Source organism: Bacillus sp. 0102A (genome assembly GCF_036765155.1).
Classification (GTDB): domain Bacteria; phylum Bacillota; class Bacilli; order Bacillales; family Bacillaceae; genus Bacillus; species Bacillus subtilis_G.
On record NZ_JBAIZW010000002.1, the window covers coordinates 576,715 to 634,385 of the forward strand.

Annotated in this window: 59 protein-coding genes, 3 pseudogenes and 1 riboswitch (2 of these 63 only partly in view); of the genes and pseudogenes, 17 read left to right on the forward strand and 45 right to left on the reverse strand. The window is 41.8% G+C overall.

Features of this window, described 5'->3' with window-relative positions; translation table 11 throughout:
• Positions 1 to 786, forward strand: the 3' portion of a protein-coding gene (locus V6D41_RS07070; protein WP_333517716.1) for a sporulation protein. The gene continues 180 nt to the left of window position 1, outside the view; the window shows 786 of its 966 coding nt (coding positions 181-966); its start codon lies beyond the left edge, outside the window; the stop codon is at positions 784 to 786.
• A gap of 46 nt (positions 787 to 832) precedes the next feature.
• Here the strand turns inward: V6D41_RS07070 and rok are convergent, their stop codons facing one another.
• From rok to ahpA, 3 genes are all read right to left on the reverse strand, one after another.
• Complete coding sequence (gene rok / locus V6D41_RS07075) at positions 833 to 1,417, reverse strand: transcriptional regulator Rok (protein WP_333517717.1); 585 nt, start codon at positions 1,415 to 1,417, stop codon at positions 833 to 835.
• Between the two features lie 449 nt (positions 1,418 to 1,866).
• The gene (locus V6D41_RS07080; RefSeq protein ID WP_202328618.1) at positions 1,867 to 2,325 is read right to left on the reverse strand and encodes a TlpA disulfide reductase family protein; all 459 of its coding nucleotides are present in this window, start codon (positions 2,323 to 2,325) and stop codon (positions 1,867 to 1,869) included.
• 68 nt (positions 2,326 to 2,393) lie between these two features.
• Positions 2,394 to 2,936 carry a biofilm-specific peroxidase AhpA gene (gene ahpA / locus V6D41_RS07085; protein WP_003245371.1) on the reverse strand — a complete coding sequence of 181 codons (543 nt, stop codon included), beginning with the start codon at positions 2,934 to 2,936 and terminating at the stop codon, positions 2,394 to 2,396.
• Between the two features lie 243 nt (positions 2,937 to 3,179).
• Between ahpA and V6D41_RS07090 the strand changes: the two genes are divergently transcribed.
• The gene (locus V6D41_RS07090) at positions 3,180 to 3,983 is read left to right on the forward strand and encodes a mechanosensitive ion channel family protein (protein ID WP_333517718.1); all 804 of its coding nucleotides are present in this window, start codon (positions 3,180 to 3,182) and stop codon (positions 3,981 to 3,983) included.
• A gap of 36 nt (positions 3,984 to 4,019) precedes the next feature.
• Here the strand turns inward: V6D41_RS07090 and V6D41_RS07095 are convergent, their stop codons facing one another.
• The 13 genes from V6D41_RS07095 to fadH all read right to left on the reverse strand — a co-directional run bounded on the left by V6D41_RS07095 (position 4,020) and on the right by fadH (position 13,931).
• Positions 4,020 to 4,265, reverse strand: a complete 246-nt coding sequence (locus tag V6D41_RS07095; RefSeq protein WP_333517719.1) for a YkuS family protein — start codon at positions 4,263 to 4,265, stop codon at positions 4,020 to 4,022.
• Between the two features lie 61 nt (positions 4,266 to 4,326).
• A complete protein-coding gene (locus V6D41_RS07100) occupies positions 4,327 to 5,451 on the reverse strand; it encodes an N-acetyldiaminopimelate deacetylase (RefSeq protein WP_333517720.1) in 1,125 nt (374 codons plus the stop codon).
• Positions 5,452 to 5,521: 70 nt separating this feature from the next.
• Positions 5,522 to 6,232 carry a 2,3,4,5-tetrahydropyridine-2,6-dicarboxylate N-acetyltransferase gene (dapD, locus tag V6D41_RS07105; protein ID WP_087991030.1) on the reverse strand — a complete coding sequence of 237 codons (711 nt, stop codon included), beginning with the start codon at positions 6,230 to 6,232 and terminating at the stop codon, positions 5,522 to 5,524.
• Between the two features lie 104 nt (positions 6,233 to 6,336).
• Positions 6,337 to 6,792, reverse strand: coding sequence for a flavodoxin (locus tag V6D41_RS07110; RefSeq protein WP_148963731.1), 456 nt, complete (start codon positions 6,790 to 6,792; stop codon positions 6,337 to 6,339).
• Positions 6,793 to 6,807: 15 nt separating this feature from the next.
• A complete protein-coding gene (locus V6D41_RS07115) occupies positions 6,808 to 7,701 on the reverse strand; it encodes an exo-alpha-sialidase (RefSeq protein WP_333517721.1) in 894 nt (297 codons plus the stop codon).
• The gene (locus V6D41_RS07120) at positions 7,691 to 8,167 is read right to left on the reverse strand and encodes a flavodoxin (protein ID WP_148963733.1); all 477 of its coding nucleotides are present in this window, start codon (positions 8,165 to 8,167) and stop codon (positions 7,691 to 7,693) included. The genes V6D41_RS07115 and V6D41_RS07120 overlap by 11 nt, the downstream gene beginning before the upstream one ends.
• 111 nt (positions 8,168 to 8,278) lie before the next feature.
• Entirely contained in the window at positions 8,279 to 9,160 is an 882-nt protein-coding gene (gene ccpC, locus V6D41_RS07125) for a transcriptional regulator CcpC (RefSeq protein ID WP_087991026.1), read from the reverse strand.
• Positions 9,161 to 9,306: 146 nt separating this feature from the next.
• Entirely contained in the window at positions 9,307 to 9,750 is a 444-nt protein-coding gene (gene cbpB / locus V6D41_RS07130; RefSeq protein WP_010328502.1) for a cyclic-di-AMP-binding protein CbpB, read from the reverse strand.
• A 138-nt stretch (positions 9,751 to 9,888) separates the two neighbouring features.
• Entirely contained in the window at positions 9,889 to 10,086 is a 198-nt protein-coding gene (gene abbA / locus V6D41_RS07135) for an AbrB antirepressor AbbA (protein WP_010886502.1), read from the reverse strand.
• Positions 10,087 to 10,220: 134 nt separating this feature from the next.
• Positions 10,221 to 10,739: a ribonuclease H-like YkuK family protein gene (locus V6D41_RS07140; RefSeq protein ID WP_087991024.1), complete on the reverse strand. Its 519-nt coding sequence runs from the start codon at positions 10,737 to 10,739 to the stop codon at positions 10,221 to 10,223.
• Positions 10,740 to 10,849: 110 nt separating this feature from the next.
• On the reverse strand, positions 10,850 to 11,089 hold the full coding sequence (locus tag V6D41_RS07145; RefSeq protein WP_003218671.1) for a YkuJ family protein: 240 nt from the start codon (positions 11,087 to 11,089) through the stop codon (positions 10,850 to 10,852).
• Between the two features lie 790 nt (positions 11,090 to 11,879).
• On the reverse strand, positions 11,880 to 13,103 hold the full coding sequence (locus V6D41_RS07150; protein WP_333517722.1) for an EAL domain-containing protein: 1,224 nt from the start codon (positions 13,101 to 13,103) through the stop codon (positions 11,880 to 11,882).
• Positions 13,104 to 13,166: 63 nt separating this feature from the next.
• Positions 13,167 to 13,931 (reverse strand): 2,4-dienoyl-CoA reductase, encoded by a 765-nt coding sequence (gene fadH, locus V6D41_RS07155; RefSeq protein WP_333517723.1) that lies wholly within the window; start codon positions 13,929 to 13,931, stop codon positions 13,167 to 13,169.
• A 144-nt stretch (positions 13,932 to 14,075) separates the two neighbouring features.
• On the opposite strand from fadH, the gene V6D41_RS07160 reads away from it, so the two are divergent.
• From V6D41_RS07160 to V6D41_RS07175, 4 genes are all read left to right on the forward strand, one after another.
• Complete coding sequence (locus V6D41_RS07160) at positions 14,076 to 14,936, forward strand: metallophosphoesterase (RefSeq protein WP_333517724.1); 861 nt, start codon at positions 14,076 to 14,078, stop codon at positions 14,934 to 14,936.
• A 56-nt stretch (positions 14,937 to 14,992) separates the two neighbouring features.
• Entirely contained in the window at positions 14,993 to 15,487 is a 495-nt protein-coding gene (locus V6D41_RS07165) for a L,D-transpeptidase family protein (protein ID WP_080010306.1), read from the forward strand.
• A 75-nt stretch (positions 15,488 to 15,562) separates the two neighbouring features.
• Entirely contained in the window at positions 15,563 to 16,855 is a 1,293-nt protein-coding gene (locus V6D41_RS07170; RefSeq protein WP_333517725.1) for an MFS transporter, read from the forward strand.
• A gap of 125 nt (positions 16,856 to 16,980) precedes the next feature.
• Positions 16,981 to 17,445: a YkyB family protein gene (locus V6D41_RS07175; RefSeq protein ID WP_087991019.1), complete on the forward strand. Its 465-nt coding sequence runs from the start codon at positions 16,981 to 16,983 to the stop codon at positions 17,443 to 17,445.
• A 42-nt stretch (positions 17,446 to 17,487) separates the two neighbouring features.
• On the opposite strand, the gene cheV is transcribed toward V6D41_RS07175, so the two are convergent.
• Positions 17,488 to 18,399: a chemotaxis protein CheV gene (gene cheV, locus V6D41_RS07180; protein ID WP_087991018.1), complete on the reverse strand. Its 912-nt coding sequence runs from the start codon at positions 18,397 to 18,399 to the stop codon at positions 17,488 to 17,490.
• Positions 18,400 to 18,605: 206 nt separating this feature from the next.
• Here cheV and V6D41_RS07185 point away from each other — a divergent pair, with 206 nt between their 5' ends.
• Positions 18,606 to 18,767 carry a hypothetical protein gene (locus V6D41_RS07185; RefSeq protein ID WP_289347050.1) on the forward strand — a complete coding sequence of 54 codons (162 nt, stop codon included), beginning with the start codon at positions 18,606 to 18,608 and terminating at the stop codon, positions 18,765 to 18,767.
• Positions 18,768 to 18,967: 200 nt separating this feature from the next.
• A complete protein-coding gene (locus tag V6D41_RS07190) occupies positions 18,968 to 20,149 on the forward strand; it encodes an aminotransferase A (protein ID WP_087991016.1) in 1,182 nt (393 codons plus the stop codon).
• Between the two features lie 9 nt (positions 20,150 to 20,158).
• Here the strand turns inward: V6D41_RS07190 and kinA are convergent, their stop codons facing one another.
• Both kinA and V6D41_RS07200 read right to left on the reverse strand, forming a co-directional pair.
• Positions 20,159 to 21,979 (reverse strand): sporulation histidine kinase KinA, encoded by a 1,821-nt coding sequence (gene kinA / locus V6D41_RS07195; protein WP_333517726.1) that lies wholly within the window; start codon positions 21,977 to 21,979, stop codon positions 20,159 to 20,161.
• 161 nt (positions 21,980 to 22,140) lie between these two features.
• Positions 22,141 to 24,261 carry a peptidoglycan D,D-transpeptidase FtsI family protein gene (locus V6D41_RS07200; RefSeq protein WP_333517727.1) on the reverse strand — a complete coding sequence of 707 codons (2,121 nt, stop codon included), beginning with the start codon at positions 24,259 to 24,261 and terminating at the stop codon, positions 22,141 to 22,143.
• Positions 24,262 to 24,597: 336 nt separating this feature from the next.
• Here V6D41_RS07200 and V6D41_RS07205 point away from each other — a divergent pair, with 336 nt between their 5' ends.
• On the forward strand, positions 24,598 to 25,371 hold the full coding sequence (locus tag V6D41_RS07205; RefSeq protein WP_148963742.1) for a CAP domain-containing protein: 774 nt from the start codon (positions 24,598 to 24,600) through the stop codon (positions 25,369 to 25,371).
• Between the two features lie 39 nt (positions 25,372 to 25,410).
• On the opposite strand, the gene V6D41_RS07210 is transcribed toward V6D41_RS07205, so the two are convergent.
• Together V6D41_RS07210 and mcpC are read right to left on the reverse strand one after the other, a co-directional pair.
• Positions 25,411 to 26,277 (reverse strand): NAD(P)-dependent oxidoreductase, encoded by an 867-nt coding sequence (locus V6D41_RS07210; protein ID WP_333517728.1) that lies wholly within the window; start codon positions 26,275 to 26,277, stop codon positions 25,411 to 25,413.
• A gap of 140 nt (positions 26,278 to 26,417) precedes the next feature.
• Positions 26,418 to 28,385: a methyl-accepting chemotaxis protein McpC gene (gene mcpC, locus V6D41_RS07215; protein WP_333517729.1), complete on the reverse strand. Its 1,968-nt coding sequence runs from the start codon at positions 28,383 to 28,385 to the stop codon at positions 26,418 to 26,420.
• Between the two features lie 152 nt (positions 28,386 to 28,537).
• Here mcpC and V6D41_RS07220 point away from each other — a divergent pair.
• A pseudogene (locus tag V6D41_RS07220) lies at positions 28,538 to 29,219 on the forward strand (GNAT family N-acetyltransferase).
• Here V6D41_RS07220 and splB read toward each other — a convergent pair.
• The 7 genes from splB to V6D41_RS07255 form a co-directional block, all read right to left on the reverse strand.
• The gene (gene splB / locus V6D41_RS07225) at positions 29,216 to 30,244 is read right to left on the reverse strand and encodes a spore photoproduct lyase (RefSeq protein WP_202328609.1); all 1,029 of its coding nucleotides are present in this window, start codon (positions 30,242 to 30,244) and stop codon (positions 29,216 to 29,218) included. The pseudogene V6D41_RS07220 and the gene splB sit on opposite strands and share 4 nt — an antisense overlap.
• Positions 30,245 to 30,321: 77 nt before the next feature.
• The gene (gene splA, locus V6D41_RS07230) at positions 30,322 to 30,561 is read right to left on the reverse strand and encodes a splAB operon transcriptional regulator SplA (RefSeq protein WP_087991011.1); all 240 of its coding nucleotides are present in this window, start codon (positions 30,559 to 30,561) and stop codon (positions 30,322 to 30,324) included.
• 92 nt (positions 30,562 to 30,653) lie between these two features.
• Positions 30,654 to 32,366: a phosphoenolpyruvate--protein phosphotransferase gene (gene ptsP, locus V6D41_RS07235; protein WP_087991010.1), complete on the reverse strand. Its 1,713-nt coding sequence runs from the start codon at positions 32,364 to 32,366 to the stop codon at positions 30,654 to 30,656.
• On the reverse strand, positions 32,366 to 32,632 hold the full coding sequence (locus tag V6D41_RS07240; RefSeq protein ID WP_003218637.1) for a phosphocarrier protein HPr: 267 nt from the start codon (positions 32,630 to 32,632) through the stop codon (positions 32,366 to 32,368). Before V6D41_RS07240 ends, ptsP begins: the two co-directional genes overlap by 1 nt.
• Before the next feature lie 96 nt (positions 32,633 to 32,728).
• Positions 32,729 to 34,828 (reverse strand): PTS glucose transporter subunit IIABC, encoded by a 2,100-nt coding sequence (gene ptsG / locus V6D41_RS07245; RefSeq protein ID WP_333517730.1) that lies wholly within the window; start codon positions 34,826 to 34,828, stop codon positions 32,729 to 32,731.
• A 229-nt stretch (positions 34,829 to 35,057) separates the two neighbouring features.
• Positions 35,058 to 35,924 (reverse strand): glucose PTS transporter transcription antiterminator GlcT, encoded by an 867-nt coding sequence (gene glcT / locus V6D41_RS07250; protein WP_087991008.1) that lies wholly within the window; start codon positions 35,922 to 35,924, stop codon positions 35,058 to 35,060.
• Between the two features lie 62 nt (positions 35,925 to 35,986).
• A complete protein-coding gene (locus tag V6D41_RS07255) occupies positions 35,987 to 36,952 on the reverse strand; it encodes a LacI family DNA-binding transcriptional regulator (protein WP_333517731.1) in 966 nt (321 codons plus the stop codon).
• A gap of 105 nt (positions 36,953 to 37,057) precedes the next feature.
• Here V6D41_RS07255 and V6D41_RS07260 point away from each other — a divergent pair, with 105 nt between their 5' ends.
• Complete coding sequence (locus V6D41_RS07260) at positions 37,058 to 37,183, forward strand: hypothetical protein (RefSeq protein WP_277986990.1); 126 nt, start codon at positions 37,058 to 37,060, stop codon at positions 37,181 to 37,183.
• A gap of 50 nt (positions 37,184 to 37,233) precedes the next feature.
• Here the strand turns inward: V6D41_RS07260 and papB are convergent, their stop codons facing one another.
• Positions 37,234 to 38,328, reverse strand: coding sequence for a di/tri-peptidase (papB, locus tag V6D41_RS07265; protein WP_333517732.1), 1,095 nt, complete (start codon positions 38,326 to 38,328; stop codon positions 37,234 to 37,236).
• 163 nt (positions 38,329 to 38,491) lie between these two features.
• Between papB and V6D41_RS07270 the strand changes: the two genes are divergently transcribed.
• Positions 38,492 to 38,695 (forward strand): hypothetical protein, encoded by a 204-nt coding sequence (locus tag V6D41_RS07270; protein WP_333517733.1) that lies wholly within the window; start codon positions 38,492 to 38,494, stop codon positions 38,693 to 38,695.
• A gap of 36 nt (positions 38,696 to 38,731) precedes the next feature.
• On the opposite strand, the gene pfeT is transcribed toward V6D41_RS07270, so the two are convergent.
• The 5 genes from pfeT to V6D41_RS07295 form a co-directional block, all read right to left on the reverse strand.
• The gene (pfeT, locus tag V6D41_RS07275; protein WP_333517734.1) at positions 38,732 to 40,645 is read right to left on the reverse strand and encodes a metal-transporting ATPase PfeT; all 1,914 of its coding nucleotides are present in this window, start codon (positions 40,643 to 40,645) and stop codon (positions 38,732 to 38,734) included.
• Between the two features lie 233 nt (positions 40,646 to 40,878).
• Positions 40,879 to 41,376, reverse strand: coding sequence for an endospore biogenesis thiol-disulfide oxidoreductase StoA (stoA, locus tag V6D41_RS07280; RefSeq protein ID WP_333517735.1), 498 nt, complete (start codon positions 41,374 to 41,376; stop codon positions 40,879 to 40,881).
• A gap of 50 nt (positions 41,377 to 41,426) precedes the next feature.
• Positions 41,427 to 42,764, reverse strand: a complete 1,338-nt coding sequence (gene ykvU, locus V6D41_RS07285; RefSeq protein ID WP_333517736.1) for a sporulation protein YkvU — start codon at positions 42,762 to 42,764, stop codon at positions 41,427 to 41,429.
• A 117-nt stretch (positions 42,765 to 42,881) separates the two neighbouring features.
• Positions 42,882 to 43,511, reverse strand: a complete 630-nt coding sequence (locus tag V6D41_RS07290) for a cell wall hydrolase (RefSeq protein WP_333517737.1) — start codon at positions 43,509 to 43,511, stop codon at positions 42,882 to 42,884.
• A gap of 296 nt (positions 43,512 to 43,807) precedes the next feature.
• A complete protein-coding gene (locus V6D41_RS07295) occupies positions 43,808 to 44,002 on the reverse strand; it encodes a hypothetical protein (protein WP_333517738.1) in 195 nt (64 codons plus the stop codon).
• A 164-nt stretch (positions 44,003 to 44,166) separates the two neighbouring features.
• Between V6D41_RS07295 and V6D41_RS07300 the strand changes: the two genes are divergently transcribed.
• Positions 44,167 to 44,361, forward strand: a complete 195-nt coding sequence (locus tag V6D41_RS07300) for a YkvS family protein (RefSeq protein WP_010328531.1) — start codon at positions 44,167 to 44,169, stop codon at positions 44,359 to 44,361.
• Between the two features lie 112 nt (positions 44,362 to 44,473).
• On the opposite strand, the gene V6D41_RS07305 is transcribed toward V6D41_RS07300, so the two are convergent.
• From V6D41_RS07305 to V6D41_RS07325, 5 genes and pseudogenes are all read right to left on the reverse strand, one after another.
• A complete protein-coding gene (locus tag V6D41_RS07305) occupies positions 44,474 to 44,764 on the reverse strand; it encodes a DUF3219 family protein (protein WP_333517739.1) in 291 nt (96 codons plus the stop codon).
• Positions 44,765 to 45,204: 440 nt separating this feature from the next.
• Positions 45,205 to 45,627 (reverse strand): hypothetical protein, encoded by a 423-nt coding sequence (locus V6D41_RS07310; protein ID WP_333517740.1) that lies wholly within the window; start codon positions 45,625 to 45,627, stop codon positions 45,205 to 45,207.
• Positions 45,628 to 45,765: 138 nt separating this feature from the next.
• A pseudogene (locus tag V6D41_RS07315) lies at positions 45,766 to 45,891 on the reverse strand (preQ(1) synthase); the annotation flags it as partial.
• Positions 45,892 to 45,922: 31 nt separating this feature from the next.
• Positions 45,923 to 46,228, reverse strand: coding sequence for a hypothetical protein (locus V6D41_RS07320; RefSeq protein WP_333517741.1), 306 nt, complete (start codon positions 46,226 to 46,228; stop codon positions 45,923 to 45,925).
• A 12-nt stretch (positions 46,229 to 46,240) separates the two neighbouring features.
• Complete coding sequence (locus V6D41_RS07325) at positions 46,241 to 47,662, reverse strand: lipase (RefSeq protein ID WP_442893050.1); 1,422 nt, start codon at positions 47,660 to 47,662, stop codon at positions 46,241 to 46,243.
• A 43-nt stretch (positions 47,663 to 47,705) separates the two neighbouring features.
• Here V6D41_RS07325 and V6D41_RS07330 point away from each other — a divergent pair, with 43 nt between their 5' ends.
• Positions 47,706 to 48,071, forward strand: coding sequence for a DUF1433 domain-containing protein (locus V6D41_RS07330; protein ID WP_253269048.1), 366 nt, complete (start codon positions 47,706 to 47,708; stop codon positions 48,069 to 48,071).
• Between the two features lie 61 nt (positions 48,072 to 48,132).
• On the opposite strand, the pseudogene V6D41_RS07335 reads toward V6D41_RS07330, so the two are convergent.
• The 6 genes and pseudogenes from V6D41_RS07335 to V6D41_RS07360 all read right to left on the reverse strand — a co-directional run bounded on the left by V6D41_RS07335 (position 48,133) and on the right by V6D41_RS07360 (position 53,497).
• Positions 48,133 to 49,285: pseudogene (locus V6D41_RS07335) on the reverse strand (IS3 family transposase).
• Between the two features lie 519 nt (positions 49,286 to 49,804).
• The gene (gene queF / locus V6D41_RS07340; RefSeq protein ID WP_024716285.1) at positions 49,805 to 50,302 is read right to left on the reverse strand and encodes a preQ(1) synthase; all 498 of its coding nucleotides are present in this window, start codon (positions 50,300 to 50,302) and stop codon (positions 49,805 to 49,807) included.
• 17 nt (positions 50,303 to 50,319) lie between these two features.
• The gene (gene queE, locus V6D41_RS07345; RefSeq protein ID WP_333517742.1) at positions 50,320 to 51,051 is read right to left on the reverse strand and encodes a 7-carboxy-7-deazaguanine synthase QueE; all 732 of its coding nucleotides are present in this window, start codon (positions 51,049 to 51,051) and stop codon (positions 50,320 to 50,322) included.
• Positions 51,044 to 51,493, reverse strand: a complete 450-nt coding sequence (gene queD, locus V6D41_RS07350; RefSeq protein ID WP_087990992.1) for a 6-carboxytetrahydropterin synthase QueD — start codon at positions 51,491 to 51,493, stop codon at positions 51,044 to 51,046. The genes queE and queD overlap by 8 nt, the downstream gene beginning before the upstream one ends.
• Positions 51,486 to 52,145: a 7-cyano-7-deazaguanine synthase QueC gene (gene queC / locus V6D41_RS07355; protein ID WP_087990991.1), complete on the reverse strand. Its 660-nt coding sequence runs from the start codon at positions 52,143 to 52,145 to the stop codon at positions 51,486 to 51,488. The genes queD and queC overlap by 8 nt, the downstream gene beginning before the upstream one ends.
• A 127-nt stretch (positions 52,146 to 52,272) precedes the next feature.
• Positions 52,273 to 52,317: riboswitch (PreQ1 riboswitch) on the reverse strand.
• Positions 52,318 to 52,453: 136 nt separating this feature from the next.
• Entirely contained in the window at positions 52,454 to 53,497 is a 1,044-nt protein-coding gene (locus V6D41_RS07360; protein WP_087990990.1) for a YkvI family membrane protein, read from the reverse strand.
• 365 nt (positions 53,498 to 53,862) lie between these two features.
• Between V6D41_RS07360 and clpE the strand changes: the two genes are divergently transcribed.
• From clpE to motB, 3 genes are all read left to right on the forward strand, one after another.
• Complete coding sequence (clpE, locus tag V6D41_RS07365; protein ID WP_333517743.1) at positions 53,863 to 55,962, forward strand: ATP-dependent protease ATP-binding subunit ClpE; 2,100 nt, start codon at positions 53,863 to 53,865, stop codon at positions 55,960 to 55,962.
• Between the two features lie 391 nt (positions 55,963 to 56,353).
• Positions 56,354 to 57,166, forward strand: a complete 813-nt coding sequence (gene motA, locus V6D41_RS07370) for a flagellar motor stator protein MotA (RefSeq protein WP_087990988.1) — start codon at positions 56,354 to 56,356, stop codon at positions 57,164 to 57,166.
• On the forward strand, positions 57,138 to 57,671 hold the 5' portion of the coding sequence (gene motB, locus V6D41_RS07375; protein WP_087990987.1) for a flagellar motor protein MotB. Its footprint extends 252 nt past the window's final position; the window shows 534 of its 786 coding nt (coding positions 1-534); the start codon lies at positions 57,138 to 57,140; its stop codon lies beyond the right edge, outside the window. Before motA ends, motB begins: the two co-directional genes overlap by 29 nt.

The following is a 57,671-nucleotide window of genomic DNA, read 5'->3' on the forward strand; positions in this document are numbered from 1 at the left end:
GAACTAACACAAATGTCAATGAAAGAAAAACACGCCTCTCACACCAGCCAAACCCTGCATCAAATAAGAGCTGAACTGCTTGATAAAATCGTTGCGTTGCAGGAGCTCCTTTCTGCTGAAACCTATAAACGCAAAGCTGAAATCGAAGAAAAACACAAACTTCATATTGCTAAAATTAAAATGGAAGAAGAAAATAAAAATCTGCAAAAACGTATCAGCCATCTTCAGTCCTCTATTGAGCAGGAAAAAAACGCATTGCTTCAAGAAAAACAGCGAACCGAAAAGATAAAAGCTGAAAACGGCCGCCTACAAGAGCAATTGGCAGAAAAAGAATATCAGCTAAAACATATTAAAATAGAAGTTGATCATATGAAAGACCGAATCATAGAAACGAAAGAAAGGCTTCTCGAAATAGAAAAAACGAAAGAAAAATTATTTCACGAAACCATTATATCGTATAAACGGCAGCTTGATGAGAGTGATGCCTGGATTGCTTCTCATTTTGCCGATATTGATGGCGGCACAAAACAAAAAGAAACAACGGAAGAAGAAGCTTCAGCGGTATACGCGCAGCCAAATCATGTAGAAACTATACTTGAAGATGTCACCAAGCAAATACATGTCCTTCAAAAACAGCTCGCCCGCGCCCAATTATCAGATCAGGCCATGAGCCATACAATCGAAGAACTAAAAAGCAGAGCTGTTGAGGAAAAGCCTTATCAAAAATGGGTCTACAAGCTTAATCTTGAAAAAGAAAACAAACCTTCACAGAAAAAAAACCAATAAAAAAACTGCTTGCGCCCTACGCCAAGCAGTTTTTCTGTATGTTTATTTATTCATTTGCTGATTCTGCAGATTCAGCTGATTCGATTTCGCCTTCTAAAATGTACTGGCCGCGATACGGCTTTTTCACTTCCGGATACATTTTAATTAAGCTTTGCATAAATGTTGTCATATTAGGGATTTCAAGGCCGCTTTCTTTTTCAATCTCCTTTTGAAGCTCGGAGCTCTTAATCGCCGCGTTGTGGCGTTTTAAGGTTTTAATGGCAGCTTCGCGCAGCTTAGCTGCTTTTGATCCGGGTCTTGCCGTTCCTCTTCTTCTTCGTGTTGTTCCGTCTGGTATACCGGCAGGAAGAGAGGAAGCAGATTGAAGCTGAGGCTGAACAGACTGCTGCTGTGAGTGCGGCTGATAGCTTCTGATTTCCTGAGCCGCAAGCTCAGCGAGAACCGGCAAAGAGTCAGGTTTTTTTTCAGAACGAAAATCCTTTTTGATTTCGGAAGGGTTTCCATTTCTGTCCAGCTCTCTTAATTTTGCGTATATTTTATCACGTTCGATTTGATATTCACGAATGACTTTCACTTCAGCTTCATTTAATTGTTCTAACCGCAAGCGCAAAGCTTCTCTTTCATTAAACATTCCTCAATGTACCCCCTATCAAAATTAACATCTTTAATTAAGATATTAGATTACAAAAGTAATTTTATCAACTATTATTTTAGCATTTTACTATTATATTTACTCTATGAAAAATTCCTTATTTTCTGAAAAATATTAACTTTTCAAAAGAGTTCTTTATTCTCAAGGGGTTAAGCGCCTTTCAAGTTCATTTGGTATAATGTTGAAAATATATATTTTACTTACTTCTTTAATGAAATTTAGTGTATTATCTACAATTTTCGAGTTATGGCATATGAAATTTATCTAAAATTGTGGAAAAACATAAAAAATCAGCTGTTTTTTTAGCGTATCAATCCAATAAATCACCTTTCACTATTCCCATATTTGGAAAAATAAGCTTCTTACCTTTTCGATTACTTTCTTGTACAAATAAAAAAACCTGATGAGATCAGGTTTTTTATGAAGAATTATTCAGAATCCTGTTCTGTTTCAGACAGAACGCGGTTCACACGTTTTTCAAGCATTTTCATCCCGCTACCGCCAGCTTGAAAGTGACGGAGCTGTCCTGATTTATCAAACACATAGTATGCAGGCACATAATCATTTTCAAATGCATCAGTTAAAGCATGATCACTGTCGACAAAAATCGGCTGAGTGATATCATGTTCATCAGCTATTTCTTTAATTTTGCCGAGGTCAAGGTCATCCTCGGAACGAGGCATATGCACAGCTACAACGTTCAGTTTATCTTGATATTGATCACGAAATACATTCACTTGCGGCATCGCTTCTTTGCATAGATGGCAGCTGATGGACCAGAAATGAATAAGCGTCGGCTTATCTCCGATCAATTGCTCTCTTGTTACTTCACCATTGAACCAAGCTTTTTCTCCAGTCAATTCAGGCATTGGCTGACGTAATTTCATTGCTTTACCCTCCTATTAAACAAAAGGCCTAACGAATATGTTAGACCTTTTTTCCTTCTTAGAAAGAATTAAAGTGTTTTTTGGCCCGGTTTCCAGTTGGCCGGACAGAGTCCGCCAGTTTGCAGCGCTTGTAGAACACGAAGCGTTTCATCAACGTCCCGGCCAATGTTGTTATGGAAAACAGTTTGATATTGGAGCTCCCCTTCAGGATTGATAATAAACAATCCGCGCAGAGCCACCCCTTCTTCTTCAATTAAAACGCCATATTCACGGGATACCTCGTGGTTAGTATCAGCAGCAAGCGGATATTTCAGCTGGCCAAGACCATTTTCTTTACGGTCCGTATTAATCCACGCCAAATGAGTATGGATAGTATCAGTTGAAACTCCGATTACTTCGGCATCAAGATCTTCAAATTCATCATAGCGGTCAGACATTGCTGTAATTTCCGTCGGACAAACGAAAGTAAAGTCCATTGGATAGAAGAACAGCACTGTCCATTTGTCGTTTTTCATGTTTTCCTCAAGACTTACTTTGCCAAATTCTTTACTTGCAAGGACTGCTTCCATTTCAAAACGAGGAGCTTGTTTACCTACCATACGCTCTGCCATATGTATCCCTCCAATTTATAGTTTGGCTTAAAAGCCGGAATCACATGATAATAAAGGGTGTTTACCCATATTTCGTTAATAACATCACAATGCCCATTATAAAGGAGCTGATTTTACGAGTCAATTTTTAACAAATTATAGATATCTTTGGCTGGGACATTTTTGAATAAAAAGATTAACATGGTCAAACATGGGGTAACAAATCTCAATACGCAGCAATCACTTCAGAAAAGGAGCTCCAACATGGATTTTATTAAACAATACGATTGGGCGGGACTTATTACAAATGCCAGTGTTCTGCTCGTTAAACTCGTCATTATGATCTTTCTCTACTTTATTGTTCGATCATTTAGCATGAAAATTATTAAGCATCTGTTTGCAAAATTCGAGGAGCAGAACAGCTTGTCTAAAGGACGTGCATATACGCTCCAAAGTCTGTCTCTTAACATATTTTCTTACATATTGATTTTTATATTCTTCGTCATGGTTCTGGATTTGTTTCATTACAATCCAAGCGCTCTTTTAGCGGGAGCAGGAATTGTCGGACTAGCTGTTGGATTTGGCGCTCAAGGGCTTGTCAGCGACATTGTGACAGGTTTTTTTATTCTGCTTGAAAAACAATTGGATGTCGGAGATTATATTACGGTTTCCACCTTTGACGGGATTGTCGAACAGGTTGGCTTAAGAACAACTCAAATCCGCAGCTTTGACGGAACACTGCATTACATCCCAAATAGAAACATTACAAACGTAAGCAATCATTCCCGGGGAATCATGCAGGCTCTGGTTGATATCAAAGTGCCGGCTGAAAGAAACATTGATGAAACGATTCACATTTTACAGCAAGTATGCGATGAAACGGCAGCCGCTCTTCCGCAAATAAAAGAAGGACCTAATGTCATTGGGATTCAAGAACTGGGTACTTCCGAAATTGTGATCAGAGTTATTGCCAAAACAGAAAATATGGAGCAGTGGCGAGTCGAGCGAGTACTTCGAAAGGAAATAAAAACCGCTCTTGACCGCGCTTTTCCTAAAGAAACAGAATAAATAAAAGAACCGAAGCTTTTTGCTTCGGTTTTTCATTTACTGAATTCTGCTTTCAACTTCGCTGCAAATTTCTTCAGCAGTCATCCCGGAAGCTGTAATGACAGGTGCTTGTGTTACCGTATCGGCTATTCCTTGCACATTATGATCAAGGCCTGTTACGACACAGCAGTCACAGCCCTTTGCATCGGAAGGGCTTTTCATCATTACAACGTCATATCCTTTTTCTTTTAATGCGGATTCTACATCTGATAACGATTGTTCAATTCCAATTTTTTTTGCCATTATTGAACACCTCCGCTTACTAGAGTGCTCATTTCTTGGAATTTTATTCTTTCATTTGTACTTAATTGGCATAAACAGAAAAATAACCTGTCATGACGTTAACTGCTGTTTCTATCGCATTTTCATCAGGATTCAGCTTCGCGTGATGAAGCCCGTGTTCAGAAGCGGCACCGAGCCAGAACATGAAGCCTGGATATTTTTTCAGCATGTAGCCAAAATCCTCTCCAGTCATTGCTTCTTTTGCTTCGATTACTGTTGCCAGTTCATGTTCAGCAACAAAAGACATAAATTCTTTTGTCAGTCCGCTCGTATTGTAAACTTGGTGATACACAGACGGATATGTCACTTTTCCTTTGCATCGGAATCCGATTTCGATTCCTTTCACTATATCTTCAATCCGTTCCTTTACCTGTTTCATCGATTCTTCAGTAAGCGTGCGGATCGTGCCTTCCAAGTGAGCTGTTTCCGCAATGATATTTTGTGCTGAGCCTCCTGTAATGGTACCCACCGTAATAACCGCGCTGTCCAGCGGATCTGTGTTTCTAGAGATGATCGTTTGCAGCTGGGTGACGAGTGTGCTTGCCGCTACAACCATATCTTCGGCTAAGTGCGGATAGGCCGCATGTCCCCCTTTCCCTTCCAGATCGATGACAAGCTCTGATGTATTGGCAAAAAGGAGTCCGCTTTTTGTCGCGATCGTGCCCACGGGCAGCTCTGGAGCAATATGCAGTGCGGTGATGATATCAGGCTGCCACTTTTTTAATACATCACTCTCAAGCATTGGTTCCGCGCCGCCAGGTCCTTCCTCTGCCGGCTGAAACAGAAAGAGCAAATCATGTTTTACCGGGTGGTAAATAAAATGGTCAATAATGCCGAGTGCAATCGTCATATGCAAATCGTGGCCGCAGGCGTGCATGTTGCCGTGATGCTCTGATGCGTATGGAAGACCGGTCTGCTCTTCAATGGAAAGCGCATCAATATCCGCTCTATATGCCAGCATTTTTTCCGGCGCTGTCCCGTTCACCTTTACAAAAAGCCCTGTTCGCCATTTCTCAATTTCAATTCTGTCTTGCGGATATTGTTCCAATACATTTAATAAATACTGCTGGGTTTTGAACTCCTGAAATCCAAGCTCCGGTATACGGTGCAGATCTCTGCGGATTGCAATGAGCTCCTCTTTCTTCATTTTCATTCCTCCTGCCTATACGAATAAGGCGTGGATATATCATCCACGCCTTTTTTCATCAAACGATTTGTTACAGCTGGCGTAATTCCTGTTTGATTTCAGTTTTGCCTTTTGTTTTCTCATCAATGTCTTTGATTTTTTTAGCAGGTGTTCCCGCAACGACAGTATATGGCTCAACATCGTTTACGACGATCGCGCCCGCAGCAACAACGGCTCCTTTACCTACTGTTACGCCTTCAAGAACAACAGCATTTGCGCCGATCACAACATCGTCTTCAATAACAACCGGTTGAGCGGATGGCGGCTCAATAACGCCCGCAAGTACAGAACCCGCTCCGATATGGCAGTTTTTACCGACAGTAGCTCGTCCGCCAAGGACAACGTTCATATCAATCATTGTACCTTCGCCGATGACTGAACCGATATTGATAGAGGCACCCATCATGATGACTGCATTATCACCGATTTCAACTTGGTCACGGATAATCGCGCCCGGCTCGATACGCGCTTTGATATTTTTAAGGTCAAGCATTGGAATCGCAGAATTGCGGCGGTCATTTTCAACCACATAGTCTTCGATTTTGCTTTGATTTTCTTCAATTGCTGTTTGGATTTCGCTCCATTCACCGAAAACGACACCAGTGTTTCCGTTGATAAAAGCTTTCGCAGATTCGCCGAAATTGATTCCTTCCAGCTCACCCTTCACGTAAACCTTTACAGGTGTAGATTTTGTACTATTTTGAATAAATGAAATAATTTCATTTGCGTCCATCATTTTCATATGTAAAGTCCTCCTCCTGATTTTCTACCTCATTACTGTATCAAAGGAAAGATGCAAAGACAAGAAAAAAAGGAACAGCCGCTTTAGCAGTTCCCATTGGGCGATTAGACAGCGCATCCGCTTTTCTTTGCGAATTGTCTCCCGAACTCCATTAATTCTTCCTCTTCTTCACCTTCTGGATTATTTTCGATTTTAACTGAAGGCAGCACAATTTCGCCTCCGCGTTCTTTTATTTTTGCTTCGAGCGTATCAACTGCTCCGCAGAAAAATTCATATGCTGTATCACCGGAACCGAATACAGCGCATGTTTTGCCGGAAAAATCAATCTCATCCATGTCATCAGCAAGGTCTAAAAATTCATCAGGCAGATCTCCGTCTCCCCACGTATAGGTTCCCATAATGATATGATCATAATCGTTAAACACCTGTGCATCATCAATATCCATCGCTTCGAAACGGTCTGCTTCCGCTTCCACTTCTTGAAGCCCCTTCTCAATCAAATCTGCCATTGCTTCAGTGTTGCCTGACATTGTTGCATAAACGAGCAAAATCTTCCCCAATTCTATTTTCCTCCTCTAATGAATCATTGCTGAAACTTCGTACGGCTGGACAAATTTACATTCGTACAAGCCTGCACAAAAGAAATTCTCTTTCCGATTGGCCACTCTCCATCCATGCCCCTTAACGGTATCGAACCATTTCAACGACCTGGCTCCGAGATCAGCCTGGTAAATTCTCGAATAACCATTTTCGTCTTGCGTTGTTGTAACATATATAATTCCATCATCCTCTGAAATATCAAGGAATGATTCTTCTTTTCTAATCATGCTGGATTGTATAGTGAATTCTTCGTCAGTCAACATATTCCGTACAGTGACAGCACCGTACTTTCCTTTCACAGACCCCATCGCCGCCACCAGCCAATTTTCATTGAACACGAGCATGGATGCCGTCATCCGGGTTTCTTCTTTTTTAACGATTTGGACAGTGTCACGTTTAAAATCGTAAGCCCAAATGCCTCCAAGATATTCGTGTATTTGCGTGCCGATGAAAAGACTGCCGCCGTGCAGACACAACGAACGAATAACAGGCGGGTGATCAAATTCTGAAAAAGGTTTGGCTACGCGCCACGAAACCCCAAAATCATCCGATACATAAATGCAATGCTTGCCGTGAGCGCAGACAAACCCGTCGTTTCGGCCGGTAATCGCCCACACTGCTGCATTTGTCGGAAAACTCGATATCGTCCAGGTTTTCCCTTCGTCAGACGAGCGAATCACCGTGCCCTTTTCACCGACGCCAAATAAGTAAGGCCCTATGTAACTGATGCAATGTATTTTGCTTTTCAAACGAAAAAGCTTTCTCCAGCCCTGCTCCAAAGAATAATGAAAAATGCCTTCTCTTTGTACCGCCACAAAATAACCAGAAAATACCGATGCCGTGACAGCAGTCGCTCCTTTATGAAACATAGATTTTTTCCTTGTTCAAATAATCTGCCCATGCAAGAAAACCTCTCGCAAACGCTCGGCAGCTTTCCACATCTTCCTCTGTTTCAGGCGCCAGTTCGACTTTCAAAGTTTCCTGATAAACAGCAGCCCCCGCCTCTTGCAGCATGGCACTAAACAAATTAACCGCCTCACAAAACTTTGGATAAGAATAATCGCCAGATCCGAAGCAGGCGGTTTTTAAGCCATTAAGCTGAAGCTGCTTGACCTCTTCAAAAAAGTCCTCCGCTTCGTAAGGCAAATCGCCGTCTCCCCATGTATAAGTGCCAATCAGCACGTAATCATAGGATGTCAAAGCAGATACATCCGCATCATCTATCTCGATGCAGTCAATGTCCAACTCATATTCCTGAAATGTATCTCTTATAACAGCCGCAATGTCTTCTGTATTTCCTGACATACTGGCATATGTAATCAAGGCTTTAGCCATGTTATCACCTCATCAATTGATAATGATTTTCAATATCATATATATCACTTTAAATGATAATGATTTTCATTGTCAATACACAAATTAAAAAAGACAGCATATCGCTGTCTTTTAAAATGGATTTTCCTGATCCAGCATATCCTTTATGACTTGAACAAAAGCTTGAACTTGCTTCAGCTCAAAGGCAGGTTCATAGCCTAATAGCCATGTATCCCGTCCAATCGGATGCTCTTTTGTGTCTAACAGAGGCATTTTATTGACTTTATCTTCGTTTTGAAGAGTAACTGACGGCAAAATGGCATAACCGATTCCATGCAGCGCCATCTGTTTGCACGTTTCAATCTGATCAACCAATATCGTCTGTTTTGGCGACGTTTTAAATTTTTGATGCCACCAGTGCTGAATTTCCTGAAAATAAGTGCTGTCGCTTTTAAACTGGATAAACGGCCGTTCTGTATGGGCAATATCTTCGATGCAGGAAATTTCAGTGTCCACTAAATACAGGTGATCTGTCATTAAGTAATCTTTACGGCCCTTCCACTCAGGGTTCCCTCTTATAATGCCGATATGAACCTGATCCTCATATAAACTTTTCAGCATTTCGCTGCTCCAGCCGGTAATGAGCGAGACCTTTGCATTCGGGTACTTTTCCACATACGTCTTCAGGACTTTAGGGAGCCAATGCTGGCCGATTATTGAGGCGACAGCAAGCTTCAATGTGCCGTGAATTTCACCTTCGAGCTCATCAATATTTTCTCTTATTCTTTCCTGCTCTAACGTTGCATCATTCGCAAACTGAATGATTTTCTCACCGGCTGGGGTTACCGTTAATCCTTTTTGAGATCGTAAAAAGATTTTTGTGCCCCACGCCTTTTCAATCGTTTGTAAACGCTGAGATAAAGCCGGCTGAGATACAAAAAGCCGATCCGCCGCCTTTCTCATATTTAACTCCTCAGCTAAAACTACGAGCATATGAAGCTCTTGAAGCTGCATGTCGTCCTCCTTTTTATGATCAATAAGTTTTTCTTATCTCCCATTCTAATAAACTCTCTGGGGCTGATTCAAGTCCTTTTCCGGATTAAAATATGTATGCGCTTTCTTTGTTGCTCTGCCAATATAATGAAAATAGGCCGCAAAGCCTACTTATTCAATGACCGTATGTGTTTATTTAACTCCTTTAATACCACTCTTCTCGTAAAAATCCCTTCAAACACCTGTTCGTCATTTTCAACACAGACAAATCCGTTATTAATGACCATGCTGAATCCCTTCATAATCGGATCATTTATATGGAGGCGCGGAATATCTGTCAGCATAACTTCCTCAACCGTAATCTGGTCAAGCTTTTCAAACTCAATTCGCTCAAGCCCAAAAATACTGTTCATAATCATATTTGTACCGATTAAACCATGTAAACGATAGGAAGCATCAAGAACCGGGATGGCTGTGTATCCGGTTTTTGTCAACACTAATAACGCGTGCTCAAGGTTGTTGCCGACTTGAACGTGCGCTACTTTGTCCGCCTCAATCATAAATTGTCCGACTGTTGCCTCAAGAAGCTGGTCTGATTGTAAGCTTATCATGTTTTCGACCCCTTTTCATTTTCATCAACAATACATTCCCTATACTACAATAATATAAACTTTATCAATATTTGTCGAAAAGTTTCCTTTCAATAAAAAAGATACTCTTTATACGAGTATCAATTATAGAGTGCTCCATTAATTTTCAAATCGAAATCGGTCGTATAGTGTTACAAGTTTTTTGTAGGTGGTTCCGTCAACGTTTTTGGTTCCTGTCTCTATATCGTTGATCTCACTGCTTAAAAGCTCGATAGCATACTCATGGTTGATCAGGATATTCAGCAGAAGTTTTTGTTCTTCTTCTGTAAATCGTTCACCGATAAGACTCATTCGCAATCAGGCCCCCCTGTTTTATACTGAATACCTCTGAAAGCAAGACAACTTACTTTCAGCTCTACCGCTAGAATAAGTAATCAGAAAACAAACGTCAACCGCATAATTCGACAATTCCCTTGGCTTTTCAGCCGGAATTATTTTGTGAAACGATTTGCATAGCTGAAGGCAGTGTATGAATCCGGTTTAATTTTTGCCTCAATCCCCATGGAAGTGATGCGTCCTGTCATTTCTTGAATCAGTTCTTTTGTAAGCCCTTTTTTCCCAATATCCAAGTGAACCTCAAAGGTAAGATCCGCTCCCTCACCGGTAAAGGGCAGGAGCAGATCGGTAATATCCATTAAGTGTCCATCAAGAATATAAGCGGCCGTTTCTTGGCTGTACGCCGTTTCTAACGAAATCTTCTCCCGAAGACTATGTATGGGTCTGTCGACTGTATGATTTTTCAAGCAGCCCCAAGCTCCCTTGCCTGTACGATGCAAATGTAATGCGGTAATAAACTTTGTGTAATCGCGGTAAACCTGTGAATCAGTTCCAATAGATAACACATAGGAGGAACGGGGGTCCTTTCGAATAAAGGCTTTAAGCCGCTCCATCACATCTTGAAAGGTCATCTGTGCTTCTGAAAGATTATAAAACAGAAAAGAATCAGCCATGCCGACACTCCTTTTCAAGGATTTACAACCATGAAACAAGTATGTTCCTTATCGTTTATTGCGATTACTTTTTGCAGAAGCGGGAGCTGGTTCCCCCTATTTCAGGAATCTTACTGAAGAAGTTCAAAGATTTCGATGGAAACCATGTCGATATTATCAAACGGATATGTGTTAGGTTTTTCACCTTTTTGGAAAACCGTCAGCTCAAACGTTTGATTTTTTTCGAAATATTTAACACTGCATATTTTCTCACCATTTACTTCGAAATAACGCTGCATTGGCTCGTTAGCCGCTTCCGCTGTTTCTTGCAGACTTTGCAGCCGTGTGATGATACCCATTAATTGTGACATTCTAAAAAAAGACTCCTTTCAAAAAGCAACTTCAAATCAACAAGTATTTATTATAATACAAGTTCTATTGAGCATCATACCATAAAGTCGGACAGGATGGCATTTTCCCTGCCGAATTTAAGAAAAGAAAAAAAGTGAAAAAAACGATTTTTAATTAGTTTGAGGCTTTTTTTGAATGTCATGCACACAATTATGATTTTTTTGATATACCCGCAGAATCAATTTCCAACTTCCTAAACATTTTCTTTTGATATTCCTGATGCAAATTCCTCCGGCGTTCTCTGAAATCTGAAATCGGCCCGCCCTTTTCGAGTCCCTCTAGGTTAAATTCCTGGACCGTCATACTGGAGATACGAGATCGTAAAACAGTTTTTCATGTCTTCTAGCTTCGAAAGTTAAACGACTGGACATGTAATGATTCAGAGTGGGCATCACGGCGAATTCGCCGCCTAATAGACCTTGCACGGCCGCTTCCGCATTGGCATCGGGGTGTTCGGGCGCGGGAAAATCAAAGCAACAGCCCGCAGCTCCTAATTACCATTTCTGTTCCTCCGGCGTTCAACGTTTTCCACTAGTAAGATTTATTGCTTCAGTGGATTGTCTTATGCTCTGGTAAATAAAAAAACTTGGCGGGGGTAGCGCCAAGCTTTTTCGGATCTTGATCTGATAGAGGGGTTGGGGAACAGAGAGTAGGTTCTCTCTATAAACAAATGATAATGATTATCAGTATCAATGTCAATCGTTTTTACATATTTTTTTCAATTTAATAAAAAAACGGCCTTTCAGCCGCTTAAATCAACCCATCCTGCTCATATAAATAAGAATAAGGCAAGTCTATAAATAAATACATCTGATGATCCATCGGATACGAAAACGTTCTGATCATTTCACCTGTTTCCAAATCACTGTACAGATCACTAAAAAACCCTTTTCTGAGATTTCTCATTCTCATAATGTTCTCCAGAAAATAAGGACGCCAGCTCCAATTCTTTTCCGCGTATTCCGGCTGGTAAACCCATTCTCCATCTTGTTTAAACACATTTCCCGTCAGCTGATCGCCTTCTTCATCACACATGTAAATTCTAAAGCTGCAATCTGTCAGCTCTTCCGCCAGCTTTTTAATAAAGTCATCATCAGAAGACAGATTGTTTTTTCTTAAAGATGTCACAGCTTGATGCACTCGTTTGTAAAACTGTTCAGAGTGCTCATGGACGGTTTCAAGCTTCTTTTTCTCATGTGTAATAAATTGGTGAAATTCAGTCTTAAGTCTTCGCTTCAATACATCTCTCTCTAGAAACTTTTCAGATGGAGACAACAAGTAATACCCCTGAAAATAACGGCCTCCGTTTCTCCAAGCGTACTGAAGCTGGAAGTTCGCTTCAATGTCTTCAAACAGCAGCGCCGCACCGATTTTTCTCGCTAATAAAGATATACTGTACAGCACATGCTCATATGACGGTGACGGCTGTGATACTTTAAGCGCCTGCAAATCGATTTTTAACAGATCTGGTGAAAGCAGTGCGATTCTGTCCAGGTTGCTGCTTTCTTTCCCGATGTTATCAACTGCGATTTTAATTCCGTATGTACGATAGTAGGCAAGCATATGGTAGAGCTGTTCCATATCCCCTTCAAAATTGTGCTCCGTAATTTCAAGCACAAAACGATGAAGTTCGATCCCCTTTGCTTCATACTCTTTCAGAAGCTCCAGAAAGCTTTCACCATGATCAAGCATCAGCAGATTGGCATCCTGATTCATAAAAATCAGCAGATCAGAATCCGCCTCTAAAAAGCAGTCAAGAGCTTGGCGGATAATTCTGTTATCAACCTCTAATTTATATTCTTCGGGTATCCCAGCGTCTAAAAAGAAGGGACCAAGACTTTGGATTTCTGAATCTGCCAGAATTCGTCCAAGCACCTCATATCCGATGATCTTCTGTTCCTCGGCACTGAAAATCGCCTGGTAATATGGAAGGACATCATCAATGTTCGTTAAAATATCAAGTGGATCCAACATGTTATCACCTGCTTCTCTATCTTTGTCTGATTATACCACATTGAATCCAAAGATTAATATGCGTTAAAACGGATAAGGATTCAGCCATTGCCCTCCATCCATTGTGATACAATCCCCGTTTATATAAGATGCTTCGTCAGAAAGCAAAAACGCAGCCAAAGCGGCGATTTCCTCCGGTGTGCCCAGCCGGCCGAGCGGTACACTGTTCATGGTACGGGTCATCGCTTTTTCCGATTCAAATAGTTTCTCCGCACCGCCTGTTCGTTCAATAGGGCCGGGGGCTATCGCGTTTGTGCGGATTCCGTATTGGCTCCCCCACTCCACGGCCAGCGTCCTTGTCAGTGACAACACCCCTGCTTTGGCTGCAGCGGAATGAACGACCCCCGCTCCCGCTCCCCAAGCGTATGTGGCGGCCATATTTAAAATGACACCCTTCTGTTGCTGTTCGATCCAATGTCTGGCTGCAGCTTGGCTGCAAAAGAATGTGCCGTTTAAAACAATCTCAATAACGGCTTTCCATCCATTTGGTGTCAGCTTTTCTGCCGGGCAAATAAAATTTCCGGCCGCATTGTTAATCAGCGCATCAAGCCGTCCAAAGGCTTTTATTGCTTCTGTAATCATGTTTGAAGCTTCGGAATCAGAACGGACATCCATTTGAAAACAGGCGACTTGCCCCTCAAAGGTCTCAATTTCTCTTTTCGTATCCTCTAGTGCTTCCTGGTTCCGTCCTGTCACCATGACATACCAGCCTAATTCAGCCTGTTTTTTTGCCATCGCCTTTCCCATGCCGCTTGACCCGCCGGTAATAATAACCGTCTTTTTTTCCATGTTTCTCCCTCCTCTGTTATGAATGAGTATTCATTCAATATTATTCTATCATTATATGCCTGCCTCTGTCAGTACATGCTCACATGAGATTTTTTCAAGATACAGATGATATAATAGAAAAACTCTATTAAAGGTTGGTTTGAAATGAAAAAGATATCCAGAAGGCAATTTTTGAAAGGAATGTTCGGTGCTCTTGCTGCCGGGGCTTTAACGGCCGGCGGAGGATACAGCTATGCCAGATATCTGGAGCCGCATATGATCGAGACAACCGAACACACAATCAAAAGCTCTCTCATCCCGCACGGATTTGACGGATTTAAAATCGTGCAGTTCAGTGATACACACTTGAGTGATTATTTTACTCTTGAAGATTTAAAAACTGTTATCCTGTCAATTAATGAATGTAAACCTGATCTCATTGTTTTTACCGGTGATATCATCGATAATCCTGATACGTACCAGCAACACCAGGCAGTCATTCCATTATTGAGAAAACTACATGCGCCCTTTGGCAAGTTTTGTATTTACGGCAATCATGATCACGGAGGCTATGGAACTGCCGTTTACAAGAGCCTGATGACGGCCGGCGGTTTTACTGTATACCGCAATGGCTATCAAACATTGTCGCTTGCAGATGGCAGCGAAATCGAGATTGCATCGCTTGATGACTTAATGCTCGGAAACCCAGATTATGAAGGCATCCTCTCAAGGCTAAGTGACAGACTATTTTCCATTCTGCTCGTCCATGAACCTGATGCAGCCTTGAAAACAACAGGGTATCCGGTGAATCTTCAGCTTTCCGGCCATACACACGGCGGCCAGATTCAGCTGCCTTTTTACGGACCGATTATTACGCCTCCATATGGAAAGGTCTACACAGAAGGAATGTATCAAACAGGCAGCACTCATATTTACGTAAACCGCGGCCTTGGGATGACCAGACTGCCTTTGCGGTTTCTAGCCAAACCTGAAATCACTGTCTTTACCTTAAAAAGCATAAATTAATGTAGCAGGATGGACTCCTCATCAATACTTATAAGTAAAAAAGGAGGATGAGGAAACTGCTTACGTACCAGGTGAAGCAAGGTGATACACTGAGCAGCATCGCTGCTGATTTCAGAATCAGCACCGCTGCATTAATACAGGCTAATCCGTCACTGCAGGCAGGGATCACTGCGGGACAGTCCATTGTCATACCCGGCCTGCCGGACCCTAATACGATTCCGTATCATATTGCAGTCTCAATCGGAGCGAAGACCCTTACGCTGTTCCAGAATAATCAGATCATGAAAACCTATCCCATCGCCGTTGGTAAAATACTAACGCAAACGCCTACTGGCGAGTTTTACATTATTAACCGCCAGCGCAAGCCCGGCGGCCCATTTGGCGCTTATTGGCTAAGCCTTTCAAAACAGCACTATGGAATACACGGGACGAATAATCCCGCTTCGATTGGCAAGGCTGTTTCTAAAGGCTGTATTCGCATGCATAACAAAGACGTGATCGAACTCGCTTCAATTGTGCCAAACGGAACAAGAGTCACCATTAACCGGTAATGTTTTCTTATTTGTTTCAAAAACAGGCGGTTTATAATATGATAAAGTGGGACCTTTAGGGTAAGGAGCGTTTTTATGGATATATTTAAAAATCGTAATTTTGTTCGTCTATTTTTCGCAGCACTCGCTTCTCAAATGGGCACGACAGTAGGCAACATGGCATTTGCTTTTTTCTTGCTGGACCGCTTCAGCAGCCAGCCTTCATATACGACCTTGGCAGAGCTGATGTATTCTCTCCCGACCGTATTTGTATTTCTGATCGTGGGAGTCGTCGCAGACCGGTTTGACAGAAAAAAGGTAGCGGAAAACTGCGATTGGATTAGAGCAGGCCTGACTGTCGTCCTTTTTTTCACTTTATTTACCGGCAATATTCCTCTTGTTTTCTGTATTTTATTTGTCAGAAGCGCTGTAACGAAGTTTTTCTTTCCGGCAGAAAACAGTTTAGTACAAGCCATTTTGCCGAAGGAGCATTATGCGAAAGCTGCTGGGCTTAATCAGATGCTTTTTAGTATTTTTATGGTGTTCGGAGTCGGAATAGGTGCTTTTATGTACAACACAATCGGCATTGAAGGCGCCATTATTCTCGATTTTGTCAGCTTTATCATTTCCGGGCTCCTGATCCGCAGCTGCCGAATTCCGAAAGAAGCCCGACAGCCAAACGGTGCATTCAGCTGGAGAAAAGCTTCTGTTAAAGATTCAATAAATGATTTTAGGGAAGGCATTCTCTATATTTCAAAAAACAAACTGCTGGCATCTCTGATTTTCGGCTTCTTCATTTTTGGATTTGTCAATGGTGGATTCGCCGTATTGCCGATGTTTACAATGAAATATGGATTGGCGCCTGACCGTTATGAATGGCATACGTCTGTATTTACGATCGCACTCGGTTTTGGGCTGCTGGCGGGAAGTGTAATCGGCACGATCATCTCTAAAAAAGTGAAGCCGCACTTTTTAATGTCGATACCGATTTTCATTGCAGGTTTGTTGATTTTCGTCCTCGGCTATACAAATGTTTTATGGGTCTATTACGCGGCATCCTTTGCCCTGGGAATGTGCATCGGACCGGTCAACATTGCTATCGGAGGCTGGATGCCAAAGATTGTTCACCCTAAGCTGATGGGACGTGTAAGCGGCTTGCAGGACCCTTTTATGATGTTTGCACAGTCTCTGACACTCGGTTTAGTTGCGCTGTTATTCCCTAAGTTCGTTTCAAACATTGATTATCTTTATTACGGCATGGGCGTTATCACCTTAATTGTTTTTATTTTTTATTTTGTAGCACTGCCAAAATACAGTGCACAGGCTGTGGAAGTGAATGTTCAAGAAGCATTTCAAGAGCAGCCCAAAAAGAAAGCAAGATCTGTATAATATAGGTTATAAATGCGCTTTTTTTCTCAGAAAAAAGCGCATTTTTACAATCAATATTTGCATTTCAACTTTAAAAAAGTATAATCTAATCATATAGAACTTGATAAGAGCAAAGGAGAGAAATAATGGACGACCATGCATATACGAAAGATCTGCAGCCAACCGTAGAAAATCTTTCAAAAGCAGTTTACACAGTGAACCGCCATGCAAAAACCGCCCCCAACCCTAAATACCTATATCTGCTGAAAAAACGGGCTTTGCAAAAGCTTGTCAAAGAAGGTAAAGGAAAGAAAATAGGGCTTCATTTTTCAAAAAATCCAAGGTTCAGCCAACAGCAATCGGACGTGCTTATCTCAATCGGAGACTACTATTTTCACATGCCTCCAACTAAAGAAGACTTCGAACATCTTCCGCATTTAGGTACACTTAATCAGTCGTACCGAAATCCTAAAGCTCAAATGTCTTTAACAAAGGCGAAACACCTATTGCAAGAATATGTCGGCATGAAAGAAAAGCCGCTTGTGACAAATCGCCAGCAGCCAGCTTATCATAAACCCGTCTTTAAAAAACTCGGCGAGAGTTACTTTTAAAATAAAAACAGCCGTGCCCCTTCGGGCATCGGCTGTTTTTATTTATTCGATAACATACGTATCCACTTTTTTAATCAAATCACTGATCTCAGGCTTGCTGATTTGCTCATCTGCGCCAACGACTTCTCCGCGGTGACGCAAATCATCGGTAATTAACGATGAGAAAATCATAACCGGGACTTCTGAGCTTTTCGGATTTTCCTTCAACAGCTTTGTGAGCCTGTGTCCGTCCATTTTTGGCATTTCAATATCAGTGATGATCATATCAATCTGTTCTGATAAATCCGTTTCGTTTTCAGCAAGGTTCATAATGTACTCATAAGCCTCTTTTCCGTTTTCAAACGAAGAAACATTGTTGTACCCTGCTTCTTTTAACTCATCCTGCAAAAGACGCATCAAAAGCGGTGAGTCCTCTACAATGATAAGCTTTTTATCAGCTCTTCTTTGATCAAAGCCCTCGGTATGCATATTGTACGTATCCACACCTGAGTCTGATTCAATGTCATAAATAATTTTTTCATAGTCAGGCAAAAAGATCATCAAGTCTTCGAGCTTAATTATTCCGGTAAGGTGCCGCTCCATTCCTTGATTTAACGATGTCGGCTTTTCAATTGCTTCCCAGGATACTCTGTGAATTTGAGAAACAGAGCCGACATGGAAAACAATTTTCCGTTTATTAAATTCAGTCACGATATATTTCTCGTCTTTTGATCCATCAGGCTCAACTCCAAAAAATGAGAAGAGGCTGATCACAGGGAGAATTTCTCCTCTGATCTTAATCATGCCTTCTACATGCTGATGGGAGTGAGGCACTGTTGTCACCTCGACTGGCTGAATAATTTCCCTTACCTTCATGACGTTAATTCCGAAAGCATTATCGCCCACGCCAAACTTCACAATTTCTAATTCATTTGTACCAGAATCCAATAAAATCTCGTATTGTTGTAACGACACTTCAATCCCTCGCTATTCGCATTCAGTATTGTACTGTATATATCGGCGTAAATTGTAAAAAGTGAATGGCATGGCTCTTCAAAATCGGATTCGTATAGCGTCTTGCCGCGTTTCTTAAAAAAAGAAACTTTTTTCCTAATAACCATTGACTTTCCAACTAGCAGTGATAAAATAGTCAAGGATTTTTCCAAAGAAGGGTGTAAATAATGGGTACCTTAGTAATATTTAAAGTAAATGAAATGACTGTTTTAGAAGATATCAGTGAAGAGACTTACCTGGATATGAAGAAAGAATCAGCTGACCTTCAAGAAGAGCATCCCCCGTATATGATTTGGCACAAAGACCTTCATTTTGATTATGGTTATTAATGAAATCGGCACATATAAACAATAATAGAACATGATACAATAAAGACAATCAAAGCGCTGGTTGTCTTCTTTTTTCTGTAAAGAAAGGTATGTTTAGAAAAAAGGTGCATATAATCGAAATATATCGGCTAAAAAGATGACAAATGGTCAGCTAGTGGTAAAATAGGATAAACTCATTATATTTGTTAAGGTGATGAATTATGGAACATTTGCTGAATCCGAAAGCAAGAGAGATTGAAATTTCAGGAATACGCAAATTCTCAAATCTTGTAGCTCAACACGAAGATGTCATTTCACTTACAATCGGCCAGCCTGATTTTTTTACGCCGCATCATGTGAAAGCTGCAGCAAAAAAAGCCATTGATGAAAACGTGACGTCATATACTCCGAACGCCGGCTATCTTGAGCTGAGACAAGCAGTACAGATTTATATGAAGAAAAAAGCGGATTTCAACTATGATGCTGAATCTGAAATCATCATCACAACAGGCGCAAGTCAAGCCATTGATGCTGCATTCCGGACGATTTTATCGCCCGGTGATGAAGTGATTATGCCGGGCCCGATTTATCCAGGCTATGAACCTATTATCAATTTGTGCGGCGCTAAGCCTGTTATTGTTGATACCAGGTCACACGGCTTTAAGCTTACTGCCCGCCTGATTGAAGATGCTCTGACTCCTAACACCAAGTGTGTCGTGCTTCCTTATCCGTCAAATCCTACCGGTGTGACTTTATCTGATGAAGAGCTGAAAAGCATCGCCGCCCTTTTAAAAGGCAGAAATGTCTTCGTATTGTCTGATGAAATATACAGTGAATTAACATATGACAGACCGCATTACTCCATTGCTACGCATTTGCGGGATCAAACGATTGTCATTAATGGCTTGTCAAAATCACACAGCATGACTGGCTGGAGAATTGGATTTTTATTCGCGCCGAAAAACATCGCAAAGCACATTTTAAAGGTTCATCAATACAATGTGTCATGTGCGTCATCGATTTCTCAAAAAGCCGCGCTTGAAGCTGTGACAAACGGCTTTGACGACGCCCTGATTATGAGGGAACAATACAAAAAACGTCTGGACTATGTGTATGACCGCCTTGTTTCCATGGGACTTGACGTTGTCAAACCGTCAGGCGCGTTTTATATCTTCCCTTCTATTAAATCATTTGGAATGTCTTCATTTGATTTTAGTATGGCTCTTTTGGAGGATGCTGGTGTGGCACTCGTGCCGGGCAGCTCATTCTCAAAGTATGGTGAAGGATATGTGAGACTGTCTTTCGCATACTCGCTGGACACGCTAAGAGAAGGGCTGGACCGCTTAGAAATATTTGTATTAAAAAAACGGGAATCCATGCAGACGATAAACAACGGCGTTTAAGCCGTTGTTTTATTTTTTTGGAAATGAAATTTTAAACGCTGTGCCTTTTTCCGGCTGGCTGTCTACATGGATGACTCCCTGATGATTTTCAATGATATTATATGTAACCATCAGTCCAAGCCCCGTGCCTTTTTCTTTTGTCGTTAAAAATGGTTCTCCAATTCGGTTCAGCACCTTTTCAGGTATGCCTTCCCCTTCATCTTTGACAGTGACATGAACAGAATGCTCATCCTCAGTTATGATAATGTCTACTGTTCCCCCGTCAGGCATTGATTCAACCGCATTTTTAATTAAATTAATGAATACCTGCTTTAATTGATTCTGATCCCCGTTGATATAAATGCTGTCTCTTTCATAGCTGGTTCTGATAAAAATGCCATTCAAATTTGCCTGCGTTTCCAGCAGGGCCGAGACCTCACCAATTAATTTTTTCAGGTTCAAATATTCTTTAACGGCATTTTGCTGGGGTTTCGCCAGCATGAGAAGCTCACTGAGTATTAATTCAATGCGGCTGAGTTCAGAAAACACAATATCAAAGTAATGTTCATTTTCTTCCATTGTCGGTTTCATCAGCTGCAAAAATCCTTTGATCGCTGTCAGCGGGTTGCGGATCTCATGGGCGATACCCGCCGCGAGCTGCCCTGCGATTGATAATTTTTCCGATTGCAGCATCAATTCTTCTGTTTGTTTTCTCTCAGAAATATCCCGAAGAATGACTTGGACAGCCGCTTCACCAAAAAAGGTCGTCGGAATGCAGACCATCTCCGTATAAATGACCCTGTTCTGAAAGGTGAACCAGGATTGCTTGACAATTTCTGATTCTGTTTTTTGCTCGGCGATGTTTTGAATTCTCTCTTTTACGTCCTCATGATCGCAAGGGTGCAGCTGATCATATATGTTTTTTCCAATTAAATCCTCATAGGTAGCCGCTTCAAACAGTGAAATTCCCGACTCATTCATAAACACCCATTTTCCATTATGAATCACCGCAATGGTATCGATTGAATTTTGAATGAGCAGCTGATATCGTTCACGGCTTTTTTGCAGGATAGTTTGGAATTTTTTTCTTGAAGAGATGTCGATCAGCAGCAGCAGTTCAGCCTGCTGGTTTTTGTAGACGGTCGGGGACGCTTTCACTTCTAAATGAACAGGTGTGCTATCAAGCCTTTTCCACGTCTGTTCAATCATTCCGACTTCCATTCCTTTTTGCATTCGTATAATCCTGTTTTTCACGATATCGTGATATTCTTCTTCAATAAATTCATAGGACCATTTGCCAATAATAGCATCCTTGCTTTTCGCTCCGAGCATTGAAAGCATGGCGCTGTTTGCATAGACGATCTTGCCTTTGACACTGATGCATAGCGGACTCGGGAGATTTTCAACTAACCGCTCATAATCATCCGTTATATATGTAGTCGATTCCGGGCTTGCAGGCTCGATTTCATGTTTTTCACAGTTTAGGGATTGATGGCCTGTTTCTTCTTCAAGAACTTTCATTTTCAAAATGATTTCCCGTTCTGTCCGCTCAGCTCTTGTCGTAACAATTTCTACCGCAGCCTCCACCCACACAATCGTATGGTCTTTTTTTATAAAACGAAAGGTACACGGCATCAGGTGATGTTCATTATAAAAATAGCTTTCAACTAAAAATTGGTCTTCCTCATGCAGAAACGTTTTGAGGAATGATCCGATCATCTCTCCTTGGAGATAGCCCAAATGCAGTTTGGAGTTGGCAGATATATAAATGATGCGTCCATTAGAGGCCAAGACTGCATGAATATCGGTTTTTGTTTGAAATGGTTTAACATGCTGCGTATCCTGTTCCACAGAATCCCTCCTTTGCATGATCATCTTATTTCACATATACAGATTGACTTTTACCTAGTATGATTCGCTAGAAAATGAGTATTCTCCTTCTATTCTTATAGTGAACGTCAATTTTTGAATAAATGAAAGGGCGCACAATCTTTCAGATGTGCACCCTCTTTTTACTTTTTATTGTGTTTCTTTTCGAGCTCTGCGTAAGCGTGAATAGCTCTTTTGGCAATGAGTTTGTTAATTGGATCGTGGTCGTTTGCTACAGAAGGTACAACAACACTGAAAGCCACTTTTGGATTTTTCGACGGGTAATAGCCTACAAAAGTTAGGTTATATGTTTTTTTCCCCCACCAATTACGGTTCGTGCCGTAGTAAAATGTTTCCGCAGTTCCTGTTTTCCCAGAAACATCTTCTGTAAATGTATTTTGAGCAGTCCCTGAAGCGGTGACTAATTTCATTCCGGTCTTTACCTGCTGTATGTCACTTTCTGTATTGTTAATTTTATTGAGAATGTTTGGCTTTCTTTGTTCAATTGTTTTTCCAAGCCCTTCTTTATTGCTGGGCTCATGAACACTTGTAACTACTCTTGGCTGAATACGGTAGCCTCCATTGGCAATGGATGAGATATACTGCGCCATTTGAAGCGGAGTGTATGTATCGTATTGGCCGATTGCCAAGTCTAAAATTAACCCCCCTACAGTATCAGGTGTGGTTTGCATACCTGCTGATTCCTGCGGCAGATCGATACCTGTCTTTACGCCCAGGCCAAATTGACTGTAATAATTTCTCATTTTATTTAAGTCCTTCTGATCAGCAGGCAGAGATCCATGCGGCTTATATGTAACACCTGCAATGTGCATGGCGACATTAAACATATATACATTTGAGCTTTTTTGCAAAGCGGTTAATTCATTGATCGTTCCCATGTTGGTATAGGATTTTTTCGGTCTGTTGTTACCTGCAAAATACAGAGGTGTATCAACAAAATATTTATAATGCGGAATCCCGTCCTGATAGCCGGCAAGTACGGTGGCGCCCTTTACTGCTGAACCCATTTCATATTGGGTCGTAAATGCACCTATCGCATAATCTTGCGTTTTATTTGTTTCTAAATCTATCTTTTTTCCTGCCAACGACAAAATATCGCCGTTATTCGGGTCCATCATCACGACAAAGGCTCTGTCAAGCATATAGTTTCCGCGTGCACGGCTGTTTCTCACTTCTTCTTCAATAATCTTTTCTATCTTTGCCTGGAGCTCCATATCGAAAGAAAGCCGAAGATCGTATCCCCTGCTGCCTTTATCAATGGTTTTTTGGCTGACGACATTTCCTTTATTGTCTTCTACGTATTGCACTTTTTCTTTATGGGAATTTAAGTAGTCTTCATATTGATACTCTAAATAACTTTTCCCCACTCTGTCATTATTCGCATAGCCTCTTGTTAAGTAGAAATCTTTCCGGTCGCTCAGCAGGCCCTGTTCAGGTGTTGTGACGCCTCCGAAAACGGAATAGAGGGTTTTGTCATAAGGATATTTTCGTGTCCAATCGTTTACGATGTCAATTCCCGGAAGCTCTTCTAAATGCTCAGAAACAATTGAAATTTCATCATATGTTAAGTCATTTTTTGGTCTTTGGCTGGAGCTTTTCTTCTCATCAAGCAGCGTTCCGTTTTTTCCATTGCTGTTGCTTTCATTTGGGTTCATCGCCTTTACGATTTGAGGTTCGTAAGCATTACCGCTTGAAAACCTTGTATATATCGCAGCGATTTTCATTTCTTCGTCATTTCGCTGAATAGCCTTCAAATCTTCATCCGAAACACGCTCAATTTGGAGCTTGTAAGCCTGAGCCCCTTTCAGATTGCTTTCAGATTCCTTAAGCAGAGCGGCAGCTTTTTTCGGATGGGATGCGATCCAGTAATCACGCAAATCTCTATCCTTCAAAAATTCGGTATCAATATGAATGAAAGCAGCAAGCTTCTTCGCTGTTTTGATTTTATCCTCTGTTTTTGTGCTCGATGTTGAAACATAGACAATTTCAGGCACGCTCTGGTTATCGACAGCAACTTTCTGATTTCTGTCATACATCTTCCCTCGAGGCGCGGGATAATACGCTGTTTTTGCATTTGCTATCTCAGCGTCTTCTTCATGCTGTTCGCCTTCAACAATTTGAACAACGCCAAGCTTAAAGATTAATGCAGTGAATAGAAGAAAGACAGCAAGGAAAAAAAGGTTCATTCTGATGGCTCTGTTTCCTTTGCTCTTTTTCTTTGGTTCACGTCCTATTTCAGTCACTTCTGGTTACCCCTCTCAAATCATTCAATATATTTACATATACTGAGATTAATTGTAACACCTTTGTAATAGTTGTTACAGCAAAAAGGGATAAAAAAAGCTGTCAATATAAAAGCATATTTAAATTTAACTAACGATTCAAAAAAAAGGAAAACATGTAACAGTGTGATAAAACATGATTTGCAGCTGATTCCCTGCTTTTCAAGGATTCAGCACACATTGGTTACAAAAATGACAATCTCTCTTTGTCAAAGGGAAGTGATGGATACTTTATGACAAAAAAGCTATGTTATGATTTTTTTGTAGCAACAAACAACTCTAGGAGGTTATGAACTAATGAAGAAAGCATTTATTTTATCTGCTGCCGCTGCGGTTGGATTATTCACATTCGGGGGCGTACAGCAAGCATCAGCGAAAGAACTCTCCTGCCAGCATGTGGTAAAGGTGAAAATGGGGAACACAGTGCAAAACATGTCCCTTAACGATATAGTCAAAAAACTTCATATTAAAACAAATATCAAAACATTAAACGCTGCAAATGAAAAAGAGCTTAAGCAGCTTCTTCAAAAACATGCGAAGCAATCTAACATGAACATTCAGGATGTTCAAAAGACAGAGACTGCAAAACCTGCGCAAAAAACTACAGAAAAGGCAGCTGCTGAAAAAAACACTGCTGCTAAAGCACCTGCTGCTGCTGAAAAAACAAACAAAACAACATCTGCGCCTTCATCTGTAAGCGCGTATGAGAAAAAAGTTGTTGAGCTTACAAATGCAGAAAGACAAAAACAAGGCTTAAAGCCGCTTCAAATTGATGAAACGTTAAGCAAATCTGCACGCGCAAAATCTCAAGATATGAAAGACAAGAACTATTTTGATCACCAAAGCCCGACTTACGGCTCACCGTTTGATATGATGAAATCTTTCGGTATCAGCTACAAAACAGCAGGTGAAAACATCGCTAAGGGTCAAAAAACACCAGAAGAAGTAGTAAAAGCTTGGATGAACAGTGAAGGACACAGAAAAAACATTCTAAACGCTAACTTTACTCATATTGGTGTCGGTTACGTTGAGTCCGGAAGCATCTGGACACAGCAATTTATCGGAAAATAATACAAAAAAGATTGCCTGTACCGTACAGGCAATCTTTTTTCATTTCACCCAAAGCTTATATATACTTTGAGTCCCGCTGTTTTCTTCGCCTTGTGCAGCGAGCTTGTCATATAAGGATTTCGCAAGGGACAAGCCTGGCATTTCTTCTCCCATTAATTCCGCTTCCTCCAACGCAATTCCCATATCTTTAATAAAATGCTTCACATAAAAACCCGGTTCAAAGTTGTCTTGCAGCATACGGGGAGCAAGATTTGACAATGACCAGCTTCCGGCTGCGCCCGTTGTGATGCTTTTCAGGACATTTTCCGGCTGCAGGCCTGATTTTTGAGCATATGCCATCGCTTCCGCCACACCGATCATGCCGGCAGCGATTGCAATCTGATTACACATTTTGGTATGCTGTCCGCTTCCAGCCGGTCCTTGATATTGAATATTTTCTCCCATTAAAGAGAAAATCGGCATGCAGGCTTCAAATGCATCTTTTTCTCCGCCAACCATAATCGCGAGTGTTCCGTTTTGTGCACCGATATCTCCGCCGGAAACAGGGGCATCTAAAGCGAACAATGCTTTTTCTTTGGCTGCTTCAGCAATCTTCTTCGCAAGCGAAGGTTTAGATGTGGTCATATCAATGAGATACGCGCCTTCTTTTGCATTTTCAATAATTCCGTTGCTTCCGAAATACACTTCTTCAACATCACTGGGATAGCCGACCATTGTGATGATAACATCCGCTTCTTTTGAAAGATCTATGACTGTTTCTTTCCATACTGCGCCTTTTTGCAGTATGCTGTCTGCTTTTTCTTTTGTCCGGGTGTACACCAATACAGGATGGCCGTCATTCAGAATATGTGATGCCATGCTTCTTCCCATCACTCCAAGACCGATAAAACCAATTGTTTTTTTCAAGGTCATTCCTCCCAGATGTTTCGTTTTGATTTTAGTTAAAATTTATCATATTTCCTTCATTTTCTAGACTACCATATCTATTTATCTTATAGTAACTCTTAAAATAAAAAAATCCCCAAGTTTTTGGGGATTTAATTGGATTACAATGTGAATTTCGTAATTGTGCTCATTAGCTCTTGGCTTGCATGCTTTAATGTTTCCGTTGAGTGTTTGACTTTATCAAGGGTGATCAGCTGTTCATCAGTTGATGCATTCACTTCCTCTGCTGCAGCTGCCGATTCCTGTGATATGGCTGAAATACTTTGAATCGCTTCAGAAATCGCGAGCTGCTCTTCACTCATTCTTTGAATTTCTTCGTAAATGTGATCAATTCCTTGAACCAGTGACTGCATTTCCACGGTAATCGTGTTTAATACCTCTCCAGTCTCATGAATGGCACTGTTTTGTTCATCATTCATTCTGCTTGCCTCAACCATTGCGTGAGAGGCCTCTTTCGTCTCAACCTGGATAAGCTTCACAGTCTCGCTGATATGCTTTGTAGAAAGCGCTGATTGCTCGGCAAGCTTTCTCACTTCTTCAGCTACGACGGCAAAGCCGCGTCCGCTTTCTCCGGCTCTGGCTGCCTCAATGCTGGCATTTAAAGCAAGCAAGTTCGTTTGATCAGAAATATTTGAAATAGCTGTAACGACTTCTTCGATATTCTTTGTTTGATTTTCTAAATCAAGCAGCATCGTTTCAACCTTTTTCGTTTCCGTGTTGGCTTCGTTTGACTTCATCAGCAGCTGTCCGAGCGCGTCAAGTCCTTTATAGCTTGCATTCTCAGACGATTTTGAGCGTTCTTTCATTCCGCCTGCCTCCGCAGCAATTTGTCTGATTTTAGTTGACAGACTTTCTGATTTTTCGTTAATAGTCTCTACTTCAGAAGCCTGTTCTGATGCCCCTGCGGCTACTTCTTCAATCGCTTTTGCAATTTGTCCGCTTGTTTCATTGGTTTCCGCAGAGACAACTGTTAACTGCTCAGAGGTATCAGATACTTTCCCTGAAGATAGTCTCACTTGTTCAACCATATCCTTCATATTTTCAACCATCTGATTAAAATCTCTTGTTAAAATCCCGACTTCATCCTTGGATTTTGATTCAGCATGAACGGTTAAATCGCCTTCGGAAACTGCCTTCGTTTTTGCGATCAGCTGCTGTATCGGACCGGTTATCGTTTTGGCCAGGAAGTAGCTGAGAATGATCGTAGCGACAAGCGCTATCAATGATATCCAAAGATTCGCCCGATTCATTTTATCGGAAATCCACATTAATTTATCGGTATCAAATTGCGTTCCGACTTTCCAGCCCGTTTCACCAATCGTTTGGTACACAATCATTTTCCCATTTTCATCCTGTATCCCTTTTTTCTCAGATGCGATGGTTTTCAGTGTTTGATCCTTTGATATGTTTTTTCCTTGGTTTGACGGGTGTGCTAAAAGATTGCCGCTCGCATCAGCTAAAAAGGCAAATCCCTTGTAAGGCACCTTTTGCTTATTGACCATGCTCTGGATGGCAGAGAGTTTCAAATCGTAGCTGGCAACCCCCATCACTTTTTGCCCGTCAAGAACCGCTTTCGATGCTGTGACAATCATATCTCCTGTCACGACATCTTGATAAGGTTCCGTCCAAACGACTTGGTCCGGGGTTTCAGCTGCAAGCTTATACCATGGTCTCGATGTCGGATCATAATCATCAGCAAAATCGGCTTTCGGATATGTAAACATTTCTTTTTTTGCGGTGCCTATGTAAGCCATCGCAACATAATCATCGTTATCTTTGATTTGTTTAATATCATCGTTAAACAGCCGAGAAGCTTCTTTACTTGGTTTTGTTACAAATGTACGAGTTAATTCCCCATTAGCCAATCTCGATAACGATATGGCATAACTCTTTAATTGCAATTCAATATTTTGTTCAAGTGACTGCGTCACGTTTTGAGTTGTATTTTTCCCATCCTCTGTAATCATCGGTTTCAGCGTCAGATAAGAAGACAGCATTAAAAGAACAACTGTGACAATTAACATGATCGAAACAAAAACAGCAATCTTTATGTGAAGTTTTTTAAACAAACCAATCCCCTCCTAATTTCTATATCGGCCCTTTCGTTTGAAAGATGAATAATCAAAAAATAAATTATATGAACATTGAAATGTATTTACTGAAAAATCAGCCCTCAATATGATGAAAACAACATAAGGAGGGTGATGATCATACGAAAACAATATACGTGCCCAACGGCAGAAAATTTGAGGCTCTTCCATCAGAAACTATTAGGAGACTGACATAAAAGGGCTGATTTCTCTTCAAAAAGATTGTTTTCCTCCTCCGTTTTCTGAAGAATTGTTTGGTCAGAGGAACAGCTTGACACCACATCAAAACCTTTCCGGAGGGCGCTTTATGCGCGCTGGTCAATGGCTGAATTGTCGGTTCTATGACCGCCCTTATCGTACATTTTGAGCCTGAATCTCCTGACCATACATGGGCGGGGCGCGACAGACAGCGGATCAATTAAAAATCATGATCCTCATGGAAATCCTTTATATGTAGTGGATATTTCAGTTTCTCCTCAATATCGGAAGCTTGGAATCGGAAAATGGCTGATGAACACGATGTATGAGCTGACTGTTGACAAACGGCTCGAGCGCCTTCTAGGCGGCGGGCGTATTCCTTTTTATCATAATACGCACACGAGATCAGCGCTGTACGATAACGATACGTTGAAGATGTGATGGATGCAGGAAAAAAAGGCCCTGTGCTGTCCTTTCTCCCTCATTGCGGCCGTTCACCGATTCGTCTAGTCGGCAATTATTTAGAGGATAAAGAATCATTGAATTTCGGTGTTTTAATGGGATGAAAAATCCTTTTATAAAAAAGCGAGCTGTTCATCATCACAGCCCGTTTAAGTGAAATATTCTATTTTCGCATTAGGGAAATAAGTATCAATATAGGATTCAAGCTTTTCCCGAAGATCATGCTCTTCATCTTTCTGATAAATATATTTCCCGATTCCGTAACGGCCCCATTTATAACGCCGTTTTTCTTCATCTAATTCGAGCTTTGTCTTTGGATAATTCTTCTCAATCACTCGTTTGGCCGGCTTTGTAAAACGGTGCTGAATTAATTCAAACGTAATATCATGTCTGACATCCTGCGGCAAAGCAGCATCAAGTTTTTCAAACAAATGTCTGTATCCTTCTTCCCAGCCTTCATGAATATAAATCGGTGCAACAATAAAGCCTAGCGGATATCCTGCTTTTGCAACTTTTACTGCGGCTTCTATCCGTTTATCAAGAGGTGAGGTTCCCGGCTCAAAGTTTTTAATCACATAGTCGGCATTAATACTGAATCTGAATCTCGTTTTCCCGTTATGCTTTGCGTCTAATAGGTGATCGACATGATGAAATTTCGTTACAAATCTCAGCTTTCCAAGCTCACTTTGTCCAAAATGTTCAATGGCGTGCTTCAGCGAGTGTGTCAGATGATCAATTCCTACTATGTCTGACGTACATGAGGCTTCAAACCTTGTGAACTCCGGCGCGCGCTCCTTCATATACTTATCAGCCTGGTCCAATATCTCTTCAACGTTTACATAGGTTCTGATATACGGCTTTGACCCCATGGTTGTTTGCAGGTAGCAGTAATGGCAATGCCCCATACAGCCTGTGGCAAACGGAATGGCGTATTCAGCCGAGGGTTTGGAAGAGTCAAACTTTAATGTTTTTCTCACACCGATGACTAAAGTTGATTTCGCGTTGCGATATTGCTGAAGATGATTTTTCCCTGGAATATTACGCACCTGATTGTGGGATGTCGTTTCTCTGATTTCAATGCCCATGTTCTCAAATTTTTCCTGTAATTCTTGGGCCAGCGGATATTCCAGCGCTCTCGGTTCAATATACACAAGCTGCGGAACAAATGGGTTCTGCATAATGCCACATCCTTTTCCTTTACTACCGTTACTTTTCTCATAAGACGGAAAGGATATGAGTTGTAATGATTTCCTTGTTACTCGTATGGATCGATATCAAATAGTTCTTTGTAAAGTGATTTCGCTTCTTCATAGCTTGCAAACACAGCATCATCCTCTGCAAACGGATGATAAGTTTCAAAAATAAACAGGGAAAGCTCACCTTCATGGTATGGATGGTGCATAATTTCGGCTTCCTTAATATGGGCAACATTGGCGGCGTGCGGATTTCTGTAGATCACGTACACTGTATCTCCTGCGTTAAATTGGTTTGACATACTATCCCTCCTCGCCATATTATTGTGCCCTTCTATACCCTTGCTTATGAAAAAAACCAGACAGGCCGAAGGCCGTCTGGTTTTTATATACATTACTTGAATGTTTCTTTTACGAACGCGACAACTTCTTCTGTCGTGCTCATAGATAAAATTTTCTCTTTGAATGACTCAGCTTCTTGTTTAGACAATTTGCTGATTTGTGTTCTTGCCGGAAGGATAGAAGTTGCGCTCATTGAGAACTCATCTAAGCCTAAGCCGAGAAGGATCGGGATCGCAATTTCGTCTCCAGCCATTTCTCCGCACATGCCAACCCATTTTCCTTCTTTGTGTGCCGCTTCAATTACGAGAGTAATCAAGCGAAGGATTGCAGGGTTGTATGGCTGATACAGATAAGATACACGCTCATTCATACGGTCAGCAGCCATTGTGTATTGAATCAAATCGTTTGTTCCAATACTGAAGAAATCAACTTCTTTAGCAAACTGATCAGCAATGACTGCAGTTGACGGAATTTCAACCATCATACCGACTTCAATATCGTCAGATACAGTCTGTCCCGCTTTGACAAGCTTTTCTTTCTCTTCAAGAAGGATCGCTTTTGCTTCTTTAAATTCGTTAACTGTCGCAATCATAGGGAACATGATTTTCAGGTTTCCGTATGTACTTGCACGAAGCAGCGCGCGAAGCTGTGTTCTGAAGATTTCTTGCTCTTCAAGGCAAAGACGAATCGCTCTGTATCCCAAGAACGGGTTCATTTCTTTAGGAAGATGCAGGTAAGGAAGCTCTTTGTCTCCGCCAATATCAAGTGTCCGCACGACAACTGATTTTCCTTCCATACGCTCAAGAACCGTTTTATATGCATCAAACTGCTCATCTTCTGTAGGCAGCTGATCTCTTCCCATGTAAAGGAATTCTGTACGGTAAAGGCCAACTGCTTCCCCGCCATTTTCAAGAACGCCTTTCACATCATCAGGAGTACCGATGTTCGCTGCAAGCTCTACATGATGTCCGTCTTTTGAGACAGTCGGTTCATTGACAAGCTTCGCCCATTCAGCTTTTTGAGCCAAATAAGCATTATGTTTTTCCTCATACTCTTTTACAGTTTCCGCAGATGGGTCGATAATGACATCGCCATTAATACCGTCAACGATAACAGTTACGCCGTTTTGGATCGTTCCTGTAGCCGCTTTCGTACCAACAACTGCAGGAATCTCAAGAGAACGCGCCATGATGGCAGAGTGAGATGTGCGTCCGCCGATATCAGTTGTGAATCCTTTTACGAACTCACGGTTTAATTGAGCTGTGTCAGACGGTGTTAAGTCTTCAGCTATAATAATAACCTCTTCTGAGATCATGCTCGGGTTTGGAATTTCGACACCAAGCAAGTGGCCGGTTACACGTTTTGTTACGTCGCGGATATCAGCCGCACGCTCTTTCATATATTCGTTGTCCATTGATTCAAACATAGTAACGAACATAGAAGACGTTTCTTTTAAAGCGAATTCAGCGTTCACTGAATCAGTGCTGATTTTTTCTTTCACAGGGTTTAGAAGCTCAGGGTCACTGAGAACTAAAAGGTGAGCAGAAAAAATGTCAGCTTTATCCTGACCAAGTTCTTTCAGAGCGTGTTCTTTGATTTTTTCGAGCTCTTCTTTTGAACGTGCAATCGCTTCATCAAAACGGCTTACTTCCGCTTCAGAATCAGAGATGTTTTTCTTTTCAACCGTTAAATCTGGCTCTTCAAGCCGGTACGCTTTTGCAATCGCGATGCCGGCTGAAGCGCCAATCCCTTTTAATTCTTGCATTACTCGCCGAGTCCTTCGCTTTTCATTGTTTCTTCTAAAGCGTTAAGAGCATCGTTTTCGTCAGCGCCAGTAGCAGAGATTGTGATCTCAGCGCCTTTAGCGATACCTAGAGACATAACACCCATGATAGATTTAAGGTTTACTGTTTTGCCGTTATATTCTAAATTCACGTCAGCGTCGTATTTGCTTGCAGTTTGTACAAGAACTGTCGCAGGACGAGCGTGGATTCCAGAATCTGCAGTTACTTTAAATGTTTTTTGTGCCATTTTTATCATTCTCCTTTTAACTTAAAGCTATATTACTTCACAATATTATATCATACAGCCGTACTTGTCATCTGACAAGCACAGCGTACTAACACCTTATTTTTCAATCTTCACAATTTCTTCTTGTTCTCTGTTGACTGAGCCGCTTGCCTTAATGCTGACTGTTTCTCCTTCAGCAAGGTTCGTAAACACAATCGGTGTCATAAGAGACGGTACATTTGGTTTGACTGCTTCCAGATCAACTTCAAGAAGTTTCTGTCCAGGCTCCACGCGGTCTCCTTCTGATACGAAAGACGTAAATCCTTCGCCCTTCAGGCTGACAGTATCAATACCAAAGTGGATCAAAATTTCTCTTCCGCCGTCGGATTGCAGGCCGATCGCATGTTTCGTCGGGAACACATTTAGAATTTTTCCTCGAACCGGTGATACGACAATACCTTCTGAAGGGAGAACCGCAAAACCGTCACCCATCATTTTTCCTGAGAAAACTTGATCAGGAACATCAGTAATCGGGTGAATTTCTCCGGCAATCGGAGAAACGAAAACTTCCTCGCCGATTTCATTTTGCAGCGGTTCTGCAATGACTTCCTCAACCTGCTGACTTACTTCTTCTTGAGCAGATGTTGTCGGTTCAGGTCTTGGCTTGCGTCCCGCAATGATGTCTTGCATTTGTGTTTTTAAACCGTCAGAACGAGGACCGAAAATAGCCTGAATGTTGTTGCCGACTTCCAGCACGCCGGAAGCGCCAAGCTGTTTCAGACGGTCTTTATCAACCTTTTTCTGATCGTTTACAGTCACACGCAGACGAGTGATACAAGCATCAAGGTGTTTGATGTTTTCCTGGTCACCCATTGCCTGCAGGATCTCATAAGGAAGCTCTCCAGCTTCACCTGTTTTCCCAGTTGATGCAGTTTCAGCCGCAGCATCCTCGCGTCCAGGTGTTTTCAGATTAAATTTGCGGATGGCAAATCGGAACCCGAAGTAGTAAATGACCGCAATCGCTAAGCCGACAGGAATGACAAGCCACCATGCCGTCCGGTTCGGCAAAATACCGAATAGGAAGTAGTCAATTAAACCGCCGGAGAATGTCATACCAATCTTAACATTCAACAGCTGCATGACCATGAATGAAAGTCCCGCGAACACACAGTGAATCGCAAACAAGATAGGGGCAACGAATAGGAATGAGAATTCCAATGGCTCTGTGATCCCTGTTAAGAAGGATGTCAAGGCCGCTGAACCCATAATACCTGCAACAAGTTTTTTGTTTTTCGGTTTTGCTTCATGATATATCGCAAGCGCCGCAGCAGGCAGACCGAACATCATAAATGGATATTTACCTGTCATGAACGTACCTGCTGTTAACTGTACGCCGTCTTTAATCTGCGCCATAAAGATACGCTGATCCCCGCGGATGATTTCTCCTGCAGCACTCTTATAGCTGAAGAATTCATACCAGAACGGCGAATAGAAAATGTGATGCAAACCGAATGGAATAAGTGAGCGTTCGATCACCCCGAAGATAAATGCAGCAAGGGTTGGATTCGCTTCCACTAATCCTGTTGAAAAGGAATTCAATCCATGCTGGATCGGAGGCCAGATCACTAACATAATAAGACCCAGAATCAGTGCAGAAATTGACGTAACAATTGGAACGAAACGTTTACCCGCAAAGAAACCAAGATATTGCGGCAGTTCAATTGTGTAAAATCTGTTGAACAATAATGCCGCTAACACACCGACGATAATACCGCCGAACACGCCTGTCGCCAAGGTAGGTATACCAAGCATGTTTACATATGCAGGATGGTTTTCCGTGAAGAACTTGGCTCTTTCGATTGAATCGGAAGGAATGGTTCCGTTTGCAACAAGAACCGCACTCATGGATACGTTCATCACCAGATAACCGATAATTGCAGCAATCCCTGCAACTCCATCACCGTTGGCAAGCCCGATGGCTACACCTACTGCGAATAGAAGCGGAAGATTATCAAAAACAATTTGTCCAGCGCTTTCCATAACACCTGCTACGAGCTGGACATTGTCATTGCTCAAGAAATGCAGGACTTCAATCATGTCCTTATTTTGCATCGCATTTCCGATCGCAAGTAAGATACCCGCAGCCGGAAGGATCGCAACTGGAAGCATAAGCGCACGCCCGATTTTTTGAAGAACGCCGAATAATGCTTTAAACATAAGAATTGACCTCCTCTTTTTACTAGTCTGACCTTACAGCTAAAAATCATGACAACGAATTCACAGGCGTAAGTCTCCCAGTTTAACCGTTTACATTTGCCCTTTTACACAACAAAAAGGGCATGAGCAAAATCGGGTGCACAAAAGAACGAGAATAGACTTCCCGTTTTTTCCCCTCAATCACTCATGCCTGATCGGATCAGTAACACGTTATAAGGATAAACTGAATTTATGAAATTTTATTGGTTAATCGGTACAGATGAAGCGTCAGATAAACCGCTTCCGCCTCATGAACTGGTTTCTTCAATGTTTGCTGCAAGATTTTAATCAATTTCCAAGCTGTATTGTAGCATAGTGGATATTCATTTTTCAATAACAACATTAATTTTTCTGGTTCTTTAGTCGGTTCTTCTTTTTTAATTCTTTCTATAGTAAATCTGATATGCCGGATCAGCCGCAAATAGTGGACACTTTCCTTGTTTACTTTCATTTGAAATGAGTCTTCAATCACCTCGACAAGCTGCGCCATCAGCTGCGAGTGCTGATTGACTTCGGACAGCGGACGGTTTGTCAGGGCCGAATGGATATGCAGGGCGATAAAACCGATCTCCCCCTCCGGAAGACAGATTCCCGCTTTTTCATTGATCATTTCTATGACTTCTTTGGCTATTTGGTATTCATCAGGATATAGTGACTGAGTCTCCATTAAAAATGGATTTTTCATATCAAAGCCCTGCTGCTGTCTTTTGATCGCAAATGCGATATGATCTGTAAGCGCAATGTGAATATGTTCATTTAATGAGTGGTTAGTCCTGTTGCTGATGTGATAGATGACATCGTTTGAAATATCAACGAGCTTTTCATCAACATAGTCAAGGAGCTTTTTAAACTGTTTTTGTTCCTTCTCGTCCTTTAAAATGAACATTTTTTCGTAGCCTTTATCTTCAATGACATCATCTTGTTTTTTTCCGAAACCAATACCTTTTCCGATTAAAACGACTTCGCTGTATTTATGATGAGAAGCAATTAATACGTTATTATTCAGTACCTTTTTCACTGTAAAGGACCCATTCACGATCCTCAGCTCCTTTGTCATTCAATACCTCATATCGTACATAACGAACGGAATGCACGTCAAACCTTTTTTCGATGCTTTCACTAAACAGTCGATCTTTCGATGAGGCGGTAATCGAGAACTTTCCTCTCAATCGGCTGTCCCTGAATTCTTTTTTCCAGCATGGCAAACGCCTGCTTTCCCATTTCTTTTGTTTGAATATCGATCGTTGTGACACCAAGCGATTGACTGATTTCGTGGTTATCAACGCTTAAGATGGCAAGTTCATCCGGTACCGATAGCCGCTGGGCCTTCGCTTCAAGTAAAAGCCCTGCTGACACTTGATCATTGGCAACGAAAATAGCCGTCGGTTTTTCCTTCCACTTTTTCCACTTATGAAAAAGCGCCTTTCCATCATTGATTGTAATCGCTTTCTCAATCACCCAGTCTTCATGAAAGGCCTCTCCGATCTCTTCCAATGCTTCTTTATAGGCTTTGATTCGAAAATGGCTGTTCATGCCCTTTTTTCTTGCCAAACAGATTGCTATTTTTTTATGCCCTTTGGTAATTAAATAGTCCAAGCCGCACCTGAATGCTTGGTGGTGAGGAATGCTGATGGTTGGAAAACGGCCGATATCTGAATTCTGGCAAAGCAATATCGGGCCCTCCCATTCGATGAGCTCCTCATCAGCAAGCGATTTCGAACAAAAAATCAACCCGTCAACCTGCCGTTGCTTTAACTGGGACAGCGCAAAAATTTCTTTCTCCACATCATAGTTTGTTTGGAATAAAGAGAGGTGAATTCCGGATTCCGCGGCTGCGTCGGCTATCCCTGCAATCAGCTCTGCAAAATAAGGGAGATTAATCGTCGGCAAGACAACGCCAATCATGTTTGAAAATCCTTTCGATAAATGCACAGCGTGAATATTTCTCGCGTACGCCAATGCTTCCATTGCCTCAAGCACCCTATTTCTTTTGTCTTCACTGACGTAAGGATGATTGTTTATGACTCGGGAAACCGTTGTAACAGAGACACCGGCTTTTTCTGCAATGTCTTTAATATTAGCCATAGATTCCCTTCTTTCTAAATCCCCTTGATCTGGAATGCGTTTCATACAATATGATATGAACATACCAGACATATTTTATGTTTTCAGCTGAAAGGAGAAGATTACATGGGTTTCTTCATTTTAATCGGGTTATGTCTGACTGTTCTTGGCGGCAGCTGCCTTGCTGTAAAACCTCTCGACCAAAAACATGAAATTAAACCATTTCGAACATTTGATGATTTTTTTATTTAATGCAGACAAAAAAGGACGATGTCGAGAACAAAGTCCTTTTTTATTTCCTGTTACGGCAGTATGATTAATTCCTTTGGATATTGGGTCAGAGCAACCGCTCCGTCCTTTGTTACATGAACGTCATCCTCAATGCGCACGCCGCCGATCTCAGGCACATAAATCCCCGGTTCGATCGTGTAGACCATGCCTTCCTGCAGCAATGTATCGTTGGCGTGGCTCATTGATGGGTACTCATGGACAGAAATCCCAAGTCCGTGCCCCAGCCGGTGAGGAAAATAATCTCCGTATCCCGCTTTTTCAATAATTCCTCGGGCAGTTAAATCAAGATCGCCGATTCTGACACCGGGTTTACTTGCCTCCATCGCGGCTTTTTCCGCTTGAAGCACCGTCTCATAAATCTCCTCTTGCTTCGGATTGATGGTCTTGTATGCAAAAGTTCTTGTAATATCAGAGCAGTAGCCGTCAAGAATAACACCGAGATCAAATAAAACAAAATCACCTTTCTTCAATGTGGCTGAACCCGGGTTTCCGTGGGGCTGGCCTGATTTTGTTCCGAATAAAACCATTGTGGAGAATGACATGCCCTGGATTCCTTTTTTCTTCAGCTCATACTCGATTTGAGCGAGCACTTCCACTTCACTAATGCCTTCACGCAAAGCGGCTGCGCCAACTTCAACACCGTAATCAGCAAGCTTCGCCGCCTCTTTCAGCAAACGTATTTCCTTGTCGTCTTTAATCAGGCGAAATTGGTTAAGTGTTTCTTCAGCTGATACAAACTGAGCCCCGCCGGCAGAATGCTTCAGCTGATCTGCGCGTGATAGTGAAATCGAATCCTTTTCTACTGCTAGTGTATGTATGCTGATATTTCGCTTTTTCAAGGCTTTCTTTATCAGCTCCCACGGATTTTCGTGATCCGCATAGCCAATGATTTCATGATTCCAGCCTGCGTTGCGGGCCTGGTCTGCTTCCATACCGGGACACACAAAGAAAGGCTCCTCTTCTTGAAAAATAAATAAACCCATCAATCTTTCATGCGGTTCTGTGTAAAAACCGGTTAAGTAAAAAACATTTTCTTTCGTATGAATAAATGCGGCAGTATGCCTCTGTTCCTTCAGCCATGAAGAGACGCGTTGTATTCTATTCACTTCTTGTCCTCCTTGCCATTTCAATGCATCGTTCTGTCTTCCATTGTAACAGGTTTTACAGGTGTTTGCCTTTCGCGGGGCCTTCATTTTCCGATCCATTTTATTTCCTTCCCCTCATCCTGTATACTGACAGTAGAGTTCAATCGCAGGGAGTTGTTCCGTTTTGCTGATGAATTTTTTCAGACGAAAAGCAATCATGCTCTTAACGGTTTTGGGGATTTCGGCTCCTTTTATCGGTATGAAGATGGCCGGCTTTTATTATTACAGCTCGATCATAGGCTGTGCAGCGGGTTTCCTTTGCTGCATCCTTGCGCTTATCATGGTTACGAAAAGATCTGATAAAGACAAAAAAGAAGGTAAAATTTAATCCGTAAAAAACAGCAGCCCGATTGGACTGCTGTTTTTATTTTAAAAGCCTTAACCCGTTCAATATCACCAAGATTGTACTTCCCTCATGACCAATCACGCCAAATGGCAATTCCATCACCTGTAAAAAGTTTGCACAAATCAGCAGGCAGATCACAGCTAGAGAGAACACGATATTTTGTTTGACAATCCTGTTCATTTTCCGTGACAAGCGGCACATGTTTACAAGCTTTTTCAAATCATTTTGCATGAGGACCATATCAGCGGTCTCAAGAGCGACATCTGTCCCGCCGCCCATTGCAATGCCGATATCCGCCGCTTTAAGGGCCGGCGCATCATTGATTCCGTCACCGACCATTGCAATCGTTCCGAATTCTTCTTTTAATCGTTTGATCTCATTCACTTTTTGGTCAGGCAGGCACTCTGCCGCAACAGTTGTCATTCCGGCTTCCTTCGCTATTGCTTGAGCCGTGTCCTCATGATCTCCTGTCAGCATGGCCGTTTTAATCCCTAGTCGGTTCAATTCTTCCATGACCTCTTTTGCTTCAGTCCTGATTTGATCTTTCAGTGCGATACAGCCCGCTATTTGATCATCCTTTTTCACAAATACAACCGTTTGGCCGCTTTGAATGACTTCTGATGCTGTTTGATTTATAAATTGTGCTGCCTTTTCCTCGCCGATAAAACCCGCTTTACCGATCCTCCATTTCGCGCCCGACACTTCTGCCATAACACCAAACCCTGATGTTTCTTCTATAGATATGTAGCCGGTCTGATTCACGCCGCGGCTTTCAGCGTACGCTGTTATGGCTTGAGCGAGCGGATGGCTTGATTGTGTTTCGATGGCATAGACGGCCTCTAGAACCTCCGTTTCGCTGAATCCTTCTGCGATTCTAAGAGTTTCAACGGCAGGCTGGCCTTTTGTTACAGTGCCCGTTTTGTCAAAGGCGATCATTTGCACAGAGCCCAGCTGCTCAAGAAAGACGCTTCCTTTTACAAGCATACCGTTGCGGGCGCCATTTGAAATCAAGGAAAGCGCCGCCGGCATAATAGAGGCGACAAGCGCACAAGGTGAGGCGACAACCATAAACACCATTGCGCGGTAGAAGGTTTCACTCCAGCTCCACCCCAGCGCAAAGTGCGGCACGAATAACAAGAGCCCCACCGCAATCAGCACACCTTTTACATAGGCATTTTCAAATCGTTCGATGAAAGCCTGCGCGGGTGAAACACTGCTTTGCGCAGATTCAACCAGTTTGATGATTTTTCTGAATAACGAATCTTCATTTGCTTTTGTGACACGGACGGTCAAGGAGCCGTTGCGATTCACAGTCCCCGTAAATACAGCGTCACCGGTGTTTTTTTCCACAGGCATTGACTCACCTGTTAATGCTGACTCATCAAGGCTTGTTGAGCCCGATTCAATGACACCGTCTGCCGCTACCCGTTCTCCAGGTTTGATCACAATCATATCACCGGCCTGCAAGTCGGAAACCGCAACTCTTTTGGTTTCGCCATTGACCATCAGTGTCGCTTCTTCTGGCTCAAGCTGCATCAAAGAAGTTAAATCTCTGCTGCTTTTGTTCATCGTGTATGTTTCTAAAGCTCCGCTTAAGGAAAAAATAAATATTAAAATAGCACCCTCTGCCCAGTATCCGATCAAGGCGGAACCAATGGCAGCGAAAATCATTAAAAGTTCTACATTCAGTGTTTTGGATTCGAACGTTTCTTCGATTCCTTCCTTTGCTTTAGCAAACCCGCCGATCACAAAAGCCAGCAAGTAAAGCGTTACTGATAATACTTGATGTCCGGATAAAAGCCATCCGGCCAAAATAAGAGCGCCTGACACGAGCGCTGCAATAAGCTCGGCATGCTGCGCCCAGTTTTTTTCTCTCTGTTCTGTTTTTAATGGCTCGTGCGGATCGTGTTGAGCGATAACTTGTTCATTCATATTAAATTCCCCTCTCTAATTGAGAACGCAAATCATCTTCATTTCCCTTATAAAAACAAAATTGCCGCCCATAAGGCAGCTTTATCGTCAATTATTTCTTGATGTCTTCCTTTATTATAGCACGCACGAAGAGAATTTCAATTATAATTATTTTAATTTCTTTTTGATAATAATTATCATTAACGTTTATCCATCGTCATGATATGAAAAAAGCTGAGAGTCTATGCTCTCAGCTATTCTTCCGTCCATTCTTTCAGTTGTTCTGCCGTCATCGGGCCTACTTTTGTTTTTTCAATTTCGCCCTTTTCATTCAGCAAAAACGAAGTTGGGATCGTTATGATATGATATTCCTTCATCAATTCTCCTTTTGAATCAAGAACAATCGGAAATGTCAGCTTGTTTGCTTTAATAAAGTCTTCAACGGTTTGCTGATTTTGTTCCGCGTTCACTAAATTCACCGTTACCAGCTTTACACTGTCTGTTTGATGGGCATCATAATATGATTGAAACTGGGGAAGCTCCTTTTTGCAGGGCGGACACCACGATGTCCAAAAATGCAGGATCGTTTTTTGTCCTTTATTCGGGATCGAGATATCCTCCCCTTCTATTGTTTTCATAAGAAAAACAGCGGGAACTGCAGGCTGTTTATCCTCAGCTGCTGCCACATAGGGAAAAAACGCAATCATCCCCAATAACATAAGGCATACAGTAAGCAAACGCTTCGTCAACATGGAATCTTCCTTTCATGCTTTTCAATTAGCTTGCCCCCGCTTTTTCTTTATCATCCTTCAATTCGCGGCGTTCTGTTTCCTCCTGTAAGGAAAACAGATACTCGCAGCGCTTTGCAGATCGTGGCATAGTGCAGGCTCGTCAGCAAAATCATGCCGGTGTTCATCCCTAGGATAATACCGAGCATTTGCAGATTCTCCATTGATCCCAGCACATACATCATACTTAGCGCAACGATATGACTCCATACATTGTGATAAAAAGCTTCTTTCACAAACCCCATCCCGATTAAGCACGCCTGCAGCGGCATGACAAACAGATGAAAGAGAAAGTATGGCCACAACAGCTGCAAGTAATACTGCGCTTCAGGAGAGTGAAAAAATAAATGTGTCAGGGGTCCTGCAAACTGAAACATGATCCAGACAGCCGGTATACCATAGCCAAGAGTAATGAAAATCGACTGCTTCAGCCTTTTTAATACGATGTCATACTGTGAAAGCGCATAAGCTTCGGAAATATTCGGTATCATGACAACCATTAACGAATGGGCAATAAAAGCGGGGAACGAACCTATGGTTACAGCCACACCGGCGAGCATTCCGTATTGATCAATCGCCGCTGTCCCGGCAACGCCCGCTGCCAAAAGCGCCCCTTTTACTAAAAAGGGTTCAATCGCATTGACAACGGCATGAAAAATACGCAGTCCTGTTGTAGGAATTGAAACGGCAAGCAGTCTTTTCCTTACATCCTTTCCGCGCAAATGAATGTGCTGCTGGCCGGATACCGCCCGCCTCGCCATGATAAATTGTGAATATAAATAAACAAGCACGACCACGTCACTCACGACTAGGACAAACAAGGAAACCAGCACGGCCATGTCCAACTCGAATGAGTACCATTGAAAAAAGAGGAATAAGCACAAGAGCTGAATGATTTTTTTCAGCGCATTGGCAATTGCGATCTTTCCCATTTTTTGCACACCCATAAAGTAGCCTCTGGCGATTGAAGTAAAAGCGACAATAGGAATTAAGCCAACGACAATCCCTTTAATAAACGGGTGGTATGTATCAAATACGGGAATAAACGGAAGCGCAATACTGGCGGCGGCAGTAGAAAACGCTGTAAAAACGGCTGTCATTCTGAAAGCGTGCCTCAGCATGCTTTCATGTAGCTTAGGGTTTGATTCGGCAATGAATTTAGAAATCGAAATCGGCAGTTCCAAGCTTGCGATGACGATAATTAAAAAAATCGTAGGCAATATACTCATGTAAAGCCCCATCCCATGCTCGCCAAGCTCCCGCGCCAAAATCATATTCACGACAAATTCAAGGCATTCAGCGAAAAAGGCGGCAATGGATAAAAGAATGATCCCTTTCACAAATCGATTCATGATGTCTCTCCTTGTCTCTTGTACTACCAACATCATATGAGACAAGTTCAAAAATTATTTTATTTTTACTCTTTATATAAAAAAAAGCATAGAAGAGACAAATTGTCTATTCTATGCTTAGATGGCAAAAACGTGCCTGCCGATTCTTTCTACAATTTTTCTTGAGCGAATCCAATCATCTGACGCTGTTTTCGGATTATAAAAGAATACGGCATCTGTTTCTCTATTTTCTGAGGACAGCGCTTCTTCGGCAGCAGCAATTGAATCTTTATCAGGCTTTTGATTAATACTTCCGTTTGAAACCGGTTCAAAGGCGTTTGTCTGATAAATCACGCCTCTTATGGTATCAGGAAAACCTTTTTTCTCTGTTCTGTTCAGCACAACGCTTGCTACAGCGACCTTGCCTTTATATGATTCTCCTTTTGCCTCTGCGTGAACGAGACGGGACAGCAAATCTTTTTCAGAATGAGTATATGCTTCTTTATTTTCATTTGTTTTGGCTGGCTTGTCTTTCTCTTTCTTTTCAGTGTTTGCTGATAGCTTGATCGGTTTTATTTTTTTCTCGCCCTTATCAGCAGACAGTGAAGGGAAAGATCCGTCTGTGTCTCGTTCTATATGTGTAAGCCATTTCGCTTCTTCATGTTTTGTCTTCTTTGTGCTCATTAGTGAAGCTTGTGTATGTTCAATTTTTGCTGCAGGCATAAAACAAAGAAGAAAAACAGCCAGAGCAGTGAATTTCGTCGTCATACAATTTCCTCCTTACAGTGCTCAAAAAACACTTCATAACCTTAACAAGAGATCCATTCAGTTTCACGGAAAAAGATTTTCCAACTCTCCCAAGGAGGCATCAGGATGGAATATACCGAATGACATGCTATTTAATGGAAGGAAAACAGCCTGAAATTCTATAAAACTTGTAAATTCGAAACATTTTTATCCATTTTTGGCGTTTTACATTTTGTTTACGCCTGTTACAGTTGCTTGTAAAAAAGATCTGTATTCTGTCATAAATGAGAAAAAGGCTTCTCACAAATGAGAAACCTTCAGCTTCTTGGCTGTTTTAAGTATTGAAATATCACATCTCCGCCTTGCTGGGCAATTCCTCGGAAATGTTTAAAATCATCTTGTTTAGATAACACGGCCCTGAAATCCAGGAAATGCTCTTTCTGGACTCTCAGTTCGTTTATTGCGCCGGTGCGCAGCTGTTCAATCATTTGTATTATCTCTTCGGGACGCAACGAAAATTCCCCCTTTTCTTTCTTTTGACGAAAATCAATATATCATCTTTATCGCCTCTGGACAATTCATTAGGGAGATAAAACTCCTTATCGCTTTACTTCTTAATGAAAATACTGCAAAATACTTTCAAAAGGCATTATTATGTTAAAAGGAGAGGAAGCTTGTGAAAATCGCTAAGGTTGGAAACGTCATTGAATTTAAAAATGGATTAACCGGTGTTGTTGAAAAAGTAAATGAGAATTCTGTAATCGTTGATGTGACGATCATGGATAACTACCGGGATCTTGAGTTAGATTCATTGACAGTTGTTAATCATAAGAATTATAAGATCATCAGAGACTCCTATAAAACCTCCTAAACTCCCACATTCATTCGCAAAAACTGCAAGACCAACAATTAGACACCTTACATATGAAATTTGCTTTCTCAAAAGCTGCCGGCCGGCAGCTTTTTTGCATAAAAAACACCAATTATGAATCGGCGTTTTGGTCTGTTTCCGTTATTTCTATATGGAACTCACTAACGGATCCTGATTCATACAGGTTGGTCATTGACGTTGAGTAATTTGTGATCTCACCCCGGAAGGCAAGATTCTCGTCAGGAACCTCGACGTTGAACGTTTTATCATATAACAGGACAGCGATATCGTGGTAAGTCTCACTCGTAACATTTAGGGTAAAAGCGATTTTGCGCTTCGGCTCGCTTTCCACTTTATATGCATCCATTTCTAGCGTTACATCGTTTAATTGCAATGTCTTCACTTCGTATCACTCCTTTAAAGTCCATGCATCTTAGCATACCTTAGCGAACGTTTACAATGAATCTGTTCTGACAACAGTTATGTTACCCATTTCTTTAGAAAAGACATCTTTACAAACGTATGTTCGATAAATTATAATAAAACAGACGAGCTGCCATCCAGCTTCCCGTCTTTTCATGAGAAAGCGGCGAGTGGAATTCCCCCAGATTCACTCGTCTTTTTTACATAAGTCCCAGTAATGAATACGGTTTCAGGACACGGTTTTGAGGATAAAACGAAAAGATATGTGCTCGGCAGCGCAGATACGGATACAAGATAGCGGACGTTCACCTTTTTCCTCTCGGATCATGTTGTTGATATATAAAAGGAGAAGATACTCATTTGTCTGACAAAAACCCGCCTTTAATCGAGCCAAGCTCTTTTGCTCGCCTTGATTGACAATCAGTCAGTCCCCTCATATTCAGCACCGTAATAGCCTTCGATGCTAACATCTCCGCAGCCAGATCCTTTCGTAATGTCCAAGTAATGGTTTCTCAACTTGGTTCCCGGAATATAATCGGCGGCGCTATAATCAAAATGGTTGCCAGTAAACTCTTTCTCACTTATCGTAATAAAATCTCCGCCTAATGTCATCCTCTGCAGTTTCATGGTAAGCGTGCACCCTTCTGCATTCAATATTGTAAATCTGTAATAGAGCCATCCTGGATCATAAGGGTTATTATGGTTTGCTATAAAAAAACCAGTTTGATCTTTTGTCATAATAAAACTGACTTTTGTTTCATCTTTAGCAGCCAATGCAATCGTAGTTTGGACATTCAAACTTAGCGCAAGACATAACAACATACAAACCAATAATTTTTTCATCAGCAGCCCCCTTTTCCATATTATAATCCGATTTCAATATTAAGAAATAAAAATTCAAAAAAGACGAATTGGGGTACTTTGAGCACCAAAAAAATAGACGTGCTATTACACACGTCTATGACATAACATTTGGATTCATCATCGATTATCAACCGTCTCCGGATACAAGTCATGGTTCATCATACGGTATTCCGCCATTTTCTCGTACTTCGTGCCCGGCTTTCCGTAGTTCGTGTACGGGTCAATGGAAATTCCGCCTCTTGGTTCACATCTATAGTGAAGGGGGTTATTTCAATTATTTAGCCTTAATACTCCTCAAAAAAGCACTTCTGTTCTCTATGGCATTTGTCAACATAGTCGCATTTTCATTAAGCCTTTGTACTAACGCTTCTTTCGCTTTCCCTTCAAATGAAGAGAGTAAAGCAACATAAACCTCGGCAATAACCTGTTCCGCTGAAGAAAAATCTGATGAGTTTTTTGTGTCTTCTTTTAGATTTTGACAATGGGTTTTTAGACTTGCACCTACCAGTTTTTTTAATTCTTCATTTTGTTGTAACCGTCTGTAAAACTCATCTGCATCCATATTAACTCCATATGGCAATTTAAATCCCCCTTACAATCGTAACCAGCTTGCTAGTTCATTATCCTTATCTTTTAAATCCTCAGCCATTTTAACAATGAACTCACTGATATCCTCTAAATCTCTTATCAAGTAGTGAAGAGAAGCCTCAGTTTGATAATGCTCTTCTGAGTCATAAAATGCTGCCCCATCTTTCACATAAGGTGCGTGAAACAATACAGCTTTATCAACATCACTTGGATCTAGATCCTTGAATTCTCCTAATCTCTTCCCGCAAATCGATTTTACGTCATAAACCATTTTGCTGTGATCATGAGGGAATTGTTCAATTTCTTGTTTCTTTGTTTTTAAGTCTTCGATAGTTGCCTGTAAACGTTTAGCCAGTTCTTTTGCATACTTAGCATCCACTTTAATGGTTTGTCCATTCATACCTGAATAAGATGAGAACGAGTCGATATTCTGGTTATACACTCCGTTCCTGCCATCAACACTTTGGATATTACCATTCTTATCAAACTTAAAGTTCGAATCATTTAAACTATGAGTATCAGGATTTTTTGCAAATGCTTGGCCATAGAAGGAGGTAATAAGACTCCCTAAAACACCAGGAATTCCTAGAGACGTATTAAGCCGGTTAGCACGATCTTGACGTGCGATGCTTGGATCTTTCGTGTATATAGTAGTTCCGTTATGTCGGTCGTATTCTAAAAACCAGCCCGAACCCACCATGTCATCAGGATTAATGATTGCTTTATGATACAAATCAAATTCGCCATTTCTGATTTTCTTCTGTGTTTCTTCATCATGCAGCTTAACGATGGAAGGGTTGTTAAAAGCCACACTGTAAACGTCGTTGTTTACACCAGCGTATTCCGCATCTGCTCCTCCAAGTGAGTGACCTGTTGTCGAAATCACTGTGTTAGTACCAGCATACTTTTTCACTTCATTGGCAACGAGCTTATCACCCTGATCAAATTGAGATGTCTTAGTGACAATTTTGTATTCTCCGCTCTTAATCATCATTGCTTGTTCCATACTGCCGTTATACTTGGCAATAGCTTTAGAGTTTTCAGATGCATCTTTTTTCATTATGTATTGGACTTTCTTTTTCGGATCTTTGCCCATTACTACGTTTCCGCCATCTGCACTTATAACATCAGCTTTAATTTGTTCCTGATTTGTTCCTTGAAAACCTACGACAACATTTTCTGGTTCTTTTGGTTTTACCCATTTGCCCTCTTTTTTCTTGGCTTGGACAAATACGTAAACATCTAGCCCTGTGTCTGGGTCTTTTTTGATTTTATCTATAAAATATTGTTTTCCTGAATTAATCTTAACGGGTATTTTTTTCGAGAAATGTTTTTTCAAATACTCATCTCGATAAGTTAGTTGACTAATACTATAATAATCTTGGTCAGATATATTAGGAACCTTAGCCTTCTTGCTCATGTACATTGACACACTCCTCATGTAAAATAAGCACTGAAAGGATGGTTTTATGAAAAAATACATTATTATCCTGTTGTCAGCAATCATCATTATAACACTTGGGGGAATATACATGAAACACCAATATGATGAAAAGCAAGAAAAAGTTAAGACTGCAGAACTAGAACTATTTGATAAAGCTAAAAAACGAATGACTGATTACATAAATGCTAACTATGAAGGTATAGATAAAATTGAGTTCTCGGACAAATATGAAATAGATCCAATGGGCGGTATTAATGCAGAGGGGTATTTGAACGGAAACAAAGAAAAAGAGTTTTGGGGGATTTATGACAAGTCAAATGACACTATAACTTCATCGTATGTTGACGCTAAAGAAAAGCCAGAATGCGAAGAAAAACCATGTGAATATTAAAAAACACCCATTCACATCATGGGACTGACCCCCGTTTTTGAGACAGGGATCAAAACACCTTTCAAACAGCCAATTGCCGATAGTTTATCGGTGATCGGCTGTTTAGTTTCGTTTGAATTCTAATATTGTTATAATAATAAATGTATTCTTTGACAGTGCGTTCTACGATGGCGGTCGTGGTTTGATCAATGCTGTTAAGATAGAACGTTTCAGACTTTAGTGAGGAATGAAACGATTCGATGGAGGCATTATCAGCGGGCGTTCCTTTGCGGGACATGCTCATGGTAATGCCTTTTGTTTTCACTGCTGTCTGATATTCATAAGATGTATATACTGAACCTTGGTCACTATGTAGCACGCAGTTCTCAGGCAGTGTTAGCAGCTGATCAAGTGTGTCTAAGACAAAGTCTGTGTCCTGCTTATCTCCAATCGTAAAAGCAACCACTTCTCCATTGTATACATCCAATATACTGGAAAGGTACAATTGTTTCTGTCCATAAGGCAAATATGTGATGTCCGTTACTAGTTTTTCAAGAGGGCGATCAGACTGAAAGTTCCGATCCAATATATTATGGGCTACGGCATATGGCTGCCCGTTTTTCTTGCGTTTCTTCATCTTAACCCTGCACTGCCACTGATTTTTCTGCATGATACGCTGAACCGTTTTATGGTTAATGCACATTTCCTTTTTTAATAGGGCAGTGATTTTTCGACATCCATATATCGATACTTGTGCTTTCGGCATACTACGCCAATTTGTTTCTCTAAATGCCGTTTGGGGTGATCTTTCGTCAGATTCTTCTTCCAACGATAATAAGACGCTCGTGAGATACCTAAATGAACACAGATATCCTGCACGGTCATTGTGCTGTATAATCCTTCTACAAATTCGACTGACGTTTGACTATCAACTTCCTTTCCAATTCGTTGTACTTTTTTAACACTTCATTCTGTTGTCTCAGGTATCGATTCTCTGCCTGCAGTTTCTCTAATTCGGAAGCATACTCCGGACCTTTTCCGTAAGTGTATTGCTTTCCAACAGGCTGTTCGAAGCGATATGTATCCCCAGCCTTATGCCATCTAACCCATGTCTGAACCTGTGTCTTATTCTTAATATTCAATTTCTGCATGATCTCTTTCATAGGCACGCCTGCCAATCTCATGTCTACAGCCTTCTGTTTGACTTCAACCGGATAACTCACTCTTGTCCCCATAGAAAAAACACCTCCAAGTCTAATGTCGGATAAACAACGATCCGTTTTCAAACTTGAAGGTGTTTTTTATTTGTCTCATTTTATGGGGTCAGTCCCTCATAGTGAGGAGTTTATTTGTTTGGACGATATTTCTGATTAGCTTCAAGTTCCTTTTTCAAGGCCTCTACATCTTGCCTTAAAAATAAGCTTGTCCTCCCGATCTTCTTAACCGGTTTTATTCTTTCCGTATTAATCAATGCGCTCAAAGAAAAAACATTTGATAAACCTAAAATATATAAAACAATTAAAACTCTAAATTAAGAATGATGTCCTTTGCAGGGCATTTTTTAGTAGATAAAAAAAGAAAAGACGTACTAAAGCGTACGCCTTAAACTGCTTCTGTTCTATCAATTTTCAGCTGCATAAAAGTCACAGTTCAGGTTGCACCTCAGGTCACAGTCGGGTCACATTCCCGCCTAAAATTGATGCTAAATGTCAGTATTTTATGGTGACATCGCTTCGTCTCACACAACGGATTCCTTATCGATTATCAACCGTCTCCGGATACAAATCATGATTCATCATACGATACTCGGCCATTTTCTCGTACTTCGTGCCCGGCTTTCCGTAGTTCGTGTACGGGTCAATGGAAATTCCGCCTCTTGGCGTGAATTTGCCCCACACTTCGATGTAGCGCGGGTCCATTAATTCAATCAAGTCGTTCATGATGATGTTCATGCAGTCTTCGTGGAAGTCACCATGGTTTCTGAAGCTGAATAGGTACAGCTTTAATGATTTGCTTTCAACCATTTTTTCATCAGGAATGTAGCTGATGTAGATTGTTGCAAAGTCAGGCTGTCCTGTTTTCGGGCATAAAGATGTAAATTCTGGGCAGTTGAATTTCACAAAGTAATCACGGTTTACATGTTTATTCGGGAATGATTCCAGCACGTCCGGCGCATATTCAAACAAATAATTTGTTCCTTGGTTGCCAAGCAGTGTGACACCTTCTAATTCTGATTCTTTTCTTGTCGTCATATTTATCTTCCTTTCTATTATACGCCGCGTTTGTTGCCCCATAACAGGGTGTGCAGCTGCGGAAGCACTCTGACGAGATTCAGCTCCGCATCGGCAGCTACCTTATCAACAAGCGCTTCATATTTTCCAAGCAAATGTGCAATCAATGTCTGATCATCTGTCGTATGAACGTCATCATTACCGACTTGTAAATAAAACGGGATTCCCGGGTAACGCTTGTGCACGGTTTTGGCAAACGCCATATCTTCATCATTAAAAATGACAACCTTTAAGCTGACAGCATGCTGTCTGTTATTCTCTTTAAGTGATGTCAAAATGTGATCAAGCTTTTGAAAGTTCGTTACCATTTTTGAGCTTGGCGGTTTTGGAGAAATTGTCAGATCATCGATCAGCGTAAACCACTCCTGATAAACAGTCCCCTGGGTTTCAAGCGCTGCACGAATGTTATTTCCCTTCAGCAGTTCGATAAAAGCACCCAGCTGTTTTAACAGGGCCGGGTTTCCGCCCGAGATCGTCACGTGGGAAAACGCGTCTCCCCCAATGTCTTTAAGCTCTGCAAAAATCTCCTCAGCCGTCATCCATCGAATATCTTTTTTAGCAGACCCGTCCCAAGTGAAGGCAGAGTCACACCAGCTGCAGGAATAATCACAGCCGGCTGTGCGAACGAACATCGTTTTTTGTCCGATCACCATGCCCTCTCCTTGAATCGTCGGGCCGAAAATTTCTAATATAGGAATTCCTTTAGCCATTCAAACCACCCTTTTTCGGACGGTAGACACAGTAACTTGTCGGTGTTTCCCGGACAAACACCTGTACACAGCTTGGCTTATTCTCCAATGTGTCTAAATAAGCCTGTACGTTGTCATAAATCGTTTTCGCCACAACTTCAGTTGTTGGCACCGAATACCGATCGTCCTGAGAAAATTCTTCATGATCATTTAAAAGCGTATGATCATAGTTTCCGTGCACCAGTTTTTTGAGCACGCTGAAATTGACAAGGAAGCCGGAGTCGTCAAGTTCGTCGCCGGCAACGGTTATATTGACGGTATACGTATGCCCGTGAACCCTGCTGCACGCTCCAGCACTTTCCCGAGGGATAAAATGAGCAGCTGAGATGTGCATGTCCTTATTCAATTCAAATGAATAAGGATGCTGGGCCTGGGGATAAATTTGAGATAACAATTTATGCACGCTCTCCTTTCATCGCCATATATTCTTCATAGCCTTTTAAACGAAGGTGGCATGCCGGACATTCGCCGCAGCCGTCTGCGATGATGCCGTTATAGCATGTCAGCGTGTTGTTTTTCACAAAATCAAGGGCGCCAAGCTCATCTGCAAGCTTCCATGTTTCCGCCTTATTGAGCCACATGAGAGGCGTATGAATCACAAACGGCTTCTCCATTGCCAGGTTTACCGTTACATTGCAAGATTTCACGAATTCATCACGGCAGTCAGGATAACCGCTGAAGTCTGTCTCGCAGACTCCTGTAATAATGTGGCGCGCGCCAATTTGATATGCCAGAATAGATGCAAAAGATAAAAATACCAAATTCCGTCCCGGAACAAATGTGGATGGCAGTTCACCGTCTTTTGCCTCTATCTCAATATCATTTCTTGTCAGGGCATTCGGTGCAAGCTGATTTAAAAGTGACATATCGAGCAAATGGTTTTTCACACCAAGCTTTTCCGCAATCGATTTTGCCACTTCGACTTCCTGCGAATGACGCTGATTATAATGAAAAGTCACCGTTTCGACTTCTTTGAATTCCTTTAAAGCCCACAGTAAGCAAGTGGTACTGTCTTGACCGCCGCTGAATACGACAATTGCTTTTTCTTTTTTCATGATTCCTCTCCTTTTCCGCAATAAAACCATCGGCGAGAGACATCGCTACAGCTGATTCACACAAAAAAACACCTTTTCGGAAGGTGCTCTAGAAAAACATAAAAAAGGCCGTATCCAAGGATACAGCTCGTCCTTAGTTTTTTATAGAGGGTGTAGCTAGAACCTCTCCCGCATATCGCACGGATTTTCTTCAATTTTTCACTTCTGCTATCTTACCATAATGTTGTTTTTCTTGACAATAAAAAAGTAAGCCCTGACTTCCCGATCAATCATTGTTCTGCAATAACGGCTCACTTCATTACTTGTATTTACAAACTGCGCCGCCGGGGAACCTTTTTGCAAATCAGGGCGCCTATGAACGCCAGACTCACATAGCCAAACAATGGATAAATCGTTGAAATGAGCTTACCGTATCCTATTTGGCTCGTAATATAAGCCGTGGTCATAATGGCCGCAAAGATATATTTGCTTTTCATTGGAAGAAAGCTCTGCACTTGTTTTTCCAATCCATATAGATTGCCGATAACCGATGTGAACACTTCACCGAAAATAATGAGCAAATAAATCAAATGGACAGACCGCGCAAAGAGATAAACCACTTGTGCCATCGGTATATCGTACAAAAATACATCCGGGAGCATCGACAAAGACAGAAAACTCGCAGACAGCACAATCGTCAGCATCGCACCTCCGACTAAAGCGCCCTTTTTTATCACTTTTTCCGATGACATTTCATTCGCCAGCGGAACCAAGACCGCTTGGGCAAGCGATAAATTTAAAGCGCCGTAAGAAAACGCTGATAACAGCCAGTCCCAGCGGTGCGGCCATCCCCACTGCGCTGCGTTCCGCGACTCGCTGAAAATAAAAGAGTCGGCCACCACAATCATAGAAAAGATGATTAAAAGAGGAACAACAAACACATTGACACCGAAAATGCCTTTTACTCCTCCAGTCATCACAATTAAGCTCAAACCGATTGTAATCAGCATCCCAATCTGAGGGGACAGCCCCAGCTGTTCCTCAAAAAGCGCCCCTGCTCCGGAAAGCATAACAGATGTGACGCCGAGGAGAACAAACAGCATAAACACATTAATAAACCGCCCAGCCTTCGCCCCAAACAAGAATATGTTCATTTCTTGATAGGACTTGGCATTGATTCGTTTTGAAATGATCATCAGCTTGGCCCCCAGAAACGTAAACATTCCGCCGCTGACGATAATACCGAATAAACCGAACCAGCCGAACTTCAGAAAAAACTCAACAATTTCCCTGCCAGTCGCAAACCCAGCTCCGACTACTGTGCCGACATACACAAAGGCAAGCTGACTTGCTGACCCTTTTGATTGTTCCATTTCTCCCCTCCGAACGAACCGCAGTTTTGTCCACATGTGCCTTTTATAACCTATGAGACAAGTTCCTTGAAAAGAAGGGGAAAACATGTTTTACTTTGTAAACAATTTAAAAACATTTTACGCAAATGACTTGAAAGTCAAAAAAGGTCAGAGTATACTATGAATCAAAGTTGGTCAAACGATCCGGCCTTTTTTAAAAACCAATTGGTCAAAGTTAGTCAAATAGTCAGACTGCTCTGAGCATATTGTTTTGAAAGCCGATAAGTTTGCCGTATACTAATAGTCAAAGAAGGTCAAATTCAATCGGCCTTTTTATTCACATTCATTGGTCAAAGAAGATCAAATTTTTAAGGGGGTTTTGGCAAATGCGTTGTCAACATTGTCATCAAAACGAGGCGACGATTCGCCTTAACATGCAAATTAATTCCGTTCATAAACAAATGGTATTATGTGAAACTTGCTATAACGAACTGACCCGTAAACCTTCAATGAGCATGGGTCCTCAATCTTTCGGTTTTCCGTTTGAACAAGCGTTCCAGCCGAAAGAACAAAACGCAGCAAAACAAAGCGAGAAAAAAGGGTTGCTTGATGAGCTGGCTCAAAATATCACAAACGGTGCAAAAGCCGGTCTCATTGACCCCGTAATCGGCCGTGATGAAGAAGTCGCTCGCGTGATCGAAATTCTGAACCGCCGCAACAAAAACAATCCTGTTCTCATTGGTGAGCCGGGTGTAGGGAAAACCGCCATCGCCGAAGGACTCGCTTTAAAAATTGCTGAAGCCGATGTTCCAAACAAACTGAAAAACAAAGAACTTTACTTGCTTGATGTTGCATCCCTTGTTGCAAACACAGGAATCAGAGGCCAATTTGAAGAGAGAATGAAACAGCTGATCACTGAGCTGAAAGAACGAAAAAATGTCATTCTTTTCATTGATGAAATTCATCTTCTCGTTGGCGCAGGCTCTGCAGAAGGCTCTATGGATGCAGGCAACATTCTCAAACCCGCCCTTGCCAGAGGCGAACTGCAAGTCATCGGTGCGACAACACTGAAAGAATACCGTCAAATCGAAAAAGATGCCGCGCTGGAAAGACGTTTTCAGCCTATCATGGTGCAGGAACCTTCAATAGAACAGGCCATCCTCATTCTGCAAGGGATCAAAGACAAATACGAAGCATACCATGGCGTGACATTCAGTGATGAAGCAATCAAAGCATGTGTGACTTTATCATCCCGCTACATTCAGGACAGACACCTGCCGGATAAAGCAATTGACTTATTAGATGAAGCTGGTTCAAAAGCCAACCTGTTAATTGATGAGCTGAATGATGAGGATGCGGCGGAACGCTTAACTGCGATTGAAGCCGAAAAAGTAAAAGCGCTGGAAGAGGAAAATTACGAACTGGCGGCAAAACTCCGTGATGAAGAAATCGCATTAGAGAAAAAAACAAACAGCTCTTCCTCTCATTCCGCTGTCACTGTGGAAGCTGACCATATTCAGGATATCATTGAACAAAAAACAGGCATCCCTGTCGGCAAGCTGCAGGCGGATGAACAAACAAAAATGAAAGAGCTTGAAGCAAAACTTCATGAACGTGTGATCGGACAAGAAGCCGCTGTTCAAAAAGTGGCAAAAGCGGTAAGACGAAGCCGCGCCGGATTAAAATCCAAAAACAGACCCGTTGGCTCCTTCCTCTTTGTCGGTCCTACCGGTGTAGGGAAAACAGAGCTTTCTAAAACGCTGGCGGATGAACTATTCGGCACAAAAGACGCTATTATCCGTCTTGATATGAGCGAATACATGGAGAAACACGCCGTATCTAAAATCATCGGTTCACCGCCTGGTTATGTCGGCCATGAGGAAGCTGGACAATTAACAGAAAAAGTGCGCCGCAATCCTTACAGCATCGTGTTGCTGGATGAGATTGAAAAAGCACACCCTGACGTTCAGCATATGTTCCTGCAAATCATGGAGGACGGCCGTCTGACAGACAGTCAAGGCAGAACCGTAAGCTTTAAAGACACTGTGATTATTATGACAAGCAACGCGGGTGCTGGTGAGAAACAAATGAAAGTCGGTTTCCAATCAGATGACAGTGTATTCGAAGAACAAACATTGATTGATTCACTCAGCATGTTCTTTAAACCTGAGTTCCTCAACCGTTTTGACAGCATTATTGAGTTCCGCTCACTGGAAAAAGAACATTTGGTCAAAATCGTCAGCCTGTTGCTCGGAGAACTTGAAGAAACATTGGCAGAACGCGGAATCACCTTGAGTGTGACAGACGAAGCGATAGATAAAATCGCTGAGCTGGGCTACCACCCTTCATTCGGCGCACGTCCGCTCAGAAGAACCATCCAAGAATGGGTGGAAGATGAAATGACCGATCTCCTGCTTGACAATAGCGAGATCACAAGTTTCCATGTGACTACAGAAGATCATACAATCAAAGTGCACGCGAAATAACAATGAGCGGTTTCCTGTTTAGGAAGCCGTTTTTTTGTGGATTCATACTCTTGACCGAGAAAATACCGTCCCTTCCCCCGAAGTGTTACTCCCCTTTATCATTTACACTTTTTCTTAAGGAGGGATGGAACATGTTTATATACAGTGAATATTTATTTCTATTATGTTATGAAAACCGTCTGAAGAACAGCTTGCGAGCAAGCTGCCAATTTCAATACCGCTAAACCCGCGGGCTTTTCAATTTTTGAAAGGCCCCGTATTTGTTTATTTCTCCCTTCTATGCCTCTTCCTTGAATATTTCATGAACAAATTCACAATCTCCCTAAAGTTCCGGGTACCGAAACCGATATTAACCATAGACAAGCTAGAAAAAAAGGATTTGGTGAAAACTATGGATAAAACTTCGTTAATTGGTGTTATTCTTGCTTTTGTGGCATTGAGCGTGGGGATGGTTCTGAAAGGCGTCAGTTTCAGCGCGCTTGCAAACCCCGCCGCCATTTTAATTATTATCGCCGGGACAATCTCAGCAGTGGTCATTGCGTTCCCAACAAAAGAAATTAAAAAAGTGCCCGCGCTGTTCCAAGTGTTATTTAAAGAAAACAAACAGCTGACAATAGAGGAGCTTATTCCTATGTTCTCTGAATGGGCCCAGCTTGCGCGCCGCGAAGGCCTTCTTGCTTTAGAAGCGAGCATTGAAGATGTAGATGATGCTTTCCTGAAAAACGGGCTCAGCATGGCTGTTGACGGGCAAAGCGCGGAATTTATCAGAGATATCATGACAGAGGAAGTTGAAGCAATGGAGGACAGGCATCAGGCCGGAGCCGCTATTTTCACACAGGCAGGAACGTATGCGCCGACACTTGGAGTACTCGGCGCTGTAATCGGACTGATCGCCGCCCTCTCTCATATGGATAACACAGATGAGCTTGGACACGCCATCAGTGCGGCCTTTGTTGCCACCCTTCTCGGTATCTTTACGGGATATGTATTATGGCATCCTTTCGCGAATAAATTAAAACGAAAATCAAAACAAGAAGTAAAACTGCGTGAAGTCATGATCGAAGGCGTCCTGTCCGTACTTGAAGGACAAGCACCGAAAGTCATCGAACAAAAGCTTTTAATGTACCTTCCTGCGAAGGACCGCTTGAAATTTGCAGAACAAGGAGAGGCGCAAAATGGCGAGAAAAAAGAAGAAGAAGCATGAGGACGAGCACGTTGATGAATCATGGCTGGTTCCTTACGCCGATATTCTAACTCTTCTCCTGGCATTATTTATTGTGCTGTACGCGAGCAGCTCGATTGACGCAGGTAAGTTTCAAATGCTTTCAAAATCATTTAATGAAGTCTTTACGGGTGGCACCGGCGTAATGGACTACTCCAGTGTCATCCCTCCTGAGAACGATTCAGACGGAATTGATGAAGTGAAAGATGAAAAAGAAGAGAAAGAGAAAAACAAGAAAGATCGAGAAAAAGCGGCTGATCAAGAAGAACTTGAAAGTGTGAAGAGCCAGGTAGAAAAGTTCATCAAAGATAAAAAGCTCGAACATCAGCTGGAAACAAAATTGACTAGTGAAGGTCTTCTGATTACGATTAAAGACAGTATTTTCTTTGATTCTGGGAAAGCGACCATCCGTAAGGAAGATGTTCGGCTTGCAAAAGAGATTTCCACTCTTCTTGTGATTAACCCGCCGAGGAATATCATTATCAGC

Bases quoted from the DNA above. Each gene is read 5' to 3' on its own strand.
- V6D41_RS07145 (WP_003218671.1), bottom strand. From the start codon at position 11,089: ATGTCACAATTAATGGGTATCATCACACGGCTGCAAAGTCTGCAAGAA.
- fadH (WP_333517723.1), bottom strand. From the start codon at position 13,931: ATGGAAAAAAAGACGGTTATTATTACCGGCGGGTCAAGCGGCATGGGA.
- V6D41_RS07255 (WP_333517731.1), bottom strand. From the start codon at position 36,952: ATGGCTAATATTAAAGACATTGCAGAAAAAGCCGGTGTCTCTGTTACA.
- V6D41_RS07100 (WP_333517720.1), bottom strand. From the start codon at position 5,451: ATGAAGAAAGAGGAGCTCATTGCAATCCGCAGAGATCTGCACCGTATA.
- cbpB (WP_010328502.1), bottom strand. From the start codon at position 9,750: ATGATAAGCTTACAATCAGACCAGCTTCTTGAGGCAACAGTCGGACAA.
- ahpA (WP_003245371.1), bottom strand. From the start codon at position 2,936: ATGGCAGAGCGTATGGTAGGTAAACAAGCTCCTCGTTTTGAAATGGAA.
- splA (WP_087991011.1), bottom strand. From the start codon at position 30,561: ATGTCAAACCAATTTAACGCAGGAGATACAGTGTACGTGATCTACAGA.
- V6D41_RS07120 (WP_148963733.1), bottom strand. From the start codon at position 8,167: ATGGCTAAAGCCTTGATTACATATGCCAGTATGTCAGGAAATACAGAA.
- dapD (WP_087991030.1), bottom strand. From the start codon at position 6,232: ATGAAAATGATGGACGCAAATGAAATTATTTCATTTATTCAAAATAGT.
- queE (WP_333517742.1), bottom strand. From the start codon at position 51,051: ATGGCTAAAGGAATTCCTATATTAGAAATTTTCGGCCCGACGATTCAA.
- V6D41_RS07325 (WP_442893050.1), bottom strand. From the start codon at position 47,662: ATGTACATGAGCAAGAAGGCTAAGGTTCCTAATATATCTGACCAAGAT.
- glcT (WP_087991008.1), bottom strand. From the start codon at position 35,924: ATGACAAAGGAGCTGAGGATCGTGAATGGGTCCTTTACAGTGAAAAAG.
- clpE (WP_333517743.1), top strand. From the start codon at position 53,863: ATGCGTTGTCAACATTGTCATCAAAACGAGGCGACGATTCGCCTTAAC.
- ykvU (WP_333517736.1), bottom strand. From the start codon at position 42,764: ATGAATCGATTTGTGAAAGGGATCATTCTTTTATCCATTGCCGCCTTT.
- V6D41_RS07150 (WP_333517722.1), bottom strand. From the start codon at position 13,103: ATGTTGGATCCACTTGATATTTTAACGAACATTGATGATGTCCTTCCA.
- ccpC (WP_087991026.1), bottom strand. From the start codon at position 9,160: ATGCAGCTTCAAGAGCTTCATATGCTCGTAGTTTTAGCTGAGGAGTTA.
- V6D41_RS07140 (WP_087991024.1), bottom strand. From the start codon at position 10,739: ATGGCTGATTCTTTTCTGTTTTATAATCTTTCAGAAGCACAGATGACC.
- V6D41_RS07310 (WP_333517740.1), bottom strand. From the start codon at position 45,627: ATGAAAAAATTATTGGTTTGTATGTTGTTATGTCTTGCGCTAAGTTTG.
- ptsP (WP_087991010.1), bottom strand. From the start codon at position 32,366: ATGCAAGAATTAAAAGGGATTGGCGCTTCAGCCGGCATCGCGATTGCA.
- V6D41_RS07205 (WP_148963742.1), top strand. From the start codon at position 24,598: ATGAAGAAAGCATTTATTTTATCTGCTGCCGCTGCGGTTGGATTATTC.
- queF (WP_024716285.1), bottom strand. From the start codon at position 50,302: ATGACGACAAGAAAAGAATCAGAATTAGAAGGTGTCACACTGCTTGGC.
- V6D41_RS07115 (WP_333517721.1), bottom strand. From the start codon at position 7,701: ATGTTTCATAAAGGAGCGACTGCTGTCACGGCATCGGTATTTTCTGGT.
- rok (WP_333517717.1), bottom strand. From the start codon at position 1,417: ATGTTTAATGAAAGAGAAGCTTTGCGCTTGCGGTTAGAACAATTAAAT.
- V6D41_RS07290 (WP_333517737.1), bottom strand. From the start codon at position 43,511: ATGACGACGAAATTCACTGCTCTGGCTGTTTTTCTTCTTTGTTTTATG.
- V6D41_RS07260 (WP_277986990.1), top strand. From the start codon at position 37,058: ATGGGTTTCTTCATTTTAATCGGGTTATGTCTGACTGTTCTTGGCGGC.
- V6D41_RS07080 (WP_202328618.1), bottom strand. From the start codon at position 2,325: ATGAAATTACGTCAGCCAATGCCTGAATTGACTGGAGAAAAAGCTTGG.
- pfeT (WP_333517734.1), bottom strand. From the start codon at position 40,645: ATGAATGAACAAGTTATCGCTCAACACGATCCGCACGAGCCATTAAAA.
- motA (WP_087990988.1), top strand. From the start codon at position 56,354: ATGGATAAAACTTCGTTAATTGGTGTTATTCTTGCTTTTGTGGCATTG.
- V6D41_RS07190 (WP_087991016.1), top strand. From the start codon at position 18,968: ATGGAACATTTGCTGAATCCGAAAGCAAGAGAGATTGAAATTTCAGGA.
- V6D41_RS07095 (WP_333517719.1), bottom strand. From the start codon at position 4,265: ATGGCAAAAAAAATTGGAATTGAACAATCGTTATCAGATGTAGAATCC.
- splB (WP_202328609.1), bottom strand. From the start codon at position 30,244: ATGCAGAACCCATTTGTTCCGCAGCTTGTGTATATTGAACCGAGAGCG.
- V6D41_RS07185 (WP_289347050.1), top strand. From the start codon at position 18,606: ATGGGTACCTTAGTAATATTTAAAGTAAATGAAATGACTGTTTTAGAA.
- V6D41_RS07175 (WP_087991019.1), top strand. From the start codon at position 16,981: ATGGACGACCATGCATATACGAAAGATCTGCAGCCAACCGTAGAAAAT.
- ptsG (WP_333517730.1), bottom strand. From the start codon at position 34,828: ATGTTTAAAGCATTATTCGGCGTTCTTCAAAAAATCGGGCGTGCGCTT.
- stoA (WP_333517735.1), bottom strand. From the start codon at position 41,376: ATGTTGACGAAGCGTTTGCTTACTGTATGCCTTATGTTATTGGGGATG.
- queC (WP_087990991.1), bottom strand. From the start codon at position 52,145: ATGAAAAAAGAAAAAGCAATTGTCGTATTCAGCGGCGGTCAAGACAGT.
- V6D41_RS07090 (WP_333517718.1), top strand. From the start codon at position 3,180: ATGGATTTTATTAAACAATACGATTGGGCGGGACTTATTACAAATGCC.
- V6D41_RS07360 (WP_087990990.1), bottom strand. From the start codon at position 53,497: ATGGAACAATCAAAAGGGTCAGCAAGTCAGCTTGCCTTTGTGTATGTC.
- V6D41_RS07160 (WP_333517724.1), top strand. From the start codon at position 14,076: ATGAAAAAGATATCCAGAAGGCAATTTTTGAAAGGAATGTTCGGTGCT.
- V6D41_RS07170 (WP_333517725.1), top strand. From the start codon at position 15,563: ATGGATATATTTAAAAATCGTAATTTTGTTCGTCTATTTTTCGCAGCA.
- V6D41_RS07240 (WP_003218637.1), bottom strand. From the start codon at position 32,632: ATGGCACAAAAAACATTTAAAGTAACTGCAGATTCTGGAATCCACGCT.
- V6D41_RS07330 (WP_253269048.1), top strand. From the start codon at position 47,706: ATGAAAAAATACATTATTATCCTGTTGTCAGCAATCATCATTATAACA.